Genomic DNA, 57,671 nt, shown 5'->3' with positions numbered 1-57,671 from the left:
AAAGTGCATTGGTGATCCTCGTAGAAAATACCGACAGCGGGTTTTCAGCTCTGGAAAATAAACTAAGTACGTTGCACGAAGTAGCACGTCTGCATATTCTTACTCACGGTACAAATGGGAACTTTGTGCTGGGGCGGCAGCAGCTAAATGCACAGAATATCAATGAATTTAGTAGTTTCTGGAAAGCTGTTAGCAAGAGTTTTGCGTCTGAAAAATCCGAATTACTGATTTATAGTTGTCAGCTCGCGGGCAACCGGACCGGGCAGCACTTTGTGGATAAGCTTCATGAACTGCTGGGTGTGTCCGTAGCTGGCTCCGAGGATAATACAGGCGCTGGTACAAAAGGCGGAAACTGGGATTTGGAATATGTAGCGGGACAGTTGACCAAAAATCAGGTTCTGAAATTTCTGGATTTCAAAGGTTTGCTGATTCCTTATTTCTCTGAACGCAGCGGCACAAATAGTCCATTTGACGCGATGAAGATCCAGACGGACGATCAGCTTATTTATGGTGATTTTGATGCTGATGGCGACATTGACATACACCTTTATGCTGGCGGAGCTGAAAACCAGTATTGGCGGAATAACGGAACCGGCGGCTTTTCGCAAGTCAGTGGCGCGGGTAACCCTTTCAATAATGTTACTGAGAAGTCGGTGTTCTACAACGCGAAATATGCCTTTGTAGCCGATTGGGACAATGATGGAGACGATGATATTTTTGTCACAAGACGGTCTCAATCCGATCAGAATATCTTCTATAAAAACAACAACGGCGTTTACCAGGAAATTACCGGCGCTGCCAGTCCTTTTGATCAGTTGAAAATTTCAGGCGACGATCAGCTCATTTACGGTGATTTCGACGTCGACGGAGATATTGACATTCACTCGTACCCGGGCTCAGGGAACAACGATTTTTGGCAAAACAATGGGAGCGGGCAGTTCACCAAGGTTACCGGATCAGCGAACCCGTTCCGAAACCTGGGCAATACGGCTGCTTTTTTCACAAATGCATCCTTCGCCCGCGTGGCCGACTGGGATAATGACGGCGATGACGATATTTTTGTTACCAAACGCAGCCTCGGTGCAGCAACCGGGGAAAACATATTCTATCGCAACGACGGCGGCACTTATGTGGAATTGTCTGGCGCGGCAAGTCCGTTCAGAAACATCGCCATCGTGCAGGACAATCAATATATCTACGGTGATTTTGACGCAGACGGCGACATTGATATCCAGGCTTCCAGCTCTAATGCGTCCACTACACTCCGGTTTTGGCAGAACAATGGCAGCGGCGGGTTTACAGACGTTACCGGCACCAACAATCCTTTCAACAACATTCCAAACAACGGCGCTTTTTATAATAATGCTGCGAAAGCATTCGTCGCCGACTGGGACAATGATAACGACGTGGACATTTTCGTAACTGCAAGAACCGCATCCGACCAGAACATTTTATTCGTACAATCCGAAGCACCGCCGGCTTTAAGCAGCTCCAATCCTGGAAATGCAGCAACGGGCGTTTCGGTCGACGCCAACATCGTGCTTAATTTCAGCAGACCCGTCAATGCAGTAGCGGGTAAAAACATTGTGATCAAGCGCGTTTCGGACAATGCAACAGTTGCCACGATACCTGCCACAAGCAGCCAGGTTTCCGGCGGTTCCACAACAGCGATCACGATTAACCCGACGGGCGATCTGGAAGGTAGTACTGGTTTTTATGTGTTGATCGACAAAGGCGCATTTGCCGATTTGGACGGAAGGATTTTTGCGGGTATTCGCAGCAGTACTGCATTACGGTTTACGACCGGAGCAGCTTCTACGACGGTCAGCAGCATTACACGTGCCAATTCGTCTCCAACCAATGCTGCATCGGTAGCTTACACAGTCATATTTGCCCAAAGTGTCACCGGTGTGGACGTGACGGACTTTTCACTCACTACAACAGGAGGGGCAAACGCCACGATAGCAAGCGTATCCGGAAGCGGCACCACTTACACCGTGACGATCAACACAGGAACGGACAATGGAACGATCCGCCTTGATTTTACGGGAACAGCCGGCACAGTACCCGCAGTAGCCTCCGCTTTCACGGCCGCCGAAACCTACGAGATTTACAAAGTATCCACGGCCACCAATTTTTACCGGACCCGAAACGCCAATGCAGACTGGAACCTGGCCGAAAGCTGGGAATCTTCCGCAGACAACAGTTTCTGGATAACGGCGACCAGCTTCCCAAATGCAGCCACGGCGGCGGTAACTGTTTCGCCCGGGCAGACGATCGCGCTTCCGGCTGGGTTTGATCCTACGACTGGCAATCTTGTCAACAACGGGATAATCAATGTAAATACTAGTTCCCTGACCATTTCAGGCACATTTGCCAATGCGGGAACGCTGAAAGGCAGCGGCAGTTATGTGGTGAGTGATTTTACAAATGCAGGAAATATCGCTCCCGGGAATTCTCCGGGTAGCCTTTCCTTTACCGGTAACCTGACCAATAATGGGGTGATTGACATTGAATTGGCCGGAACGACTGCGGGATCGGAGTATGATCAGATTCAGGTGCTGGGTACTATGACGTTTGCCGGAACGCTGAACGTTACGTTGGCCGATAATTATGTACCCGATGCAGGAGATACATTTACGATCATCGATGCAGCCAGTAGTACAGGTGCATTTGCAACGGTGAACCTCCCGGAAGTTCCGCGGAAGATTTGGGAGACTACCTATGATAATGCAAACGGAACATTTGTGATCAGGCTGATTAATGATCCGCTGCCAGTCACGCTGGTCAGTTTCGACGCCAGAAAACAGGAGGCTGCGGCTGCATTGCGTTGGGAAACTTCGCAGGAGACCAACAGCAGCCATTTTGAGATCGAAAGAAGTGCAAAAGGGTTGGGCTGGGAGCGCATTGGATCGGTCGCGGCAATGACTGAAAGTTCGGCCGTGAGGAAATACGAATTCACAGATCTGAATCCTCTGGCAGGAGAGAATCTGTACCGTCTCAAAATGGTCGACCTGGACGGAACATTTGCTCACAGCAGAATACGGAGCATTAATTTCGGTGAACAGACCATTGAAATCAGCACATATCCAAATCCCGTAACAGAAAAGATTTTCCTGAATGTAAAGAATAGCCGGACGGTGAACGGGATTATGATTTACAACCTTTCCGGGATGCTGGTGAGCAGCTTCGGCTCTTATACAGCCGATGGAATTCAGGTGCAAAACTTACCTTCCGGCCTGTTTTTACTAAAACTCAACACCACCGACGGGCAGTCCAGACAGTTGAAGTTTGTGAAGCATTAAGCTCCGTTTTAGACAATATAAACACTCCATCAGCAGATTAAAGAACCTGGCTGTGGTATCAGTGATTTTGATTTTATTCCTGATGTGGATTCAATTGAAAAGCTGATAACGCAGCTGGGTTATTTTGTTAAAAGACATGGCGTGAAGTCGCAATGAGAAACTCAGGGTGCTGATTTTAGTTGATCTCTTTTAGCAAAACGAATCATAAAAATCTCGACCAGCACCCCAATCCCAACTCCCACACTATAACATACCAAATCGCTCCAAACGAAAGTAAAGCCGAGTATCAATCCGCCCAGCGGCATATTCCGGATCGTATCAATCCACGGCGCGTGATACAGCTGACTAAGCTCAATGCAAACCGAAAACCCAAGTGCCGCCGCAGCTACCTTCCAGGTTGACCATTTGCGAAAAACAAAAGCAAACCCAAAAAACACCATCATCGCCCATAATGCATCACCGACATAAAGCTTGATGAATGCATGATGCCCGAGCAAACGGCGTGACAGAAAGCCGGTTAGCATTATGCCGGCTGTGATTGAGCCGTAAACCAGCCGATTTCTGAGAGAAACCCGTGAAGAAGAACTGTTGTGCATTGACAAATAAAACAAAAAAGGACTGTCGCCAACAGTCCCCCATTCCTAAACTTTCGCCCCCATCTTCTCGAAGCCTTCCCAAAGCACCTTCAGATCAAAAAGCGCCGATTTTTCAGCTCTCAAATGGAATATCCGAATGATAAAGCGCCAGATTATGCACCGTCAATTTCGTTGAGCAAGTCGTTGATGAGCGATTTCAACTGCTCTATGAAGTTTTTCTTGCAGGAGCTTTTGCGGAGGCAGGGCAGTAAGGTAGTCAGCTACCCTGATATTACTTCTGTCGAGTTGTAACAATTCCACGTGCTCCTCATTCTTGCCTGTGCAGAGGATCAGTCCGATCGGCGTGTTTTCACCTTCAACTTGCTCGTATTTTTCAAGGTAACGAAGATACAATTCCATCTGCCCCTTGAATCCAGCCTCGAATTCTCCGAGTTTGAGATCAATGGCAACCAGGCATTTAAGTCGTCGGTGATAAAAAAGCAGGTCGATATAATAGTCCCGATTATCAATGGTAATCCTTTTTTGCCTTGCCAGAAAAGCAAAGTCGCTGCCCATTTCTGTTATGAAACGTTGCAATTCAACGATGATGCTCGTTTCCAGGTCCCTTTCAGAATAGGTGTCCGCGAGACCCAGAAAATCGAGAAAATAAGGGTCTCTGAAAACGAGGTCCGGACTTACCTTCTGCTCTGTTTTCAATACCTCCAAATCATTGGCAATCGTTATTTCCGGCTTCTTGCTGATGGCGGTACGTTCGTAAAGCATGGAATTTATCCGTTCCTGCAATTGTCGCGACGACCATTTTTCAAGCTTGCAGATCTCGATGTAGAAGCTCCGTTTCAATTCATCATCAATCGCGATGATCTGTCGGATATGTGTCCAGCTCAATTGTGTACGCAGTGCGTGCACAATTTCAACTTCGGGGAAAACCTCAGCAATACGAAGGCAGTGATGCAGCTGTCGTTTGCTCCATCCATTGCCATATTCCATAGTCAACTGCTTAGACAGCGTGTCAATGACCTGCTTCCCGTACTCGGCTCTATTAAAATTCAAAATCTCCTGATTGATCCGTTTACCAATATTCCAGTACAAAAGGGTAATCTCCGCGTTAACTGCGATAGCAACGTTTTGCCTGCTTTGCTCAATGAGCTGCTTTATGTCATTGGCAATCAGTGGTAAATCTGAAAGTGGTGCATTCATAGAAGCCAAATCTGCTTTTAAAAAACAAAGAAGGACTGTCGCCAACAGCCCTTCCAATCCTAAGCTTTCCCAGCCATCTTCTGGAACCCCTCCACGAGTAAATTCACATCAAAGAGCGCCGACTTCTCAGCCGTATCGAACGGAACATCCGAATGATAAAGCGCCAGATCATGCACCATTTTAAGCGAATGCGCCAGCTCCTTACAGCCTTGACATTCGATGAGGTACCAAAACTCGGCTTGTGAATCTGTCAGCGGAGTGCTGGCATTTGATGCGTGACGTGCATCATTCGTTGTGTTGACTGAATTTTCGTTCGAGTCGACACCGGGACCATTTGAAGTTCGCATATCCAAAATGGATTAAGGTGAATGAAAATGGAGAGGTCACTGCGAACTTCATCAAAGCTGGCGCTCATGATAGGTCTCGGGACTTCCACCCGTATGCCCCTCCAAGACGATATTTTAAACCCAAGCTTTCGCATGAATGCCATAAAAATTTTAAATAAAGTTCGCGTAGCAAATATAGGGGAAAGTTTGAATCGATGTGAGATGAATGAACTAACGGTGACCGGTGATAGATCGCAAGATGATAATTCATTATTTTAGACATTGCAAATCGTATTCTGTTTGAACTATGCCACGAAACAGCTCCAAGCCTCCCAATTCATTCAACTCCTCGGTGTACTTGCTTTCAGAATACGATTTTGATAGAATTGCTAATCTGAACCTATTGAAGGAAAGCGAACAATACCGGCTAATACGAGATCGACAAAATATGTATGACGAGAACGCCGTGCCGGTGTATTTCGGCCCTTCAAAAATTGGATATCTTGAAAGGGGTGTTGCAGCAATAGCTTCTAAACTTATTGATGACGGAGACGTACTTTCCGTAGCATATGTGAACGGCTATAAAAGCGCTCACTACAATGCTGAGCATGATAATGAAAAAGGAGATGGATATTATCGCAAATTACAAATCCGGATTACTAATGAATCCTGCTTGGCTCGTGCTCAGGGAATCGAGTTAGACGATATGATCAAAGCCAAATATCAACAGCTATATGACAATCCCGCACTCAATAAAGCCAGCAGTGCAAGAGGATGCATGATTGTATTAATATTTTTTATAATTTTATTTGTACTAATTAATGCTCTGACCAGCTAGATTTAATCCAGCAACCTCAGTGGAAAACTCCCGCCAGTATTGGAGAGAATCTGATAACACTTACGGATACATTAGTTCAGCTATGTTAGGAAAAAATCTTCTGACTCACTCTGTTCCGAATGCCACTTTTCCCATTGCTCTTTCTCCTGTTTAAAGATTTGAGCATCAATATGTCTAGGCATAAATAAGGACACTTCATCGTCAGCATATTTTGCAAAGACATACCTATGAGCATGTTCCGCAATCATGCGACGCAAAATTCTGGTTTGTTCATTAGAGAATCTGCTGCCACGTTGCGGTGGTTTCTTGCCGACGATAGTATAAAGCATATGTTCCGGACTAAGCGGCATTAGTATTTCTGAACCTTTATTGCCTAATCCGCCTTTGAAATCGTATTTTCCAGGTTTATAATAATTAAGTCGAATAACAGGCTTATCAGAGGTCATCCAATTCATTCCATTTGCGGGATGCATGATAGTCCATTTATGCCGGTGCAGAATTTGGGTAGTATCCTCTAATTGATATTCCATTAAGGACAACCAAGATTGTCGACCAGCAGCCGTTTCAACGTTTAGAATACCAAATTCTTCTCCGTCTTTTATTTCGGTTGTTATTTTCAGTGGAAAGGTTGTCTTCAGTTTATCGATTGAAGTATTCGTAGCATTCTGTTGCTGCTGTTGTTGTTCCAATTGCTCTGGAATTTTCGCTAGAACATCCTCTATTATCTTAGAGACGATTCCCGGCTTTTTTTCGATATGTTCTAGAAGACGAGCCGGGGTTCTAAGATCGTGCAATGCCAAGAATCGAACCAATTTATGCCAATCATCAGGAGTCAGCCGATCCTCATTTACAACATTTTGAATACAGGATTCCGCAGGGGATTCAAATTCATTTGCAAAGCGACGCTCAATCTCATCACTTTCAAGACCATTTGACCTTCGTGTATAGAGGTGTTCCTGATAAGCAAATTTTTCAATGCTTTCCTCTTTCCAAACCGGCACCTGATCATGTGAGACCAACCTACGATAGACAAAAACTTTATTAGGAGAAGATTCCCAATGTTTGAGATAACTCTGTGAGAGATAGTGATTGTTCTTTCGAAATTCTGATGCGGACATACATGTTAGAACTTTTAAATTCTTTCATCAATATACTGAAAAAAACAGCAAATTCACCATATCAAGCTATTGAACAGTCAGCTTTGAATTGTTGTACTAGATTCGTATCTTTCATCATTCCTAATGACAAGAACAACCATGAATCAGTCAACAAAATACAAAAGCATTCAGGAATTGAAATCATCTTCAAAGCCTGCTGACTCATCTTCAGTGAAGTCAATGGAGCGCCACGAGAGTTTTGAGCGTTCAATGAAGTCTTTGAGACAAGAATATATCAAAGCTGGTTCTAACAAGAAATGAGCCTTCAATGGACTATACACGCATCATTCGCTACATCTGCGAGATCTTCAATAAACATATAGTAGAATATATGATCGTGGGCGGTACTGCGGTGGCGCTTCATGGACATTTCAGAAAATCTACTACTTTAAAGGGCGAGGTCGTTGATAAGCCAGACCTAGATTTTTGGTATAACCCCACCTACGAAAATTATTTCAACCTTCTCAAAGCTTTGGAAGAGCTTGGAATAGATGTAACAAAATTCCGTGAAGAGCAAGCCCCTGATCCCAAAAACTCTTTTTTCAGATTTGAGTTTGAGGATTACACGCTTGATCTGCTCCCCAATATAAAGGCACCTCTGAAATTCAGGGTATCATTCGCCAAAAAACAAATTGTCCAATCCGACGGTGTAGAGATTTCCTTTATCAGCTTCGACGATCTGATTGAAGATAAGCAAAGTCTTGGTAGAGCGAAGGATATGGAGGATGTTAGGGAGCTTAAAAGGGTGAATGAGTCCTGAAAGGTTGCTATTGGTTGAAAACATCTGCTATTGCAACTTCTATTAATTCAAAACAATAAAAACCTGCAAACTGAAATTGGTTGATTTATAGGCGTTTACATCTATTTTCGTTTGCAAGTTCGTTTGCAGGAATGCAAACTTTCAAGTATAGCACAAATAGGTTTCAATGGATTTAATTTGTCCATATTTGATGTTTCGACCATTTCTCTAACGTCGAAAGAATGGTCTATAAAGCTTAGTAGGTATAAATGTGCTTTGCTGCTAATCGCACTGAGATTAATAGATAACATAGCCTGGTGGCAGTTTGCACTAAATCCGCCCCCTCAATCCCCCTTCAAATTCTCAAGCGGATTCACCAGCGAAGCCTTCACTGACTGGTAACTCACCGTCAGCACCGCGATTACAATTGCCAACAAGGCGGCAAGGGCGAAAACCCACCAATCCAGATTCACGTGATAGGCATATTCCTGCAACCATTGGTTCACCGACCACCAGGCGACGGGGAAAGCGATCACATTTGAAATCAGGACGAGTTTCAAGAAGTCTTTTGAAAGGAGCGTGGCGAGGCTGAATGACGAGGCACCGAGTACTTTTCGGATGCCGATTTCTTTCACACGCTGCTCAGCGGAATAGGTAGCGAGGCCGAACAGTCCGAGGCAGGCGATGAAAATGGCGGCGAGTGCTGTCCAGATCATGAGTGTCTGGCGGCGGGAGTCTTCCATGTAAAAGCGGGCGAGCTGCTCGTCAAGGAAATGGTATTCAAAAGGTTCGTCGCCGTCGGCCCGCACCAGTACGGCCTTCAACTTTTCCAGCGTAGCCGGAATGTTGGCCGGTTCTATTCTGGCGGTATAGTAATCAATGGGGTGAACAGGATTTTGATTATAGCCCAAAACCAGCGGAGCAATTTTTTCCTTCAAAGATTGGAAATGGAAGTCTTTAACAATGCCCACTACCTTTGCCTTAAAGGGCGTTCCGTTCGCATTAACAGCTTCAAAATCACCACCATTCGACGAAGCGGCGGGAATTTCCACAAACTGACCGGCCGCACTCGTGATATTCAGCAGCCTGGCGGCGGTTTCGTTGAGTAGTACCGAAGTCGAGTCGGAAGGATTATCGAAGTTGCGGCCTTGTGCCAGTTTTATGTCAAAAGTGCCCAGGAAATCCTTGTCTGCCCCGAAAAAGTAAGTCATCTTCGGCTCAGTGCGGTTGCCCTGGGCATTGACCTTTACGCGTTGGTACATTTTCCATTCGCCGGGCACCCGGGAAGTGAGCGACACGCTTTTCACAGTCGGGATTGCGGCCATTTCGGCTTTGATCGCTTCGGCGGCGCTCCTGGCCTTGCCTGTGTTGATATCAATCACCACGAGCAGATCTTTGTTAAATCCCAGGTTGGTGTTGTTCATGAACTTCACCTGACGGTAGAGAACAATCGTTCCGATAATGAGTACGATCGAAACCGTAAATTGGAACACAACCAATCCTTTCCGTAATCCCAGACTGCCGCTTTGATTGATTTTCATGCCTTTTAGCAAAGCCACAGGCTTAAAACCTGAAAGCAGCAGGGCCGGGTAACTGCCCGAAATAAGGCCAATCAGGACTGTGGCGCCAACAGCCAACAACCATACGCGGTAGTTGGTGGATAAATCAAAGGAAAGCTGTTTTTCTACAAAATTGTTAAATGGCGGCAGCAGCAGGTTCAGTAGAAGAACGGCCAATACAAACGCCAGTCCGGTAATCAATATGGCTTCCAACAGGAACTGATAAACCAGATTCTGCCGCACTGCACCGATCGACTTACGCACCCCGATTTCTTTGGCCCGGTTGGACGCCCTGGCGGTGGAAAGGTTCATATAATTGATGCCCGCGATGAAGAGCACAAACAGGGACACAAACGAAAACATCCTGACATAACCCAGGTTCCCCTGCGGCATTGCCTCCACATTGGAGTTTCTGGCCCCGTCGACGATGTTTCCCGAATGCAGGTGCATGTCTTTCAGAGCCTGTAAGCTGAAATGCAGGCGCGTACCTTCCTCAGGTTTGAAGTTGGCTAGGACCATGCTGGTCATTTTAGCGGCGGTAGTTTCCGGCTCTGCGCCGTTTCTCAGCAAGGCATAAACGGAAAAACCGTTGGACAACCAGTCGGTAGCGGCGATGTTTTTGAACTCGTCCGAGTTGGTGTTTTTGGAAATGAGGCTGTTGAAGGTAAAGCTGGAATTTTTCGGTTGATTTTTCAGAACACCGGTGATCCTGTGCGGCGTGTCGAGGTAACTCCATTGAAGCTGTTTGCCCAGCACCTGCGTGCTCCCGAAAAGCCGCATCGCCAGCTCTTCGTCGATCACGATCGAGTTCGGCTCTTTCAGCGCCGTTTTTTTATCGCCCGAAATCAATGGGAAATCGAATATTTCAAGAAAGTTTTGATCGGCTATGGTAATGGTTTCCTGGAAATTGACCGGGTTCTGCGGGTCTGTCAGATTCGCTCGTCCGATGCGGCTCATGCGGGTTGTATTTTCTACTTCGGGAATGCTCTGCTTTGACACTTCCGCCAGTTTGAAGCTCGCCGCCGCAATGGTGGTCTCCTCGCCTTTTACATTCATATGCTCCACAACCCGGTAAATGCGGTTCGCTTTGGTATGTTGCTGATCAAACGTGAGTTCGTCGAACAGATAGAGTCCGATGAGCAGGAAGCAGGTAAGACCGAAAGTAAGGCCGGCCACATTCAGGATGGTGTAAAGCCTGTTCCGGACAAGTGTGCGGATGGCGACAGTGAAGTAGTTTTTGATCATAGCTTATTAGGAAAAAGGGGGTGGCGGATCAACGTTAAAGTTGTAATCAATGGCAAGAAGATGCATTGATTTTACAATTTGAAACGAACAAATCTGTACCATCCTGAAAAAGGTGCAAAACGGGCGATTTCAAGTGAATGGCTGTTCGGCAAGGAACATAGGATGTTCGATAATGAACATCGTCGCACTATTCCCTGTCTGATCCGTTTGTTTGTATTTAATTTACGCAATCACTTAAAAAGCCCAACTATGCCCATTCATGTCGCCATTACCCGCAAAGTGCTTCCAGGAAAAGAAGAGGAGTTTAAAGATGCGCTCCGGCGTTTTCTGGGAGATTCGTTTTTGCATGGAGGCGTTCATGGTGCTTCCATGATGACCGCGCTTCCGGGCAGCGAAAGTCGCGAGGTTGGGATATTGCGGACTTTTGCAGATGAAGCCGAGCGTGATGCTTTTTACAATTCACAACTTTTCAGGGATTGGGAAGCCTATGCGTCGACCCTAACTGAAGAGCCCGTTTATCGCGAGCTTACTGGTCTGGAAGCCTGGTTTCGCTCGCCGGTGCCGCCGCCGCGATGGAAAATGGCTGTTGCGACGCTTTGCGGTGTGTTTCCAACGAGTCTCCTGTTGTCCTACACCATTGGCCCGTACCTGGCTGCGCTTCATCCTGTATTCAGGACTTTGATTATTGCTGCGTGTATGGTCGGGCTGCTGACCTGGGTAGTGATGCCGCAGGTGACAAAGCTGCTGAAACCCTGGCTTTCCGGCCGCTCGCATGCGAAGTAAGAGAAGTGATAACAAGCTGATGTTGACCTGTATCTGGCACAAAGAACCCCTGTTTTTGTCCCACATCACCTCCATTGAAAACAAAAGCAACCTTTACTTTTGACGTTCATCAAATGCAACAAACTATGAGAACGCTATCATTCAGCATGAACATCACGATCGATGGCTATTGCGATCATACGCTGGGCATCCCCAGTGCGGAAGTACATGATTATTTCACACAATTGCTGGACGACGTCGACTTGCTGTTTTTCGGGCGGGTAATGTACGAACTGATGTTTCCTTACTGGTCCGATGTGGCGAAAAATCAGTCTGGTACACCGGATGAAATCCAGTTTGGTGAAAAAATCACATCGATCGAGAAAGTAGTTATTTCAAAAACGCTGGAAACCGCTGACTATAACACCCGCATTATCCGCTCAAACCCGGTAGAAGAACTCCTGAAACTGAGACACCTGCCGGGGAAAAAGATTTCGGTAGATAGCGTAAGTCTGCTTCCGGAATTGATTGCAGCCGGACTGATTGATGAATTCAACATTGTAGTTCACCCCGTCATAGCCGGAAAAGGGCGTCGGCTGCTGGACACGGAATTGCTCCGCGACAAACTTGTATTAAAGCTGGTGGAGACTGTCAAGTTTCAAAACGGCTGTGTGGCGCATCAATATGCGAGGTAGAGTCTGCGGAGGCTATCAAACCGGGTTTACATCAATTCTCATCTCTCATTTACCGGAGGATAATCCGCCAAAATATTGGTACAGCTTCCTCCTATATTGGGTTCAAATAAAACGACTTGAACCAATGGAGAAGCAGATTGAGATTTATAAAAGCGGCAATGGGGAAACGCAGATTGAAGTGAAGTTTGGTCAGGAAACTGTTTGGCTAAGCCAAAAAAACATGTCTGATTTATTTGAAAAGGACACGGACACCATTGGGCTACATTTAAAGAATATTTACGCCGAAGAAGAATTGGATCCAGGTTCAACAACCGAGGATTTCTCGGTAGTTCAAAAAGAAGGAAAGCGCAACGTCAAACGAACGATCAAGTTCTACAATCTGGATGCTGTCATTTCAGTCGGTTATCGGGTTAACTCGAAACGGGGTACTCAGTTTCGGCAATGGGCAACCCAGCGGCTCAAAGACTATCTTATCCAGGGCTACGCCATCAACGAAAAGCGGCTCGCGCAGAAAAACCAGCAGGTGCAAACCTTGAAAGACGGAATCCGTATTTTAAGCCGCGCTATAGAATATAAGGTTGACGAAGTGGACACCGCCTGGCTGGCGCATTTTGCAAAAGGACTCGAACTGCTCGACGATTACGATCATGAAGCACTGGATCAGAAAGGCATCACCCAACGAGCGGCGTCATATCCCGATTTATCAGCTTATCAAAATATCATCGGCATCATGCGGCAGGATTTCAGCTCTTCCGTATTTGGAAAAGAAAAAGACGACAGCTTCCGGAGCTCCGTCGCACAGATCGGCAAGGGTTTTGGTGAAGTGGATTTTTACCCGTCGATCGAGGAAAAAGCGGCAACGTTACTGTATTTAATCATCAAAAACCACTCCTTTGTTGATGGAAATAAGCGGATTGCCGCTGCATGTTTTCTGTTGTTCCTGGAAGTAAATGGTTTATTGAAAGCGAAAGAAACCCCCATTATCAGCAACGAAGCCTTGGCGAGCCTGACACTCTTCGCCGCAGCCAGCAAACCCGAGGAAATGGAGACCGTGAAGAAGCTGATTGTAAGTGTGTTGAACAGAAATCAATAATAAATCCCAGAGAGTTGAGATAAAATACCGGGTGGCAAAATGTACCTGACCATTCAACTTTTGTCCATTCTCTCCCGCCTTCCAGCCTGCCAATTTTGCATTCAGTTTAAAGGACGCGGCGCGGTGCCGCTCCTCTCACATTAACTCAATGCAAAATGAAAAGACAACAGAACCGCACATTGGGTGCATTCGAAAAAACGTTTTGGCTGCTGGATCAGATCGATTCAAAAGACTTCTGCCTGGCCGCCGATATCTTCGGAACACAACCCGTTGAAAAATGGCGGAAGGCCATCGACATGGCACAACTACGCCATCCCAACCTTTCGGTAAAGGTGGTGCTGGACGACTTGGGAAGACCAGCCTTGCAGCATGTGGACAACCTGCACATTCCGCTCCGTGTGGTGCATGCAGAGCAGAACTATCGCTGGGAACAGGAGGTTGAGAAAGAGCTTTCTGTACGGTTCAATACAGCCGAAGGTCCATTGCTACGGGTTGTTTTGGTTCAAAAAACAGACCGCTCCGTCCTGATCCTGGCTGCAAACCATACCGTGGCCGATGGCACATCATTGAGCTATTTGACTCGGGATATATTGCTTGCCGTTACCGGAAAAGAGCTGGAATTAATGCAACCGCAAGTCTCTAACGATGAAACCCTTGGTCTTCCGGAAGATCTGCCTGCACAGACAGTGGAAAAGGTGCTCGAATTAAAAATGAAGACGGATGTAGTCAATCCATTGGTTTCATCGCATCGCTTTTCAGAGAGCACAACGCATAACCTGCTCGAACGCGCCAGACAGGAAAACACAAGCGTTCATGGTGCCATTTGTGCGGCCGTGCTAATCGCGTCAAGAAAACTGCGTCCGGAATGGGACGAGACCAAAATGGAGCTGGTTTCGCCTGTTTGTACGAGAGGAGCGCTTGATCTGGACGATAATTTTGGACTGAACATTACCACGCAATCCGTGTTTTTTGAAAACCAGCGACATTTATCCTTCTGGGATCTGGCAAGGCTTGCCAAGGCCGGCCTCGGCGGAACCAGTTCAACTGAATATACAACAGGCTATTTATCCTTTTTCCGGGACCTGGTTTTTGGTCACAATGATATGCAGCAGATGCTGGATGCGTTGAAACAAGCATTCAATCATCACATTATGGTTACCAACCTGGTGCGGGTGAGATATAAAACTGATTTCGGGCTGTTGAAGCTCGAAGCCTTGTATGGTCCGATGGTTCGGTCTGGAGAGGGAATGGAGCAGACGATCGGCGCATTGACAACCAATGGTTCGCTGGGACTGACCAATACAAGCGATACGCCGATTCCCGGCCTGCTTGCTGAAATGGAGCGAATTCTGGAAAAGGCTTGTCAGGATAATGTGGTTACGAAGACAGCATGCTCTTTTCGATAAGCTCCCGCAAGCGCTGGTCATTCTGATCGCCCCACGCTCCAATCGCACCGATGACGGGGATCAGTGATTTTCCGAAATCGGTAAGATAATATTCGACTTTGGGCGGAACGACCGGGTAAATGATTTTCCCGACCAGCTCGTGGTTTTCAAGCTCTTTCAATTGCACATTCAACACCCGGCGGGATGCATCCGGAATTTGCCGTTGCAACTCGCTGGGGCGTTGGAAGCCCTGGTGAATGAACCACAAAAGTCTCATTTTCCATTTGCCGTAAAGCACTTCACCGATCAGGTCGAGCCCGCAATTCAGGTTGGGCATTGTCTTTCTTTCGTACATGCTGCAAATATAAACATATGCCTTTGGAGGTTCAATAGGGATAAATTTATCCCTATCTGAATCGTAAATCCGTACTTGTCAGCAGGAAGCATAGTGCTGAAATTTGTCCTACACAAAACCAACAAGGACATGGATTTCAATTTTGAAAACGAACTAAAAGACAAAATTGCACTCGTAACCGGGGGATCAAAGGGCGCCGGAAAAGCCATTGCAGACCGGCTTTTGAAAGCAGGTGCAACGGTGATCATCACAGCTAGGAACAAGCCGGAAGAAGAAAATGAAAACATTCATTTCATATCGGCCGATTTAAGCAAACCCGAAGGCACCCAACAAGTGGTGGAAGAAATTCACAAACAATTCGGTCGACTGGATATTCTGATCAATAATTTGGGCGCCTCAGAAACGCCCGCCGGCGGCTTTGCAGTACTAACCGACGAGCAATGGGAAGAGACACTTCAAACCAATCTGCTGGCGCCCGTGCGACTGGACCGCGGCTTCCTGCCCGGCATGATCGAGCAGGGCAGCGGTGTGATCATTCACATTGCGTCCATTCAGGCTAAGTTACCTTTATATGAATCTACATTGCCCTATGCGGCGGCCAAAGCGGCTTTGGTCAATTATAGTAAGAGCTTGTCGAATGAAGTCACCCCGAAAGGTGTACGTGTGCTCACCGTCTCTCCGGGCTGGATCATGACGACAGCGTCCGTCCGAATGATGGAGCGCATAGCCGAAAGCTCAGGCGGCACGATGGAAGAAGCTGAAAAAAGCGTCATGGATGCATTAGGCGGCATTCCATTCGGCAGAGCTGCCTGGCCGGAGGAAGTTGCCGAGCTGGTCGGTTTCCTGGTCTCGCCAAGAGCAGGCTATCTTACCGGGACCGAATATGTGATTGACGGCGGCACGGTTCGTACAGTTTAACAAGCATTCAGCAGGTTTTTTATTAAAGCAAAATCAAATTTTCTATCAACTTAAATTTCAAATCATCATGCAACTCCCTGAAAATATAGAAGGCTTAATTAAAGCACAAAACGAAGCGGATAGCAGCACATTTGCCGATTACTTTACAGAACAGGCAACCGTGTTCGATGAAGGCTCATCCTACACCGGTAAAAGTGAAATCAAACAATGGATCGAAGAGGCAATAGAGAAATATAAAATGCAGTCGAAAGTCATTGATTTCACGCAAACAGGCTCAAAAGGAACACTGATCGTGGAAGCAAGCGGCACATTTCCGGGGAGCCCGGCAGTGATGCATTATCATCTGGATTTCGATAATGCATTCATTAGCTCGCTGAAAATTACAGGCTAATGTTCTCAAATGCATTCATTTGCAGGATACAACGTCAGCCAAAGAGATAACAGCGACCTTTTAAATAATTGCTTACAGCTTTAAAGTGCCAGCATGCTGCATACGCGCAGAAAGTTGTCCGTCTCCTTTACCGAAGGATAATCCGCCAAATTATTTGCCAGGCTTACTTCTATATTGGGGTCAAATAAAATGGTTTGAAAATGGAAAAGCAGATTGAGATATACATCAGCCCGGATGGACAGGCGCACGTTGAGACAAGGTTCGAAGACGACACTGTTTGGCTTACTCAAAAAATGATGTCAGACCTGTTTCAAACGACAATCCCCAACATCAATATGCACCTCAAAAATGTGTATGAAGATGGGGAGTTGATGGAAGAGGCAACTGTTAAGATTTTCTTAATAGTTCAATCGGAAGGCAAGAGAGAAGTGAAACGTAGTCAAAAATATTATAATCTGGATGCCGTTATCTCCGTGGGCTATCGTATCAAGTCGGAAGTTGCCACGAAATTCCGCCAATGGGCGACCCAGCGGCTTAAAGAATATCTTGTCCAGGGCTACTCCATTAACGAACAGCGACTTGCTCAGAAAAACCAGCAAGTGCAAACGCTGAAAGACGGGATTCGCATTCTGAGCCGTGCGATTGAATACAAGGTTAATGAAGCAGACACAACCTGGCTCGCACATTTTGCCAAAGGACTGGAATTGCTTGATGATTACGACCACGAAGCATTGGATCAGAAAGGCATTAGTCAAAGAGCGGCCGTTTACCCTAACTTATCGTCTTATCACGACATTATTGATACCATGCGGCGTGATTTCGACTCTTTCGTGTTTGGAAAAGAGAAAGATGATAGTTTCCGAAGCTCGGTTGCGCAGATCAGTAAAGGATTTGGGGAAATTGATTTTTATCCGTCAATCGAGGAAAAAGCGGCTACCCTGCTTTATTTAGTTATCAAAAATCATTCATTTGTCGATGGGAATAAACGAATTGCCGCGGCGTGTTTTCTACTTTTCCTGGAAGTCAATGGCTTATTGAAAGCAAACGAGAACCCAATTATCAGCAACGAAGCACTCGCGAGTCTGACACTTTTCGCCGCGGCCAGCAAACCGGAGGAAATGGAAACTGTAAAGAAGTTGATTGTTAGTGTTTTGAACAGGAATCAGTAACAAAAGAGGGACTGCCCTCGCAGTCCCTCTATTCTAAACCTTTTCTCCCAACTTCTGAAATCCCTCGACAAGCAAGTTCACATCAAAAAGCGCCGATTTTTCGGCCGTATCAAACGGAATATCCGAATGATAAAGCGCCAGATCATGCACCATTTTAAGCGAATGCGCCAGCTCTTTGTAACCCTGACATTCAACTACATACCAGAATTCAGCTTGTGATTGCGTCAGCGGAGCGCTGGGGTTTGATGCTTGACGTGCATGATTCGTTTCGTTGACTGGATTTGATTTTGAGCCGATTCCTTCTTCATTCGTTAAAGTTTGCATATGACCATGAAAAAGAGTGAGAAAAAAGGAGAGGTCACCGCAAACTTTAACGAATGAAACTACATCGGTCAGGTCTCGGGACTTGCACCCGTATGCCTCTCCAGGACCATTTTGGTCTGACATTTGAAAATAGTTTCATAAGAATTTATTAAAGTTTGCGGGGCAAATATAGGGGAAAGTTTGGATGGTGGAACTGCGGATGAACTAACGGTAAATTCAATTGCTTCTTGAATCGAACAAAATAATGTAAACAAAAATGTTTATATTTATTGTATGGAAAAGCAGTTCGAAAAATTCAAAGGCATTCATCCCGGAATCATCCTTGACCGTGAGCTGAAAAAACGATCTATCAAGCAACGTCCGTTTGCACTATCAATCGCCGAACATCCCCAGAGTTTCAACGCGATAATCAAAGGAAAACGAAGCCTGAGCACAGCATTGGCACTCAAAATCGAAAGAGGGCTGGGCCTTGACGAAGGCACATTTGTACTGCTGCAAGCTTACTATGATATCAAAACTGAAAAGGAGAAGCTCAATCGCCAGACTCCTGACCTGACAGTTTTGCGAAAATCACTTTTCTGGGATACCAACATTTCACAAATCGATTGGCAAAAACAGGCAAAGGCTGTGATTAACAGGGTTTTTGAAAGAGGTGACGAAGCCGAGAAAAAGGAGATTTCAAGATTTTACGGGCAAGAAAAAGTAAAGTCAATGCTTCAAACTTCCGAGATACAGCAATCCGATGATTAATCACGCACATGATAAGTTATGCTTTATTACAACACTATTAAATCAGCTCTTAAAAGACACACTTTTCAAACTGATGGCGGCAGAGCCGTTTAATTCTTTCAGGCTAGTAGGCGGAACCTCACTCAGCTTGCAGCTCGGCCACCGAATTTCTGTTGATATCGATCTTTTCACAGATGTACCGTATGGAAGCATTAATTTTGAAGCATTAGAAGATTTCTTAAACAATACATTCCCGTATGTAAGCCACTTAGCAAATGTACTTCCCGGCATGGGCAAGTCTTACACCGTCGGAGCCGACCGAGATCAGGCAATTAAGATCGACATTTATTACACTGACAAGTTTATCCAACCCGCTCTCATTATCGACGGCATCAGAATGGCGACCACAGAGGAAATCATAGCGATGAAAATCGATGTGATACAGCGAGGCGGCAGGAAAAAGGACTTCTGGGATTTATATGAACTACTGCCGAAGTATAGTATCCGCACCATGCTCGCTCTTCACAAGCAGCGTTATGAATTTGGTCATGACTCAAATTTAATCCTGAAAAATTTCACCGACTTTACACAGGCCGATGGCGACTTCAATCCGATCTGTTTGAGGGGAAAATATTGGTAATTTATCAAAGAAGATATCGAGGATGCGATCAAGGAATTAGGAGTTAATTACTAATCTCTAACGTCCGGTATTTTCGTTGCAGTTCGCTGGGGCGTTGAAAACCAGGTGGATAAACCGCAAAAGCTGTATTTTCCAATTTCCCCTGCCCGGGTAACTTACATTGGAACACTTGTAAGTTACCCGGGCACATCCCGACAGATTTATATAAATTGCTTTTTCTAACCAAAAAAACCTTTCCGCATGGCACATACTACCTCCAATCCAAAGATCCACGAAGGCCGTAACATAAGACGATTCCGGGAAATGATGTCTGTAAAACAGGACGCACTCGCCTTTGAGCTTGGAGATGACTGGAACCAGCAGAAGATCTCGCTACTGGAACAAAAAGAAAAGATAGATTCCGATATCTTGGAGCAGGTTGCGGCAATTTTGAAAATCCCGGCTGAGGCGATTCGAAATTTCAATGAGGACCAGGCAATTAATATTATCACTACTACTTTCCATGACAGGGCTTTCGGCAGCTCGATTAACCACGGCACCATTCAATCAGATCCAATTGACAAGATTATTCAGCTACATGAGGAGAAGATTGCCTTGTACGAGCGGATGTTGAAGGAGAAAGATGAAATGATGGAGCGGTTAGAGCGGTTGATTGGGGGGAAATAAGGAACATTGCGAAGTTATCAAGATTGTTGTGTCCAAAAAGAACATGTATATTATTTCAGGTTGTAATGGAGCGGGAAAAACTTCCGCCTCTTTTACTATTTTACCTGAAATTATTGAATGCAAAGAATTTGTGAATGCAGATGAAATTGCGAAGGGCATATCACCGTTTCAACCCGAGAAAGTTGCACTGGAGGCGGGAAGAATTATGTTGAAAAGGGTTAATGAGCTTTTGGGAAATAATGAAAGTTTCGCATTTGAAACAACATTATCCAGTAAAAGCTACAAACAAAAAATCCAAGAAGCAAAGAGGCAAGGATACGCAGCAACGTTGATCTTTCTATGGCTCGAAAATATAGAACTAGCAAAAGAACGTGTAAAAACAAGGGTCTCAGATGGCGGTCACAACATTGAGCCAGATGTGATTGAAAGAAGGTATATTAAAGGAATTAAGAATTTATTTGACATTTATTTACCCATTGTCCATGGTGCGTTTCTGTTCGACAATTCTTTCGGAGTTCCGGAGATCATTGCACAGAAAACACTGGAAAATGGTTTAGAGATTATTGATGAGATCAAATATGCTCAACTAAGAGAAATATATGACAACAATTAAAGAACAGCTGGAACTACGCGACAAAATCATATTCGGCCTCAAAAAGACTTATGATAATGTGGTCGCATTCAAAAAGCAGAAAGATAGCGCACTAGTTGTAATGAGGGACAATAAGATTGTAAAAATCAAACCTTGGGAAAAGTAACTTTCAAATAACCTGGTAATCCCTACACTCCAATAAGAAAAATAGTGCTGAGATTTGGCGTTGCACATATATGATTACAAAACCCATCATAAAAGGGACGGTTTCCGCTTTACTTATACTTTTTGTTTCAACATTCGCTTCGGCGCAAAGTCTGGATTCTACTTTAAAAGAAAAAACGGAGCAACGAATCAAATCCGCCCCCGAAAGCGTCTTCAAAAAGTTTCGGGAAGCTGGAATGCGGCCTGTTAACCACGAACTTACATCCGCACAAAAAGAAAAAGTCCGCAATGCATTCGCCTTGTTGCCTCCATTGCACCAGCGGATTTTGAAACAACATTTGCTCAGCATCAGCTTCATGGACAATATGCCGAACACGGCATTAACCTCGCCGATCGATTCAGCAGGCGTCCCGAAGCTGTTCAACATTACATTCCGCGCGAGCCTGCTGAATGAGAATGTTTCGGAATGGGCGACCTGGAAAGAGAATTCCTGCTTTACGCCCGCAGCTGATTCCAGTTACAAAGTGCGCGTGGAAGCCGGGACCATGGACGCGATCGTTTATGTGCTCCTGCACGAGGCCACCCACATCGTCGACGTGGTAACCGGCATTACCCCGCATCCCGAAGATGCAGATGCTGTGGTGGAGCCGACAGCGTTTACAAAAGACATCTGGCGACTGATGAACAAGCCAGCCGGGCCATACATTGATTCCCTGCTGGAACAAACGCGCTTCCGGAGCGGGAAGCCGGTTCCGGTCAGCCTGGCGCCGGATGTTTATGCAAAGCTTTCGAAAACGCCTTTTCCTTCCTTATATGCTACGGCGGCGTGGTCTGAGGATGCTGCCGAGCTGGTCACGATCTATCACATGACCGCCCGGTTAAAGCAGCCGTTTTATGCGGTGGTTACCAAAAACAATGTGGAGGTGGCCCGCTTTGAACCCATGAAAAATCCGCTGGTCAAGCGGCGATTGGGTCAGTTAGCGGCTTTCTACAAGCCGTAATTTCATCTTGAGGGAAAAATGTACAAGGCACTTGGACTTTTATCCATTCTTCTGCGCAGTTTAACCTGCCACCTTTGTAATGTCAAACGACAACAGCCCAAAGCTAACAGCTAATAGCTAACAGCCAGAAGCTTACATCAAACATTCAAACTTACCACTCAGATGAAAACTATTGCCTTGACCATCGCATTCCTTTTCACTTTTATCCAAAGCCAATCGCTATTTGCACAAACACGTAAGCCCGCAGCATTCGGAAGAGAAGAATACATTGAAGTGGAGAAAAATGTAAAACTCCACGTGATCGACCTCGGCGAAGGCCAGCCTGTCGTGCTCATCCACGGATGGCCGCTGAACAATGAGATGTATGAATATCAATACCAGTATCTGGTTGAAAAAGGGTTCAGGGTGATCGGGATTTCCCTCCGCGGTTTTGGAAAATCGGACCGGCCTTATGGAAAATATGACTTCGATACTTTCTCCGACGACATCAAGGTAGTTTTGGAAAAACTGAAAATCGAGAACGCAACATTAGGCGGATTTTCAATGGGCAGTGCTGTGGTACTTCACTACGTAACCAAATACAACGGTGCGCATATCAAGAAGTTGGCCGTATTCGGCGCAACCGGTCCATCATGGAAACAACGCGAAGGCCATCCTTATGGCATCACTGAGCAAGGCGCAACTGATCTGATCAAACAGACTAAAACCAACCGGGAACAACTGGTAGCAGGCTTTGGAAAAGCATTCGAAGGAGAAGAAGGCGGACTTTCACCGGAATCGATCAAATGGTTGGAAAGCATCAACCTGAATGCATCACCTTACGCTACTACTCAGGCTATCAGCGCATTGGGTGACCTGGATCTTCGTCCTGTGCTTGGAAAAATCAATATGCCGGTTGCGATATTCCACGGTGTAAACGACAAGTTGTGTGACTACGCTCAGGCTGAGCAGCTTAACAAAGCCATTAAAGGATCTTACATTGTGAAATTCGAAAAAGGCGGACACGGGTTGTTTTTGGAAGAAATGGATAAATTCAACACCGAACTTGAAAAGTTTGCAAGAAACTAACTTAAAGATCGGGCCTGTGAAGCAAATCATTGCTTCACAGGTTTTTTCTCTATTTTGAAACAAAAAGAAACCCTTCATCCACACGCGTATATAGCCATGAGCAATGTTTTCAATAATAATTTAAAGACCCTGGGACTGCTGCAAGTAAGCAAAGAGCAAACGGAGATCATCAACGGGCCAGCCTATAAAGAATACATCAAAATTCTCTATCTGCCTGCTGGCTACAAGCTGCGGGTTGATTTTGCGTGTTACGATACCCAGCAGCCTACATTGTTTTTTATCAGCCCCAATCAATATTTGGAGCTGGAAGCAGCTGGTGAGGAAAGCGGTTATTTTATTTTCTACAACCGTGATTTTTACTGCATTCAGATTCACGATCAGGAAGTTGCCTGCGATGGTCTGCTTTTCAACAACATTCGCAACATGCCCAAAGTGGAGCTCCTGGAAAACGAAATCGCTTTTCTAGGAGGCTTGTTTAAAGAAATGATAGGAGAATTTCAGTTGAACGACAGCTCACTGGAAGAAATGATGCGGACCTATCTTAAACAGTTACTTATCCGCGCGACGCGCTCCTGGAAACGGCAACATTTGACCCATGATGTGACCGACCAGCAAAGTGATCTTGAATTTTTCCGCAAGTTCACCAGGCTTGTAGAGGAGCATTATAAATCCAAACACACCGTAGCCGACTATGCAGATTTCCTGTGCATGGCGCCGAAAACGATTACACACAAATTCAACCGGTTGCGACTGCCGCAGCCTAATGAAGTGATCAAAAACCGCATTATACTGGAAGCGAAACGCCTGCTGGTACACACTTCACTTACTGCGAAGGAAATCGCTTACGAGCTCGGCTATAATGATCCGGCTTATTTCAGCAGGCTGTTTCAAACGAAAACCGGAGAGTCGCCTTCGGGCTTTCGGGCCAACTTTTTGGGGTAATACCGACATTGAAAGGTTTCGGTGTATATTTATCTTGGAAAGCAGTTCAGCCCTTTTAAAAACACTGGAATATGACGTCGGATCTTATCTCGACATTGCGGAAAGATGTCCAGCTCGATGAAGCGGAAGCGGCGTATATTTCGTCGTTTTGTAAAAAACGGACCTTCAAACGCGGCGCTGTCCTCCTCAATGCAGGAGAGCAGGCTTCTGAAGTGTTTTTTGTCTTAAAAGGTGTACTACATCAGTTTTATCTTGACGAATCAGGCGTAGAAAAATCCTGCAACTTCGCATTCGAGCATGAATTTATCACCGATCTGGAAAGCTTTTCCAAACAGGCAGCTGCCACGTCCTGTATCAAAGCACTTACCGAGACTTCGGTACTTATCCTGAGCTGCAAGGATCTGGGCCTGCTTTTGCGTGAGTTGCCCTCTGTCGCCTTATTCTTCCGCATTCTGGTAGAACGTCTCGCAGCGGAAAGCATGGAACGCACCAAATCCCTGCTGGCTTACACACCTCAAAAGCGCTTTCTACTGCTAGCCGAAGCCCGTCCGGACATTTTCCTGCGCGTGCCGCAACGGTACATTGCGCAGTACCTCGGCATAGCTCCCGAAAGCCTCAGCCGCATTCGCAAAAGATTGTTTGTGGAAGCAAAATCTTAACACAGATCAACGTTTGGAACTGGTTGCCCGCGATACATTTGTATCAAAAAAACAACTATGCAAACGATACTCGGCGCTGGCGGCGCAACAGGCATTGCGCTGGCCAGAGAATTAAAAAACTACACGGAACACATCAGGTTGGTATCCCGCAAACCGGCGCGCGTTAATGCGGACGATACGCTTTTTCCTGCTGATCTTTTAAACGCATCTGAGGTGGAAGCGGCGGTCGCGGGCTCTGAGGTGGTGTACCTTACAGCTGGTCTGGAGTACAATATCAAGATCTGGAAACGCGACTGGCCCATTTTGATGCGCAATGTGATCAATGCATGCACAAAGGCAAAAGCGCGGCTCGTTTTCCTGGACAATGTATATATGTATGCGGCAGAAGAGATTCCGCACATGACTGAATGCTCTCAGGTAAATCCGCCGAGTGAAAAAGGGAAAGTACGGGCCGGAATCCAGGATATGCTGTTCGCTGCCAAGTCGCAGGGCATGCAGTTCCTGATAGCCCGCAGTGCTGATTTTTATGGGCCTGACGTTAAAAACAGCCCGCTCAGCATTTCGGTTACGGACGAATTCAGGAAAGGTAAAAAAGCATTTTGGCAAATGGATGCCTCGAAATTGCATTCATTCACATACGTACCTGACATTGGCAAATCCCTTGCATTACTCGGTAATACGCCCGATGTGTACGGCGAAGTCTGGCATTTGCCCACGTCGCCGGAGCGGTTCACCGGAAAGCAGTTTATTGAAATGGTCGCCGCGGAAATGAATGTACAGCCGCGCTACTACATTTTTGCAAAATGGATGATGCAGCTGCTGGGCCTTTTTGTGCCGATCTTAAAAGAATTAAAAGAAATGGCTTATCAATATGACCGCGACTATGTTTTTGACAGCAGCAAATTCGAGAAGCGTTTCTCTTATAAACCCGTAAGCTATGCGGAGGGGATCAGGCAAATGGTGCGTCACTAAACCAGCCTTTTCATCCTCACATCTTTGCAATCCGGCCTGAGCCATTTGGGTCGGCTTGATATTTCACGAAAGTTTCATGAGAACGAGTCCGGCCAAGATAAGCAAAGCAGCCGCGATCCGCATTGCATTTGCCGGCTCGCCAAGTAGAAAAGTGCCGACTAAAAAGGCACCAACCGCACCAATGCCCGTCCAGACTGTGTAGGCAGTACTGAGCGGCAACGTCCGCATGGCTAGCGCGAGCAGGGAAAAGCTCGCGATCATCGCAGCGATGGTAATGGAACTAGGAACAAGCCGGGTGAAACCTTCCGACTGCTTCAGGAAATACGCCCAAACAACCTCCAAGAGGCCGGCGGCAACCAAATAAATCCAGGACATAACATTGACCTTTTAGGCCGGGCCGTCCCGATACGGTTCCCAATATGGGGGAGGTCGTCCTCCTGCATTGCGCTGCCCGGAGATGGGCTGAGTAGCGCGACGCAAAAATACGAAATCAGCGAGGTTACAGTCAAGTGAGCTCTCAGCTTCAGGATTATTGTTAAAAAATGAGGCTTCTGTTCATTGGAGTCGCAAAAAGGCAAAAAAATATCTGCGATTCTATGTATTTTCCAGCTAACTGACCGAACCTTAACCATCGTAATGAAAGCAGAAAATAACTTAACACTAACCAGGCGTGAAATGCTCGGGGTGGCCGGTCTGGCCGGTCTCGCGGCAATAACCGGCAGTGCGGCCGCAGCTGTCCCGAAGAGTGCGCCGGCAAAACCGCGCATTGCCTGCCTGGTTACTTACTGGGGTGCCACGAGATCGCACGCTGACTGGATTATCACGAAGCTTTTGGATGGTTACTGGTGGCAGGGAGCCCACACCCCTTCGCGGGTGGAGGTTGTTTCTGTTTACATCCATCAGTTTGACACAAGTTTGCTGGCGCAGAAAATATGTAAGTCAAAGAACATTCCGATTTTTAAAACGGTAGGAGAGGCAGTTACCCTGGGTGGAAAGGAGCTTGCGGTGGATGGTGTTGTAATTGTGGGAGAACACGGGGAGTACCCGACCAATCTGAAAGGACAATGGCTTTTGCCACGCTGGTGGATTTACGAGAAAGTAATCCGGGTATTTGAGCAGAGCAAGCGTGCAGTGCCGATTTTTAACGATAAACATCTTTCTTACAACTGGGACGAGGCCAAATGGATGTTCGATAAATCGCGCGAGCTGAATTTTGCATTGACGGGCGGTTCCTCCATTCCAATTTATTTTCGCAAACCTGAGATAGAACTTGCAATTGATACGCCACTGAAATATTCAGTTGTACTTGGCGGCACGCTCGACGAAGGCGCTCTTTTTCATAGTGTGGATGTACTGCAGGCTTTTGTAGAACGCAGAAAAGGCGGTGAGACAGGTGTGAAATCTGTCCAATGCATTCGCGGGCCTGAAACTTGGAAGTGGACTGAGCAAAATCCCTGGGCCGGGAAGTTACTTGAAGCAGCACGCGTCAATTTTGATTTGAAAACGGGACACTTTCAGCAGATTGAAAAACCAAACGTCTGCATTGTCGAATACAATGACGGAACCAAGGCGGCTGTTTACAATGCGCGCGATGTAGGCTGGACTTTTGCCGGGGAGATCGAGGGGCAAAAGAACCCTGCAATAATCTCAATGCTCGGCTGGCCCGGACCTTTTGACCAATACCACGCCTCGAACTCCCAGCCGCATTGGATTACCGAAATGATGGTAACAAAGCAGGAGCCATTCAATGCGGAGCGGCTGTTGCTGTCAACCGGGATCACAGCCTTCAACATGGAATCGAATTGGGAAAATGGACGCTACTCGCCCGTAGGACGCCGCATTGATACACCTTTTATGAACATGAAATACCGCTCCATACGCGGGCCGCAATTCAGCCAGGGAGAACGCCCGCCCGCATTACCCTACGTTCGCGGATTCGCTGAATAGTTGAAGTTTGCTGAGGCTATGTCAGGAATAAGCTTATATTTGTGTACCAAAAGATGTACATCATGGCAATTGTAGAAACTACAAGCAGGCAATTCAGGGAGCGGCAAAAGGACTTCTTTGAAATGGCTGATAAAGGTGAAAAAGTGATTATCAGGAGAGGTCGTAAACAATCTTACGTGCTTACTCCAATTTCAGAGGACGACCTGTATTTCACTCCCGAAATGATCCAGCGTATAAAAGATGCGCAACAGGAGATCAAAGAAGGGAAATCTACTGTCATCAGGAATAAAGAAGAGCTTGACGCTTTTTTTGACAGCTTGTGATATACACCCTCGTTTTTTCGGACCAGGCAAAAGCAGATTTGCAATCTTTGAAGAAGTCTGAACCACAGGCGTATAAAAAAGCGCGGCTATTAATTGAAGAACTTGCTCAGCATCCAAAAACAGGACGCGGAAAACCGCTTAAAAAGCATGATCTCGCAGGTCTTTATGCGAGGAAGATTACCGATAAGCATAGATTGCTATAATTGGTGAATGATCAAACCATTACCGTATACATTATTTCCTCCAAAGGTCATTACGACGATAAATAGCGAATGAAACGCAGAGAAGTTATAAAATCCCTGGCCCTTTTGCCGGTTGCGGGTACCGCTTTTGAAAAACAATCCTTTGATCCTGCTCCTTCGCGGGGAGGCAAACCAATGCCGGATTTGCATCGCAATGCATTTGTCATGGATGGACATACGCATGTGATGAGTCGTGAGCTGATATTCAAAACTGACATTGGTCAGCGGTATCCCGATGGTACCGTCGATCTGCCGAGGGCTAAGGAGGGTGGATTGGACGCGATGTTCTTTTCGGTTTATACGCCTGAAAACTATTATCCGGGAAGATTTGAGATCAAGAATACTTTCCGTGTCGTAAATCTTGCATTGGAACAAATCAGGAAAAACAATGCGACGATTGAGCTGGCGCTGACTGCCTCCGATATTGAGCGGATCAACAAAAAAGGCAAGATGGCGGCGTTCCTTGATCTGGAAGGAGGGTACGACCTGCACGGTGATCTTGACCTGCTGCGGGCGCTATACAAATTGGGGTTACGCTCCATGCAGCTGACTGCGCACAGCACCACAAATGCATTTATCGATGCCTGCAACGATGTGTATACCTGGGGCGGTATCAATGCGCACGGAAAAGCGGTGATCAAAGAAATGAATGACCTTGGGATGGTGATCAATGTTGCACATGCTTCCAACGACGCTATTCTGCAATCAGTCGCTGCGAGCCGGCATCCTGTTATTTACAGTCACGGCGGCTTCCACAAAATCGTAGACCATCCCCGCTGCATTTCCGATGAAGCCGCAAAGGCGATCGCTGCAAAAGGAGGAGTAATCGGTGTCCATTTTGGCAGTTTGTTTAACAATCCCAAATACTGGGCATGGCAGAAACCGAACAATCCGGTCCGGGTGCAGCCTGATCCCCAGCCTACAACGCCGAGGATACTGGCGTCTCAGGTTACTAACCAAACCATTGAAGAGGTAGACAAGGAGTTTGCACGCGAGCTCCCATTTACTTTCAATGGAACCATACCCGACGAGTACTGGATGCATGTGGACCAGCTGGCGAAGGTAATTGACTACGGTGTGAACCTGGTAGGAGAGGACCATATTGCGCTGGGATCAGACCTGGACGGCGGGCCTGAGCTGCCGCGCGAGATCAAAGACATCAGCGATTTTCCACAGATTACCATTGCATTGCAAAAGCTGGGCTACACCGATCAGCGCATCAAAAAGATACTGGGCCTGAACTGGCTGCGAGTGATCCGGCAGGTAACAGAAGGGAAATGAGGTAGAACCCTTTAATCCCCTTTCAGGCTCTGCACGGGATCAAGCAGCGCCGCCCTGATCGCCTGGTAGCTTACAGTTGCGAGTGCGATAACAAGTGTTCCAATGCTCGCAGCTGCGAAAATCCACCAGGATATCTGGGTGTGATAAGTGTACTTTTCGAGCCACTGCTCCATTGTATACCAGGCAATTGGTATCGCAAGCAGACAGGAAATACCTACCAGGATCACAAAATCGCCGGAAAGCAGCTGCCACAGATTTGTAACTGAGGCGCCGAGCACTTTCCGGATCCCGATTTCCTTTGTGCGCTGTTCTGCCATGAAAGAAGCCATTCCAAAAAGTCCGAGGCAGCTGATGAAAATGGCGAGGACGGTAAATATCGCCGCCAGCTTGCTGATCCTTTCCTCGGCAGCAAACTTCAATGCATATTCCTGATCCACAAACTGGTAAGTGAATGGAGACTCGGGCGCATGTCTTTTGAATACCGCTTCGATGTTTTTCAATCCGGAACTTGCATTGGTGCCGGGATTGAGCCGTGCAGTGATAAACCGGCCGCCTTTCGGGTGAATGAAAAAGATCGATTTCTTGACAGGATCGTAGGGCGATTCCATGATCATATCCTTGATCACTCCGATAATTTTGAAAGACCTCCCGTCCCAGGTAACTGTCTCTCCGATCGCATCATTTAGTTTTTGTTTTGCCAATCCCATGAACTTCACAGCGGCTTCATTGACCACAAACCCAGCTGAGTCGCTGGCCAGGGTTTTGGTAAAATCCCGTCCCGCAATGAACTTCCAGCCGACCGTTTTTCCAAAATCGTGTGAGATACCGATGGTCGCAAACTCAGATTGCAGCCCCGGATCTTTGCCTTTCCAGTTGAAGCCTACATTGGCAGAAAAAACCTCAGTAGGTGGTCCCGCCGACTCAGCCATGGAAACCACGCTTCCTGTTTTGACAAGATCATCCAAAACAGCATCGAAATGCCTGTGAATGTCGGGCGTGTTCACCAGCATGGTTACAAGTCCCTGCCTGTTGTAGCCGATAGGGCGGCTTTTGGCATGAAGTATTTGTTTATAAACGATGACAGTACCTATGATCAGCGTGATCGAGACGGTGAACTGCAGTACTACCAGGATTTTCCGCGGCAATGTAGCACGCAGGCCCAGCGGCGTCCATTTGCCTTTCAATGCTTTGATGGGCTGAAATGAAGATAGATAGAATGCGGGGTAGCTGCCTGCGATAAATCCGGTTAACAGCGCAAACAAAAAGCTGCCCGCCAGGAAAACCGGATCTGTCCAGGGCATTTGCATTCGCTTGTCGGCGATCTCATTGAATGTAGGCAAAACAAGCCTGGCGAGCACCAGCGAAAGGAAAAAAGCAAAGCCGACGACGAGGAAAGATTCACTGAAAAATTGTCCGATCAACTGCAGGCGCACCGAGCCGATTGCTTTTCGGATACCTACTTCTTTGGCGCGCTTTTCGGAGCGGGCGGTACTCAGGTTCATGAAGTTGATGCAGGCCAGCAGCAATACAAATACACCAATAATGCCAAAAAGCCAGACGAACTGAATGCGACCGCCTACGTTACGCCCATTCTCCCATTCAGAATAAAGATGCCAGCGGGTCATCGGATGCAGCAGGATTTGCGGGTTAAATTTCAGCGCATCTGTTCCTGCTTTCCGGAGTTTGATGTTTTTGATCTGCTCAGAAACTGCTGTTAAATTTCTACTCGGGGATAACTGGGCCAGAATCTGAAAGGAGCTGCTTTCCCAATCGTTATTTTCCACAGCCGCTTTCACCCATTCGGTAGACGAAACAAACAGGTCAAAAGGCGCGATGAATGCGAGTTCGTGAAACTCTGAATTGTAGGGAATATCTTCATAAACACCCACCACCTTTAAATCCAGATCCTTATTCAACTTAAGCGTTTTATCCACGGGATCAGAGTTTCCGAAAATCGCCCTGGCAGTTGATCCTGAAAGCAGGATAGTTGCAGGATCTCTCAGTCCGGAAGCAGTGCCGCTGATCATTTTTAGGGAGAGCATTTCGGCTGCGCCAGCGGACATGAAGTTGCCCGCCTGCGTAAAACTTGATCCGTTGTAGGTCAGCACGTGCCTTTGAAGCCAGGAGGTAATTACTACGCGGTCAAAAGCTGCTCCGTAGCTTGTCTGCAGCTCCTTGAACAATGGCGCGGGTACATTACTACCGGTATTTACTTCTCCATCCAGCGTTTGCTGCTGCATTACCCGCACAATGCGGGGATAATTCTGATGGGTTGTGTTGAAAGAAAGCTCGTCATAAATCCAGAGACCAATCAACATTGCAACCGCCATTCCCACCGCAAGTCCGCCCATGTTAATGGCCGAGTAGGTCTTATTTCCGGTCAGGTTTCGCCAGGCTATTTTGAAGTAATTACGGAACATGCTAGTTGTCAGTTGATTTTGAAAGCAAAAGTCAGACTTATGAAGTAGCTACTGACCAGCGCGCACTTGCACGTCCCGGAACATAAATGCATTGTCACTTACCCGCACAGGTTTGCCGCTGGCAGTGGTGACGTTTCGAAGAATAACTTCTTTGGTTTTCACATAAGGATACTTTTCCTGATAGGAATTGTCTTTCACTTCCGGATTGAAGTTGGCGAAAATAGCCGGTCCCTGGTAGTTTTCAGGATGCTGTGCATCATCGATCCGAAGATTTTCAACCGTAATTTTTTCAGGCATATAGCAGGTATAACCAAAGTCGTGCTGACCTGAATTCGAGCCGCTGATCAATGCTGCATTCACCGGCTTCCCATTTGCCGGCACAAATACGCAGTTACGGATAATTACTTCTCCCTGCCAGGTACTTCCATAATCCGAGCGGAGATTAACGATGCTTCTACCCCGGATCCTAGAATTTTCAATCAACAAAAGTCCGCTGCCGATCGCATTGATACCCATGTGCCCGAGTGTCGAATTGCGGATGGTTGCATTGGCAACTCCCTGATGCGCATCGAAGCGGGAAAGCGTGCAATGGTCGTAAAGGAGGTTTTTGCAAAAATTTGAGCCCAGAATACCCCAGTATGTATTGTCATTGATGTCATTCGTCTGCGTGCAATTGACAAAAGACACATTCAATGCGCGATTTGCCGACAGGTCGTAAGTGCCCATTGTAACTGGCTTCCCGGCAGCGCCGATAGTGCTGTACGTTTTGTGCCCGGTCAGCACGGTGTTCCTGATCGTCACATAAGCGCATTCGCCGATGTTGATGAAACCTCCGTAAGGCGCGCCCTGTTCTCCCTCGCCGGTAATGCGGTGTTCCATTCCTTCCAGAAGTACATTCGAGCGACGTATTGCGATATTCCGGTTGTAGTATGTATACTTTGATTCAGCTTTATTGGCAATGGTGGTAAAGCGCCCGCCTTTGATGTTCAGCGGCTTTTCGTCGATCGGAAGTGCAGTGATATCCGTAATCTGATCAAAATCCCAGATAATCGGCGCATTCATATCTACTTTGCCGCTTTTATCAACAACAAAAATGTCAGTCTGCGAAGAGCCATTATTCTGATTTAGCCCAAACCGGATATACTGCTTTACATTCGCATTGGTAACAGTTACCAGGCAGGAGCCAGGTAATTTTGCATTGATTTTCTCCTGGTTTCTTTTGAGTGAAGATATACCTTCCAGCTTGAAAGGTTTCAGGCTCGAACCCACTGTGAATACAGCAGCATTGCGGTTTTCAACGTCAGTATCATCAATAATAAAAGCGGCTTTCCCAAAATCGGTATCGGTCCGGATCACTGCTGTGCGCGCTTTGCCGCCAATGTAATAGGTAGCGCCATCGTCGGCCTTCACGGCAAGTCCATGAAGATTGGCAAAGGCGTGGGTTGCCGCGATCGCATTGATATCGTCTGTTTTGCCATCACCTTTTGCGCCGAAGTCGTTGTAATGCACCACGCGCGCTGCTTTGAACTTCGCCACGTTTTTTGGAGCTACGTTAATATGGAGGTCGCCATTCTCGATCACCGAAACGCTGGTTTTGCCTTTCTCAGCGGTGATTACCACATTTTCGCGCGGCGCATTGTTCTGTGCGCGTGTTATAAAACCGAGGAGCAGAAAAAGGAATAGTAGGTTGTACTTGATCATAAGGGTATAGGATAGTTATTCATGTTTCAAAGAAGGAGGGTTTGTTCCGCTACTCTATGAAACTTTAAATCAACCCGATCAATGAAGTTGAGGCCAGCCTACAAGATTTCTATATAACCCGCTGTTCCATTCACACGGATCCGCTGACCATCTTTGATTAACCTGGTGGCGTTTTCAACTCCGACAATGGTCGGTAATCCATATTCGCGGGCGATTACTGCACCGTGGGTCATCATTCCGCCGACTTCTGTGACCAGGCCTTTGACAGAGACAAACAAAGGTGTCCAGCTGGGGTCAGTAAAAGTGGTGACTAGTATATCTCCCTCTTGTAAATCTGCATCTTTCATGTTCAGAATTACCCGCGCTCTTCCCTCGATAATTCCGGAACAAACCCCCAAGCCCGGAATTGCACCAGCTGGCAGGTTGTTCGATTGGTATTTGCCTGAAATGATCTCGCCATCGGAAGTAATTACCCGCGGCGGGTTTAGTTTTTCATAACTCCTGAATTCTTCCTTCCGCTTGTCAATGAGCTGCTGATCTGCCTGGCCTGATTGGTATATTTCACACAGCTCTTCCAGCGACAGGTAGTAGATATCTTGCTTGTCACGAATTATTCCCGCTTTTACGAGTGCATCTGCCTCTCTGAGTAACGCCCTCCGGTATACGAAATAGCGGCTGATCATTCCGTATTTCGGGTATTCGCGATAGCCTGCAAAATTCCGAAGCTGTGCTATCATCCGTTTTGCTTGCATTGCTTTGGCTTCCCCTTCAGGTAATCGGGTGAGGCACGACAGTAATTCCTGTTCCTTCTTTGCAGCTTTCTGCAAGCCGCGCTCAAATTTTTGCCTTCCCGCGCCGGGTTCGAAGTTTTTGACGTGACTCAATAGGAGCGGGATCAGTAAAGCGGGTTGTTCCAGCCAGCGGGTTCTCGTAATATCAATTTCGCCGACGCAACGCATTCCGTATTTGCTGAGAAATGCATGGATCGCACTCCGGGCTTGCTCGCCGCCATTGAAGCTGGGTAGCTTGTCAAGCCAGTTGTCGTCCTTCACATTTTCCAGGTACGCAATTACCTCCGGAAAAGGGCGCACTGCATCGGCAACATCTAAAAGCGCCAGTCCCATTTCGGAGGTGATGTTGTTGGGAACAGACTGGGATAGTGTATCTGCTGCGCTCTTCTCACCAAGCCACTCGTACATTTTCTCATTGATCCACGCGGCAGCATTCATGCCCGCCTGAATGGCACGGTGACTTTGCGGATCAAATAATATCTTCTTCAATTCACTAATATCATCCAAGATAAACCGGATCAAATCTGCTCCTGATTTGGCCTGAATGCGCTCTTCCAGTTCTTGCACCGACCTCTCGCTACGGCTGATCAATTCAGGGATAAGTGAGGCGGCTGGTTCAATTTCTTCTGGCACGGGCGGCTTCGACGGCGGTATATTATCGTCTGGTATGGTCTCTGTCTCGCCTCGTTCGAGGATCGCCAGCAGGGCGTCTTTGATAAGCGGGTCCGATTTTCCCATTGTATCCAACAGCGCTTGCCTCTTGGAATGCGACGAAAGCAATGGTGTTACATCAACAAACAGCCGCCCGCCCGCAGTCCGCATTCGTGCCGGGGTTACGTGCAGGAAAAAAGATAGGCCGAGCGACTTTATAGCGTCGGTCATCATTTGTCCATGTCCGACAGACACGTAGACGCGCGCATTTCCGGTAACATCCTGCGCATTCCATTCTGGAACCGGGAACAGGGTAGTGATTGGCCTGCTTTGGACAATGTAAAATGTGCCTTCTGCCAAACACCATTCGATATCCTGCGGCGCATCTTCGGTACCAGCGAAATGGGCCTTGATCTGACTCCCCAGCTTTGCCAATTCCAGGATCTGTGAATCGGTAAGTACCTGCTGTTTCCTGCGGTTGGGTGTAATCTCTTTCTGCTCGGTACCGCCTTGCTCAGCCGGATAAATCGCGAGATTTTTGGGAGATACCTTCTTTTCAATGCGCCGGTCTTTGTACACTTTGTAATGGTCTGCATTCACCAGACCGGATACTGCCGCCTCGCCCAATCCGAAACTTGCGTCAATGCAGCGGGTCTTCCTGTTGCCGGTAACCGGATCGGCAGTAAACAGAATCCCGGCTGCTTCCGGGAAGATCATGTTTTGAACAATCACAGCGAGGCTGACTTTCCGGTGATCGAAGCCATTTTGAATGCGGTAAATGATCGCGCGATCGGTAAAAAGGGAAGCCCAGCATTTGCTGATATGCATGAAGATTGACTTTGCTCCAACTACATTCAGGTAAGTATCCTGCTGGCCTGCAAAAGAGGCTGTCGGTAAATCCTCGGCAGTTGCGCTGGAACGGACGGCGTAAGCATTGTTTTCACCCAAAAGCGTAAGGTACCTGCTTATTTCACTCTCAATGTCTTTTGGAATGATAGCCTTTTCAATTGCCTTCCGGATCTCACTACCCAATGCACTGATTTGCGCTCTTTGTTCTGCTTTTAAAGCCGAAAGCTCAGTCAGTAATTTATCAATGGAGGGTATTTCCTGAATAATCTTTTTGTAGGCTTCTGTCGAAACGCAAAAGCCGGTCGGTACTTTGATCCCGTCGATGCGCATGAGTTCGCCCAGGTTCGCGCCCTTTCCGCCCGCCAGCTCAGCTTTCGTTCTGTCGATTTGGTCGAAGTCCAATATGTACTTTCCCATCTTTCCGGTGTGTGAGGTTTGGTAATTATCTTTTTCTGCTGATTGCATCCGTGTCGGAGGTCAGCGCGTTTGTTGCTTCATTCATGATCTCAATGGATTTTGCGAAATAAGCTTCAATGACTTTGCTTTCCTGATCTGAAAAAGAGGCAATCAATTTTTCTGTTTTGCTGCGGAAATCTTCGTAGAGAGGTACCAGTAGCGCCATGATGTTTTCTTTGTCAGGCTCTATGATCACCTTCCGCCTGTCTTCCGCAGCATACCGTCTTTTTACCAGATGTTTTTTCTCAAACCGGTCGATCAGGCCAGTAACAGCGCCAGTAGTAAGACCTGTGAGCGCAGCTAATTCACCCGCGGTCATCTGGCCTTTTTCCATCAGAAAACCCAGGTACTTATGGTCAGTACCTGGTAATCCCGCCTTCCTCGCTACCGCTTCATGCAGCTGAATGGAAGTAAATGCATGTTGCTGACTAAGTTTCCTTATCCGCCTGAGTTCAGTATCTTCCATATTATCTCATTAACTAAATATCTTAGTTGCAAAGATAAATGAAAGCAAGTGTTATTGTCAAATTTCAAAGTGAATTATAAGCCAGGCAAGAAGCATTGGTGCGAACTAGAAGCGCGTGTTGATCCCGATACTGACAACGCCTTTGTAACCATAGCCAAGTTCGGCAAAGCCGCCCACCTTTTTTCCGACCCTGATCCCAAACGGCGTGATCTGGAAGGTGGGCGTCGCATACAGTTTAGCATCAGTTGCGAGCCGCTGGTCTTTAATCCGGACAAAAAGCCCGCCTATACCGGCGGCTGCATACAAGGTAACATGCGGAGCGTCGGCGTAGGTGATTTTAGGTTCAAATGCCATCATTAGATTGCCATGCTTATCAGTCCTTTGAAAATCATAGTAGCTCGTTTTATAAGAGTTACCGTTGCTCGTTGCTGCTGTAACGCCAATGGCAAACCGGCGGGTTACCTGATACCTGTAAGTAATTGAAAATGAACTCGAAAAGTCCATTTTTGGAAGTGGCTCATTGAACACGGAGCCTAAGAAGATAATGAACGCATCATCCAGCAGCCGTTCTCTGGCCAAAGGTCCGTAGCTAAGCTGGATTTCGTGCTGGGAAGGTCGCTGTGCATGGGCTGGCGTGCTTGCTGCTATAAACAATGCAACAACCATAAAGGAGAGAATAGTAGAATTGAGCTTTTGCATGAAAGTACAGGTTAGGTGAGGCAGTTAGGATGGTGTGTTTTTGCACAGCACAAAGTAACCGGGTTGGCAGAAGTTTATATCTTGTCCTGCAACACGGATCTGAGTTGTTCTGCAACACGGATTTATCTTGCGCTCCGACAAGATTTTGTCTCACCCAAAGTTGTGAAAAAACGTAAGCCCGTTTTGCATCTATGAAACCCTCCGAAGATATTAAGCCACTCCAAAGAATTCTCGAAGCTTCCAGGTTTATCCTGTCGGAGCCGGTTAAAGAACGTTTTCAGGAAAATCTGACCCGGTTTATGATCCCTAAAGGCAGGGTACTGGTGGATATGGGGCAGGTTAGCAAATGTCTTTACTTCATCGAAAAGGGCGCAATGCGGACCTACTATCTCCGCGGCTCGGAGGATATCACATCGCTGCTCGTTTCAGACGGTGACATTGTTTGCATTGCGGAGAGTTTTCTTTTGCAAAAAGCGTCGAGTGACGTGTTGGAAACACTGGAAGATACAACCGGCTATTCCATTACTTACGAGGCTTACCGGAAATTGGTACAGGAAGACGTTTACATGGCGGGTCTGGCAGTGCAGCTTCTGGAGCAGCACCTCATTAATTTCACTGACCGTGTGAAGGTTTTCAAATACCTTTCGGTAGAGCAGCGGATCGCGCATTATATCAGCCAGCCGTCTTCACTGCTGCGGCGCATTCCTGATCACTATATCGCCACCTACCTGGGCACCACTGCTGCCACTTTCAGCAGGTGCTTGAAAACGATCAATATGGATAAGAACGGGGCGACGCGCGCCTCTTTCTGAATAGTTTTTGGCCGGCCGGCTAACAGTTCAAAATACATTCCTCTCAATTCAGAATATGAAAGGCACAGTTGATCCTAACTGGGTTTAGTGCCGTCCGTTCATCGGCTACTTTTGGGCAAAATCTAAAAGATAAAGCCATGAGAAAAATTTCCATCCTAAGAAATGTGTTCACAATGCTCGCCTTACTTGTTGCAGTAAGTTCCTGTGACAAAGACAAAGAAAAAGACCCGGCACCGGACCTTGGCACCAAGGCTGCGGGTATTTACATTTTCTCTGAGCTTGAATTTGAAGGCAACACCATTCCCGCCGATAAAAGCAACCTGAAAGGCGATATTCGTCTTGTTCGGAAAACGGCGACCACAGTTGATGCCGAGCTCGATATCCGGCTGAAATCAACCAATGAAGATTTTATGGTCTACGATGTAAGTGACATCCAGCTTTCCGAAAATTCCGGTACAATCGAGCTTACTTACGAAGGCGAAAAGGTAGCTGAGATCAAAGGAAAGAAGGTTATTGTGAATGGAACTGACGACGCCGGCGTGGATTTCAAACTTACGGCTACGCGTTAATAAAACTGTCCCGTCAAATACCCTCCCGCAAGTCGGCAACTTGTTGGGGCAGTATTTGGCGAGGCAAAGCAAACCCTATTAGAATTCCGCTATTTTCAGCATCTAACTCTAAGGGTGAGACCGAACCTGAAAAACGTTGACCGGCCCGGACAGCTCACTACTTGATGACCACTACTTTGTAGTTCTTTACAGCTGCTCCTTTAAGCACTTTAATGGAATATAGTCCCGGTTCCAGCATTTTCACATCTATCCCTTCGTCGCTGATGTTGCTTGTTTTCAGTACTGCCTTTCCGGCAGCGTTGCTGATCTCAACAGCGGATATTTTACCAGGACTTCGGTGTTTCAAATAAAGCTTGTCGGCAACAGGATTTGGAAAAATAAAGTCCTTTTCTCCCTCGAACTGCACACTTACAATCTTGCTGAACGCTGTACTGCCGTCGTGATCAATCATGCGAAGGCGATACAGGTTTTCTCCACTGAGCGGATCAGTGTCAATAGCATCGTAGTGATGAGCTACTTTGCTTTCGCCGATCGCTTTTACCGTCTGAATCGTTCTCCAATTCTTACCATTACTACTTCGCTCCACCTCAAAACGATTGCTATTAGTTTCGTCGGTAGTTTTCCAGGTGAGGAATATTGTATTTCCTTCCTGATTGCCATTGAATGATACAAGTGTTACAGGCAGAGGTTTTGTCGCTTCAGAGCTGCCTACGCTATTTTTCGCATTCCCTGTAAAGTCTGCCCATTTTGAACCACTCAGCCCCGTCCCGAAGCCCGTGGAGGCACAGCGTAGTTGGATTCTTGCATCGTCGGGTGAAAACCCGGCACCAACCAACTCAGGTGCCCAGAAAAGTGAAACCGATGCTACCAAAGTAGGCACAGATGAGAGCGGCTCACTATTAGCTTCACGAAAGAGCGAGTATTTGAAACGTGTATCATACCCGGCTGGCGAGCTTCCTTTTACGTTTGTTTGCGCTTGTGCGGCGGAAAGCTGAGCATTTTTTACTGTGATACTATTTCCATTCGGTAGTACAAATGGTGCTTCCATTGGAGCGCCGAAGTCTATATCGAATGCAACATCAACGCTTTCGAGTCCAAATTGCGGACCGTTACCACCGTCGCCGGGAGATTTTACATAATTAAGATATGCCTGACTGGCGGACATGTACAGATCGAAGGTCACATCCAGGCCATTGTTGGTAAGTACCGCATGCCGGTTGCGTGCTTCAAAGAATATGTGTGGCCCGGCAGCTATATTGTCAATCGGGGTGGTTTGCGCATTGGCTACGCAATGTATTAGGGTGAGGCCAATTGACACAAGCGTATTCAGCGTATTTTTCATAAAAGTTGATAGTGTGAGGTTTGAATTAATTTTCACTCAGGACTGAGAATATAGCCTTCGCATTGCTAGTATGCATTAGTATCAGGTCAGCAACGTCCACTTTCCCATCCAAATTCAAATCGGTTGCATCGTAGACATTGATCAATGATTTGCCGCTCGCAACTTTAACCCTGTTGTGATCGGTGACATCAATTCCTCCGTCCTGATCACAATCGCCGGCCCACAGAGACCACTTTCCGTTCATAGAAGCAAGCTGCGGCTGATATAATCCGTCCGGTGAATACGCAAGCTCAGGTGCAGGTGAGAAGTCGTAGCTGTAAGCTTCGTTGTTATTTTCATCAATCACATTACTCAGCACAAGCAGGTGATTGCGATGGCGGATCGTTACTCTGAAATCATGAATAAGCTGTCCCAATTTTGGCACTGAACCATCGGGTTGTACTACAACGCCATCTGATTTCAGCAGTAAGCTTCTGGTTTCGATGACATCGTAAGGGCTATCCGGCTTACGCAGCTCTACCTGTATCCAGTCTACAATTTTACCTGCGATAGCAACATTGTTGATATTGGTAAAGGTTACGCCGCCATTGTAGGGATCGTTCACCGGAAGAAGTCCCGCAGCTTGTAGATCATTCCGCATTTCACCTGTCCCGGTCATAGCACCTTGCAAAAACACTTTCAGGCTTAATTGAGTCTGGCAAGGACCTTGGGAAGCAACTGTCACAAGCGATGTAGATTTATTTACATTAAAGCAGTCACCTTGTGAGTTGTAAAAGAAAGCGTAATAAGTACCCGGACTAACTGCATTAGGATGTGCCAGGGGACTGCCGATTGGTGTATCCGTCGTAAACCAGACCAGTGAAAATCCTTGCGGCGGCGTGCTTGTGAACTTACTATTCAAATCAGCCTTGGTTGCAGGACAAATAATTCCAAGCTTGCTGCCTGTCAGCTGCACTTGAGGCAATCCACCGTGGCAGGTCGTCTCGCAGGGTTCGATGGTTACTGTAACGTTTGCTGTTGACAGGTTTGTGTTGAAGCAATCGTTTTCGCTGTCGTAAAAGAATGCGTAATAAGCGCCTGGTTGTGTAACGTTTGTAGGATTTTTAATTGCTAGGCCTGAATGATTTTGGTTGTTAAACCAAACTAAGACGCTACCCGGCGGAGTACTATTCGAAAGCATCCCATTGAGATTCACGCTAACCTGAGAACACTCATTTTTCAGCGTGGTGCCGGTTAATGCAACCTGGTTGGTGCCTGCCTTACAGTTATTACATTGATCAACCACAACCGTCACTTTCGCAGTTGACAAGTCAGTATTAAAGCAGTTGTTGTTAAAATCGTAGAAGAATGCATAATAAGTTCCTGCAGACACTTTGCTTGGATCCGGCAGTGGCTCGTCGCTGTGGTCTGGTGTTTTGTGCCAAAACAAGCCTGAGCTTTCTGGGATCGTTCCTTGAAAGGCTAAGCCTAGACTTACAGAAGTAGACGGGCAGTAGTTGCCTAGGGAGGTTTTAGAAATCGCGACTTGCGCCCCCTTTGTAACAGTAACTTTTGCTGTGGAAAAGTTTGTATTAAAACAATTATATTGAACACTGTAGAGAAATGCATAGTATTCTCCTGGTAATACATCGTCTTGATTTGGTAAGGGTAATCCCTCGTGTGTTGGATTGTGATACCACGCGATTTCTGTTCCTGCCGGAATGGTTTGTCCAAGCGCCTTAGCTAAATCCGCATTTGAGGATGGACAGACTATCTGTAGTGATGGTTTTGCAATACTAACCTGTTGGCCGCCATTTGGCACATTTTGAATAACAGTCAGGACAGATGTCGAGAAATTTGTGTTGAACATTTCTACCACTGGCTCTCCACTAGATTGATCAACAGCAAACGCATAGTATGTTCCCGGCGTCGTAAATTCGCAAACGCCAAATTTCATTTCGATATATTCTCCTTCATGAAAAGGATTAGTGTAGAATCGCGTTTTGCCTAAGGTCTCAACATCTGTACTGCTTAAACTAGCCACCGGATTTTGGCAGTCAATAGTTAATTCCGTGGTTAGCAAATTAACCTGCTCACTAACGACAGGTCTAACATGTCCGCCATTACTATCGATGTCAAATCCCAAGTAGCCGCCTGATCCAGAACCTTCTCCAGAAATAGCAATAACTGCTGTTTGGGACGTTGCCTGGAATATAAATTGACCATATTGCCAGGTACCTACTTGATTTATTTCCAAGTTGCTGGAGCATGAGCCAATTCCGCCCTGTTTGATTTCTAAAAACGTTTTTAAAGGAGCAGTGTCATGGCTTCCCGCCTCCAATGGTATGACGGGATACGTGAATATGTAGTATTTTCCTGGAGTAAGGTTAGTTATGTTTGTACTGACAGATGTTGTTACAGATTCACTAAAAAATAATGTTAAGAATTCTGGCCCGCCAGATGGAGTATCCCATTTATTATCAAATTCTGGAACCCAATTGTCTTCTAGATGCCCGGCGGGGCCGTTGGAGTTTGATATCGAAGCTTCTCCTTGTAATAAGGTGTACCCCGGCGGGACACAATTTTGGCAAATGGGACCGACTACCCCTGGCATGGTCTGTCCCATTAACAGATTGTTCGAGGTTATATACACTAGGAGAATAAGCAGCAATTTTTTCATGTAGAGAAAGATGTTTATTAAACCAGGAAAATTGACTTTCCATTAATTACACATCATAATTACCCTATCCAGTAGTAACAGCCTAAACTGTTTAATTTACGGTTAGTTCAAATGAGTTATGGGTAACTCCAAAACAAAATGAGCCCGGTACAATACCGAGCTCATTATTAACATTAAAAAGTATATCCCCTTAAAACTCCGCGCTCTTCGGATACCTCGGAAAAGGGATCACATCGCGGATGTTGCCCATTCCGGTAACGAACTGTACTAAACGTTCGAAGCCCAGACCGAAGCCGGAATGCGGTGCGGTTCCGAATTGGCGGGTTTCCAGGTACCACCAGAGATTTTCTGGGTCGATACCCACTTCGTGTACCCGGCCAAGCAGCTTTTCATAATTTTCTTCCCGCTGACTTCCGCCGATGATTTCGCCGATACCCGGGAATAGTACATCCATTGCGCGTACCGTCTTTCCGTCTTCGTCCAGCTTCATATAGAAGGATTTGATCTCCCTCGGATAGTTGGTAAGGATAACCGGCTTTTTAAAGTGTTTTTCAACCAAATACCTTTCGTGTTCGCTGGAAAGGTCAATTCCCCAGCCCACAGGATATTGGAATTTCTTCTCTTTGTGCGGTTTTGACTTCAATAATATATCAATCGCCTCGGTATAAGTCAGTCGCTCGAATGGGTTATCTACCACAAAGCTTAGCTTTTCAAGCAAAGGCAGCGAGCGCTCATTTTGCGGCTTGCTTTTTTCTTCTTCTGCCAGCCTGTTTTGTAAGAAATTGAGATCGTCCTTGCAGTTGACCAATGCGTAAGTAATCACATTTTTAACAAAATCCTCAGCCAGGTCCATATTGTCTTCCAGCTCGAAAAACGCCATTTCAGGCTCAATCATCCAGAACTCCGCAAGGTGTCGGGTCGTGTTGGAGTTTTCGGCACGGAAAGTAGGCCCGAATGTATAAATTTTGGATAGCGCCATTGCGCCCAGCTCACCTTCCAGCTGTCCCGACACAGTCAGGTTAGCCTCTCTTCCAAAGAAATCTTCCTTGAAATTAATCGCCCCCTCTTCGGTACGGGGCAATTTGTTGAGGTCCAGCGTAGTTACCCGGAACATTTCGCCTGCACCTTCTGCATCAGAGGCAGTGATCACAGGTGTGTGGAGGTAAAAGAACCCTTTATCGTTGAAGTATTGATGAACAGCAAAGGCTAGCGCGTGGCGAATGCGTAAAATGGCACTGAAAGTATTGGTGCGAGGACGCAAATGCGCGATTTCCCGCAGGAATTCCAATGAATGCTTTTTAGGCTGTAAAGGATAAACTTCCGGGTCGGCAGCTCCGTAAACGAGGATATCGTCTACTTTCACTTCGACCGCCTGGCCGGAGCCTTGTGACTCGATGAGTTGTCCTTCGATTTTCAGACAGGCGCCGGTTGTGACGGTTTGCATCAGCTCGTCGGGAAACTGCCCTGGCAGCGCTACTGCCTGGATATTGTGAATGGTGGAGCCGTCGTTTAATGCGATGAATATTGCATTTTTACTTTCCCTTTTTGTCCGCACCCAGCCTTTGAGGGTGACGGGTTGGTTTTCCGGAGAAGCCTGTAATATCTCTTTAATTTGCAGCGGTCCCATTTTTGGCAATCTTTTGTTATTTGAAAAGTATTTGAATATTCAAAAGCATCTTATGCGTTTCAAATGCTTTTAAATAGGTGGTTGGATTCTGATTTGTAATCTGTTCGCTTCCTTGGCAAACTTACAATGTGAGAAGCTTGCTGACAAGCAAACCTGTTAAGAAAGCCACAAAAAAGCAGTATTTAGGCCGATGCCGAAAATTCAGGCGGGATTGGGTTGCGCAGTATCCTTCACTTTCAACTTCCTCCGCGTATTGATTTTCGTTTTGATCCACTCGGGATAATGTGTTGCGTCTTCGGCCGGGTACACGTGAAGTCGCTGCGATGGATCTGGTTTGAGCAGCTCTGCCTGTGAGCTGCCGAGGATGCGGGCGGCGGTTTGTACACCCGAATAACTGGCTCCTGCGACTCCATTGGCCAATATGCTCGCCCCACACAAGTAGAGATTTTCAATTTCGCTTCGGGCTTTAAATGCAAATGCGCCTATCTGCCAGAAGCTTTTTTCGGTACCATATACGCAGCCGTCGGTTGAACCAATGTAATGTTTATTCGTCAGCGGCGTGCCCATTTCTTTCTGGATAATGCTTTCGCTGATCCCTGGCAGCACCCTTTCCAGGCTTTTGATCATTTTCACGCTCAGCTGCTCTTTAAAATCTAAATATGCCTGGGAATGGACGCCGGTTTTACCTTCAAATTGGCTGAAAGCCTGATTGTTAATAAGCGTAATCACTTCCAGTGTATGGTGAATACCGTCAAAACTCGTCGGATCTTTTAATGTGCTGCAACTGATAAATAGAGCCGGGAATTCCATTTCCGAAGCAATGTCCGTACCTGAATGTTGTCCGTATGATTCTTCGGCCGCAGCGTCCGGCATCAGCCAGATATTCCCGGAGTCCAGGCCGGCTTTGCGCAAATCCATATCGACCGTCAAAAACAGGATCAGTGAAGTGCAGGAGTATTTTGTTTTTTTTAATTGATTTAAAAGTTGCTTGCTGAGGTACCGTTCGCCTATCAGCTTCAAGTAAGTTGTCCCAGGGTCGGCGTTTGAAATCACCCTTTTGGCGTATATACGTGCTCCGTTTTCAAGTTCGACGCCTACCGCTCGCCTCACTTTTTCACCCTCAATCAAAATGCGTTTCACCTGCTGCCCCGTCCTGCATCGCCCGCCATGTTTTTTGATCACATTAGCCATCGCTTTGACGATCGCCGCGCCGCCACCCAGAGGGTAAAAACCGCCTTTTTCGTAATGCGCCATGACCGCCGCGTGGTAAGGGAAGCACGCTTGTGCAGGTGGAAGTCCGTGGTTACCCCACTGGATATTCAGTATTTTTTTGAGTAATGGATCCTTGATATGCCAGTCGATAACCCGTTTTACGCTGAACAAACCGTATTTTCCTAAATGTCGCGTGCGCCAGGGAATGGTAAGGTGGTCACGAAAACCATTCATTTCCGAGATCAGGTCCAGCTGACTGCTGACATTTTTGACGACAGCTAAATATTTTTCAATGCCTTTCTTTCCTTCGGGAAATTCGGCTGAAAGTGTTTTGCAAAGCGCATCAAAATGGGCAGGGATATCGATCCGTTTTTCACCAATCCAGCAATGTTCATAAGCCGCCGGATTCATTTCGAAGAAGGTAAGATCATTGGCAATTCCCAAACCTTCATACAACATGCGGGTCGACTGGCCTTTACCAAGCTGTCCTATGTAATGAACTCCAGGTGAAAAGCGCTGACTTCCAATCCGAAAACTGTGGCACCAGCCGCCAAGCACATTATGTTGCTCCAAAATGAGCACGGTCTGTCCTGCACGCACCAGGCAAATCGCCGCTGAAAGCGCACCCATACCTGAGCCAATGATGATATTATCGAATTCAAATGTTAAATCCTGCTGTTCAGATGACACAGTTTGGCTTGTTGGGGAAAAGGTGTGTGATGGATTGCATATAAAAATATTATTCCTCATCATTTCAAACCTCTCCTCATATAGCTATTATAACCATCGATGTGGCAATAATCTGAACCACAATCTAGTACAATAGGAGTAGTCTCAGACAACCCCCGGACACAATATATGTTAGGTGTTGTAGGGCCCGTTAACGCAAGCAAGCCTGGCAAATAAGTCTTACAAATAAGACTGCGGTAAAATAAGCTGAAAAGTTGTTCCGGCCCCGGGCTCACTTTTCACGGTTATGTCTGCTTTTAGAATATCACAAAGGCGTTTAATAATAAAAAGTCCGATCCCTTCTCCATGCCCCTCCGTATTAGGTTGCAGATCAGGGTTGGAGTCCCGGGTTTCTGTGTCATTCATTTTTGCCAGCAGGTGCTCAGAAAGTCCCGGCCCCGTATCGGAAACAGCAAATTTCCATGTGCTAACCTGCCCATTGTCTGTTTCGTTGGCTTGCCAACTAACATTTACACCACCTTCAAGGGTATACTTCAAAGCGTTTAAAATCAGGTTTTGGGCAATACGGCGTACTTTAACGTCGTCGCCTTCTACAAGCAAATTTGCAGGTCCTTCAAAATGTATAAACAGCCCTTTTTCCGCAGCTAGCTGCTCAGATCCGGCGCAGAGTTCTGTCAACAGGCTTCCGGCATTGAAGCTTTTGATGTGCAATTTTTCCTCGCCTGATTCGAGCCTGGAATAATCCAGCAGCTGGTTCATCATTTGTGATACCTGGTTGAGGTTGCGCTGCAGCATTTCAAGGATTTTTTCCCGTTCATGATGGGTATCCATTGTATTGAGCAGGGCGGCTGCTCCCACGATGATACCAAAACTGCCACGAAGGTCATGGAAGGAAGAACGTAAAAAGGCACCCCGCTGCTGTATATATTCTTTCATTGTAGCTAGTGACTCGACCATGTCGTTGGAGCTATTCAGCTGCTTAATCAGCTTTATTTGCTTCAAATTACTTTCCTTGAAATTGCTGATATCCAGCTCGGTAATGGCTATGCCGTGGTCGTGCCGGGTCATGGAGGTAGCGAGCCATCTAGGGTGTCCATTCAGCAAATGCTCTTCGTAAAAAGGGTCTCTTGTTACGTAGACTTGCTTCATCTCCACCTGATTCTGCAAGGAGAGTAACCCGGAGGCAAGCATGCCCACCAGATCGGAAACTGGTTTCCCAAATTCGCCTGAGAACCTCTGGTTACATATTATAAGCGTAAAATCGATTGGCTGTCCATCTTCACCTTCAATCGCTTTAAAAAAAGCAATCGACGCAGGCGAGCTGTCCAGCACCGCCTGCAAGCTCGTAGCGACCTCCGTAAGCTTAACTTCTGCCTCTTTCCGGTCGGTTATGTCCAGCGTGGTAACCACTATACCTGCCTGGTCAACTTGCCTGGTGATAAAAAAGGCAAGCGTCTTCTGTTGTATCGATAATTCCTCGTAAGCTGCATCTCCGGTCTTTAGGACCTGGACATATTTATCAAAAATGCCTGCATCTTTTAAGAACGGAATAACTTCCAGCAATGTCCTGTTTTGGATCTGCTCACTATTCTGGCCAGTAAATTCCAGGGTTTTCTCATTAAATACCGATGTTGCAAAGTCGGCAATGCTATCCTTGTCTGTATAGATGGGCTCCATGAGCGTTACGGATGCAGGAATACCATTCAGCACGCTTTGAAGGCGGTTGGCCGTCCGGGCAAGCTTCTGGTTGGCATTACCAAGCGCAATGGTTTTTTCGTCAACATGCTCGTTGAGCTGCTCAGTAATCGTTTTTTGAAGATGAATGTCGACCCCGCTGCCCGTGTAACCGGTAAAACTTTCATCTGCAGAGAACACCGGACTTGCGTTTTCCAATATCCAGCGGTATTCCCCGTCGCCTCGTTTAAGACGATATTCCAAAGTGAATTCTGTCTGTTGTCCCAGGTTTTCAGACAAAACCGCCTGGTAATTTGGTAAGTCATCGGGATGCACCGCCTCGAGAAAAATGTTCTGGCTTTCGCCCACAGACCGTCCGGTAAAGTTAAGCCAGGCTTTGTTCAGAAAATTAATCTTGCCATCAGCCTCGCAAACCCAGATCATGGCTGGCGCGTTATTTACAAGTGTTTCGAACCATTGCTTTCTTTCGCTTAGCAGCCGCTGCTCGCGGCGGTGGACGGTGATATCTTCAAAGCCTAAAAGTATAATCTGCTTCTGATGAAGGGTTAGCTTTCTGGCGTGCACTACCATTGTTCGCTGCTCAGTGGCAGAGATCCGCATGCTTACTTCCAGGCCACTAACGGCCGCATGATAAGCGCTGACCTGGTGCAGTAAGTCCCGAAACTGCGGAAAATCAAACTGGCGGTTACCCAGCTCATAGATCAATTGCCCTTCGGTCCGCTCAGCATCGGTCAAAAAGAACCGGTAAAATGCATGGTTGGCGCTTTTGATACGCATGTGTTCGTCCAGAACAAGAGTCGCTTCATTGATTGTTGAAAGGATTGTCTCCGAATACTCATAAGATTCGGTCAGCTGGTCGTTGCGGTTCTGCAGCTCCTGGTTGATGGTCTGCAACTCTTCATTGGCCGATTCTATTTCTTCCTTGCTGGTTTCAAGCTCTTCGTTGATGCTTTGCAGCTCTTCATTGCTGCTGACGATTTCTTCGTTGGCCGACTGCAATTCCTCGTTACTGGCCTCCTGCTCTTCAACAATGGAATGCATGTCCTGTCGGAGGGCCGTGAGCTCGGCTTCCAGCTGGCGGTTGCGCTGTTCAGGGTCCCCTGTATTGGAAACGGATGCTATATTTTCGCTGACTTGTTCAAACACAACCAGGAAAAGCTGCTGGTTGGCAGGATTTGTGATGGGTACAGCCTCGATATTAACATAGACAGGCCTGTCGGGATAACTGATTTCCAGGCCGTCTTTTCTTTGCCTTTCTGCCGTTTTGCGCGCTTTCTGAACAATGTTGCGAAGCTCAAAAGCCAGTGAGGGATGTGCCATTTTTGACAAGTTCAAACTGGCTTTCCCCGCTGAATGCTGTAAAAAAGGTGTAGTGATACCCCGGAACTGAATGATTTCCAGATCCTGGTCAATGACCACGCTTGCTGGCACATATTGAGAGAGCAGCAGGTTATCTACCAGTTTGTCCAGGTCGCTTACAGTAGCGAGTTTAGTGGTCTTGGTAGTGAGCGTTTTCATGGGGGAAGAAGGTGTATTGCTTTTGAATGGCATGTCGAGTGGGATATTAGTCCGGGTGTTGCTTTTGCGAACAAATACTTTCTGCGTTTTTTCTATCTGCGCAAAATACGTTGAGGAGCTTCCCACTGACTCGGATTTACCTAACAGCAGATACCCGTCGGCTTTAAGGGCATAGTGGAAGGTGGCAAATACTTTCTGCTGCAGCTCAGCATCCAGATAGATCAGCAGGTTGCGGCAGCTGATCAGATCCATCCGCGAAAATGGTGGGTCGCCCAGCAGATTGTGCGGAGCGAAAACACAAAGGTCCCGCACCAGTTTGTTAACCTTATATTGGTCATCGACTTTCGAAAAAAAGCGGTCAAGCCGGGCGGGTGAAATATCCAAAACCTCACCTTTTGTAAAAACACCCATACGGGCTTTGGCAATGGCGGAATCACTCAGGTCAGTGGCAAAAATTTGTATTGGCAGACTGGATGCCTTCGTGCCCAGCACTTCCAGCATCATGATCGCCATGGAGTAAGCCTCCTGGCCGGTGGAGCACCCGGCCACCCAAATCCGGACTGCTTCACCAGGGGATTTGCCGCTAACAATACGGGGAAGTATTTGCTTTTTCACATGCTCCATGGTGGCAGGGTCACGGAAAAAGTTAGTTACATTGATCAACAAATCGTTAAAAAGAATCCCGGCTTCGGTTGGATTCTTTTTAAGATGCTCCACGTAATCTGCCAGGGTTTCAAGTTTATAAATCAGCATCCTTCGGATAATCCTGCGCCGTATGGTTGACTTTTTGTAGTGGGTGAAATCAACACCTGCAGCAGACTTCACAAAGGCTAGTACTTCAATAAGGTCTTCGGTGTCGTTATCATCCTGAACGGCTTCGCTGCTCTCTGAGGTCAACCGGAAAATCTCTCTGTGGTTGCTGATCCTTGAAAGCTCGGTCGCAATTTCGGAAGGCGACAATACCAAATCTACGACATCCTCTATGATGGCCGACTGCGGCATGCCTTGGAAAGCTGCCGTTAAATCTTGTGCAAAGGTGATGCCGCCGGCAACTTTAATGGCCCTCAAACCACGCGTCCCATCACTGGCCATTCCGGAAAGCACAATGCCGATAGCTCCATCCTTTTGCCTTTCGGCCAAGGATATAAAAAAGTCGTCAATAGGCAGGTGTGGAGCAGGTTTTGGCTTTCTGGGAGTCAACACCAGTACCCCATCTACAACCTCCATGGTTTTGTCTGGCGGGATCACATAAAGCCGGTTTGGCTCTACGGGCATCAGATGGGTTGCCTCTATGACCGTCATGGCGGTTTTAGTCGCAAGGATGGAATCTAGCTTGCTATCGTAGTCCGGCGATAAGTGCTGTATGTATACATAGGCCAGGCCTGTGTCTGCGGGAAGAAAGGATAGTAGCTCACTCATGGCCTGTTGGCCGCCGGCCGAACCGCCAATGGCGACGATCGGTACAGGTGTTTTTCCGGGCTCCAGATTGGTGTACTCGGTATTTTCAGATTTGGGGGTTACCCCTTTATTGATCATAAGCAATATGGAGAATTCGTCCTGGCTAGTCAGAGGACTACGCAATGCCACTAGCTGGCTTATTAGGAAAACACATAGGGCCTCACCCGCTCCGGGCAAATACTATTGCAAAATCAGAGATTAAGAGCATGCATCATCCTGGTAATCCACGCTAGCACCAAACACAGGATTGATATATTAAATAGGTGAAGGGAAGTAGACTTTAAGTAGCAGCAAGATCTGCGGGAGCGACAATAGCTGATTTGATCTGCTTTTTCTTGATCCGCTTTTTGAGTGTGTATATGGAATGCTCGGTAATTGAAATTCCGATCTCGTCTTTAATCTGTGCGACTACAATTGTTGCAGGCAGCTGGAAGAGTTTGTCGCCGTAGTAGGCAAGCAAAACGTCGTAACGACCTTTGAGCCCGAGTGCAAATGCCTGGGTTACATATTTTTTGTCCAAAGTGCCGTTTTCTACCTAGTGAAGCTCTAAGATAGCCCCAATATATTTAAGATGGGTGAAAATTCTTTTGTTGGATAGCGTATGTAACCCTTAAAACAGCCGGGCGTGTACTTTGGACTAACAGAACTCAAGACAACGTGATGTCATTGACCTGCCCCTGTGTGTAGATGTAGTCCAGCAGTGCTTTGGACCGGCTTCTGAGGATATCTGCCTTTTCCTCAAAATCCCGTGCATGGTCCTGGTTGCCACTCAATTCACAGCGCGTCACTGCTTGTTCTAAAAAAAGAATACCCTCTTCCATGCTGCGCATTGCTTGCCATAACTTTGCTTCTACCGACTCATTGATGCCCAACCACAGGGAACTTGATGAGAACCCATGACCGGTATGGCAACGGTAGCGCACATTTGATCCTTCCTGGAAGCTGGTCAGAGCACCACCGCATTCAGGACAGGTTAAATCTGTTTTTTCGCCCATATGATGAATGCCCCTTGACAAGGCGTTTTTTTGTCCGGCAATTTCAATTTCAACCTTCATTCTGGTTTTAAGCACATCATTTTCAACCCGGTTACGCTTCGCAGGCTGGGTGACCAGCGTGTTGATTAATGGACCGATATCTTTTAAGGGTAGAATATAGTCAGGATCAACCCGTTCGAGCGCGTTCCTTGGCATATCCGGGTAAGGGGAATCCTCGGGGCTTTGAACAATTGTTGTACCACCCAGTTGCTGGACCGACCAAAGGCCTGAACTGCCATCACTTAGATATCCCGTAAGCACAGCGGCGATCACCTGGTCTGCATGCCAATAAGCCGCTGAACGCATCGTTACATCGATAGCGGGCCTGAAATTATTTTCTTTCGGCCCTCTTTTAATAGAAATATGCTCGTTCTCAATGATCATGTGGTGATCCGGTGGGGCAACATAAATGATGCCTTTGCTGATCTGCTCGCCGTCCCGAGGGTGCCTGGCCGGAAGCGGCCCGTGGCTGGAAAGTATCTCTGGTAAGTAACTGACCTTATTGGCCGCAAGGTGCTGCACGATAAAAATGCTGGCGGCAAAATCCTTGGTAAAAGACTTTACCAGCTCTTTTAAAGCCGGGACGCCTCCTGCTGATGATCCTATAACAATAATGCTATGGCTTTGTAAATTCATTCTCGGTAACATTTTAGGCAAGCTTCATATAGTGTATGCCGGAGTATTTCTAAACCTATTTTTTACTTTGCTTTCTTTGTTTCTTCTCTGCTTTCATTCTTGCGCGTACACCGTCGTCAATGCCTGTACCTGTGGCGGTGGGCGTTAAAACAGCGCCAGATGTAGCCGGCGCAGGCGGGGCTGTTTCGATCTGATACCGATGCGCAATGTTGGCCGACAGTCTTTCCGTGAAGTGAGGAAACAAGCGATGAGAGATGTATGCGCCCCGTGCTTTCCAGCCCACGGGCAATTCCCTGTTGCGATGAAGTGAAGAAAAAATGATGGCGTTCACTACCTTTTGTGGTTCGTCCATGGCTGCCATGCGGGGCGTTCCGCCGCTGTAATTGGCAGCGTGCCCCCAGAAAGGGGTATCAACTGCCCAGGGCATGATCGTTACTACTTTGATTTTCTTTTTATTTCCACTCAGCCTGATCTCCTGGTGCAACACGTTGCCCAAGCCCCTTACTGCGGCTTTAGTCGAGCCATAAGTGGCGTGGTAGGCCAGAGGAACTGCACTTTCAACCGACCCTACATTGATCAGCTTGCCATAGCCCTGGGCTTTGAAAAGCTTCATAGCCGCGTAGCTGCCGTAGATAACACCTTTTAGATTGACATCGACCAAACGAGAATATTCTTCCAGTGGTATCTGTTCGAAGCGTCCTATTGCACCAACGCCGGCATTGTTGATCCAGACATCGGCATGACCGAATACCTTCAATGTCGTATCTGCCAACCGCTGGATATCTTCTGGCTTGGCCACATCGGCTACAACCACAATTGCTTTCCCTCCGGCTTCCCTCACCTGCCTGGCTACATCTTCCAGCATATCACCGCGCCGTGCGGCCAGCACCACGTTGGCGCGGTACTGTCCAAGCTGCAAGGCCGTGCCTTTCCCGAAACCGCTGGATGCGCCGGTGATAACGAACGTCTTCCCTGATACTTTGCGTTGAGCAGACTTGCTTAGATTTTTAGTTGCACAGCTGCCAAAAAACAGCAGCAAGAAAACGGAGATGACAAGGTTGGCCGCTTTGACGCTTAAATGTGTATTGCCGATTGTAGGTTGTAAATCGCTTTCTGAATGTATTGTTCCGTTTAACATAAGCTTGACTGAGTGATCTTGTTTGACAATGCCTGCGTAGTTCCGCAGCTGCCTCTAAAAATTGTGCCAAATTTTAACTCAGTATGCTAGTGTACAAAAAGCACTGAAATGAGAAAGTCAGAACTAAAATAGGATATGAATTTGCTGATAAAAAGCGCTCAATGTTGTAAACTATTTGGTAATACTTGATCATTTACTGATAGGCGTGATAGGTGCCTCAGGACTTTCTTTTTCTTTATTCAGCCGTATATCTTCACTGTACTGATTTTGTTGTAAAACCGAGTCATGAATGATTTGGGCCCGTGATGCACTTTCTTTTGATTTACTGTAGAATATGCCGGCCGACTTGTTATCACCAAGCTCTTCATAATGGTCCCCTATATTTTTAAGGAGCATATCCATTTCTTCCAACCCGCGCATGGTCTGCCATAACTGGCTTTCAACAACCTCAGATAATTCTGATAAAAGCGAACTTGCCGTATAAGCGTGGCCGGTATGGCACCTGAACCGGATCAATTTTCCTTCCACCAGTCTGACCAGCGCCCCATGGCATTGCGGGCACGTAAAGGGTGTAAGTTTACCCATATCCATAATGCCCATTTCAAAAGCATTGTCCCTTGTTGCAATAATAACTTCCATCTTCAGCAATTTAAGCTGCTGGGGAGTGAACTTGTTTCGCTCTGGGACAGGCTCTTTGACCAATCCTGCAATCAGAGGCCCCATGTCCGCTGCTGCGACAGTGTAATCCGCCTCTACATATTCCAGGGTATTTTCCGGAAGTTGTGGCTGCTCGGCATCGCTTGGATCCTGGATAACGACCGTACCGCCATGCTGCTGTATGGTCCAAAGCCCCGAGATACCGTCATTGAGAAGACCTGAAAGGATTATCCCAATGACCCGGGACCCGTATACATACGCTGCGGAACGAAACAAGGCATCAATGGACGGCCTGAACCTGTTCTCTTTCGGTCCCCGTTTTACGCGTACCTTATCTTGCTCTAAAATAAGGTGGTGATCGTTTATGCCAATATAGATCTTTCCTTGCTGGATTATATCCCCATCCTGTGGATGCACGGCTTGCAGGGGGCCAGCCTTTTCAAGTATCCAGGGCAATCTGGATTCAGAGTAAGCGGGAATATGCAGTACGATAAAGACGGACCCCTTGAAATCCTCCGGAAGGCTGCTGACCAGTGCTTTCAAAGCTGTTACCCCCCCTGCCGAAGCGCCGATCACAATGATGTCCCGTGTTTGCATATCAAATATTATCTGGTGGAATCGTGATAATGAAATTTCCATACCACGGTTTCTCTTAGCTATCTCAGGCAGCACCACCTTGCTGTTGAACTATATCGCTGGTTCAACGTTTGTTAAGGAGAGCATTTAATCTCAGAATTTAAGTTTCGCCTGGTTGCCTAATTAGGACTCACCACTTCCGGATCGAACCGAACAACCGGATGTTGGTTTGTCAATACCTCTCTTATGGCACCTGCTGCCCCTTATTCTGCCCAGTCTCTTGGCGAATTAGTCAATTATTTATTTACCCGTCGCGAAGCCATTTTAAACAACTGGCGTACAGCATGCGAAAAAGGCCCTGCTTTGGGGAAAGTCTCTTTGCTGAGCCGTGAAGAGTTCAACAACCTGTTGCCCATTATTTTAGACATCCTAGAGCAGCGCTTGCTGGGTAAACCACCGGAAGCGGACTTGGCCCTTACGGCTCAGGGCCATGGGTTGCATCGGTGGCACAAGGCACTTGAGTTGATGGAAACGATGCGGGAGCTGAAGTATTTTTCACATATACTTTATGCTGAACTCGAACTGTTTGTGCAGCTGTTCCCTAACGCGGACAAATCTTTATTACTATATGTCTATGCACAGATCGCTGCTCTGATGCAGGAAACGATTGATGGAAGCGTGCAGAAATATGATGAGCTCCAGCGCTTGCAAGCCAGCAGCCGGGCCGCTGCATTGCAAAGTGCCATTGAGCAAATGCAGGAATTATCACTGCAGCGTGATGACATGCTCAGGACGTCTTCACATGATTTGAGGGGAAGTTTCGGCATTATCAATTCGGCCGCTATGCTGCTTAAGATGGAGGGGGTGAGTCCGCAGGAAAAGGAAGAATTTATGGAGATGATGAGCCGGAACCTGGCCAATGTCCATGCAATGCTGACGGGTCTGATGGATCTTTCACGGCTTGAAGCAGGCCAGGAAACCTTAAAAATAGAGTCCGTTGATGCGGCTAAACTCTTAAATGACATAGTAGCAGGGGCGCAGCCTATGGCAGCTGAAAAGAATATTGTTTTAAGGGGCGACGGGCCAGCTATGCTGGTTGTTGAAACGGACCAGGTCAAACTTCAGCGCGTTATCCAGAACATCCTCATTAACGCTATAAAATATACCCCGTCAAGTCCCCAGCACCCCTCGATCGTTTCAGTTTCTTGGTCAACGGAAGGAGACTACCGCTGGATATTCAGCATCCAGGATTCTGGACCCGGTTTGCCCGATAACTTAACAGGTGTTTTCCGGGAGCAGCTTCGGCCGACAGTCGAACCAGCAAGCGTAATGGGGCTAGACCAGGCGGAACCAGTAGTTGTTTTGCCAGAAGGCATCCCTCAAATACCGTCGGCAGATCAACTTGCTCAAATTACCAACCATGCTACCAAGAGTGAAGGCGTTGGTTTACAGATCGTCAAGCGGCTGTGTGAGATGCTGGATGCCAATCTTGATATTGAAAGTGTAAAAAGCAGGGGTACCCTGTTCCGCGTCCGGTTACCTATTCACCATACAGCCTAACGGGGAGTTTCGATTTCCTTTTGCCCCGATGTGGAGTATCAGCCATGATGATGGCAGCAAGGAAATACTGCAATGTTATTACCAGCTATGTTGCCTTTCTATGAGCTTCCGGTTAATGCAAGTAAGAAAAAGTAATACAACAAACTCTGCAATGAAAATGCTATTGTCTAATGAAGGAGATAAAAACGGTGTACCTGGTCGATGACGATGATGACGACCGGATGCTTATGCGGGAAGCGCTCCAAAGCGTTATAGAAGGCATCAGCATCATTGAAATCAATAATGGAGAAGATCTGGTTAAAGTCTTTGGACGGCCATGCGAAGGCAATGGTCCTTCTTTGATTTTGATGGATATGAATATGCCCCGAATGAGCGGGCTTGAGGCACTTGCACTTATTAAAGCCAATCCAGTGTCAATGCATATCCCGGTTGTGATGATCTCCACTACAGCGGACCAGCGGCTGGTTTTAAGGGCTTATGAAGAGGGAATAAATGCTTTTATCACCAAACCGGTATCTGTACTGGAGTTCGAGCAGATGGTGCAAGATATTAACATCTGTTTTTTACATCATTATCAGCATGTATCAAGTAGCCCGATACTTTCAAAAAAATTAAAGGGAGAAAGTATCCTGTTTATCGAAGACGATGATGATCACTGGAAACTAATTAAGCACAGCCTTGATAGAACTTTGCCAGATGTGAACATTATCAGAATGGTTGATCAGGAACACACAGTTGACTTTTTAAATGCAAGGGCAGGTGAATGGCCGTCCATGCCCGAATTGATTATTCTCGACCTGTATTTGCCTACGAAAAAAGAAGGGCTGGAATTGTTGGGCTGGATCAGGCGTTTTTTTGCATTGCATAAGAAGCCACCAGCTACTGTCATCGTATTTAGCTCCTCTGGTCGCCAGCAGGATATAAAAGAGAGTTATGCAGTTGGCGCTAATGGATATATGGTTAAAACGGAAGACCTCACTAAATCGGCTTCGTACTTTAAAGATTTATGCCATTTCTGGTGGAATACCGTAAGCCTGCCGGAAAGAAACTACTAGTTAGTCCGGGCTCGGTAGCAAAAACGCATTCTTGATTTTTGCGTGGGTTCTATACTGGTTTAAGTGGTCTCGTAGGGATTCGAACGGCACCGGCCGCCCGGCCCAAACCTCCTGATCCG

General features: G+C 46.8%; 50 protein-coding genes (1 of these 50 only partly in view). 28 read left to right on the top strand and 22 right to left on the bottom strand.

The features are described from left to right. Positions 1-3,305, top strand: the 3' portion of a protein-coding gene (locus Q369_RS28640) for a DUF4347 domain-containing protein (protein ID WP_051664320.1). 163 nt of this gene lie to the left of the window's left edge; 3,305 of the gene's 3,468 nt are visible here — the last part of the coding sequence; its start codon lies beyond the left edge, outside the window; it ends in the stop codon at positions 3,303-3,305. Positions 3,306-3,466: 161 nt separating this feature from the next. Here the strand turns inward: Q369_RS28640 and Q369_RS0127340 are convergent, their stop codons facing one another. The 3 genes from Q369_RS0127340 to Q369_RS0127330 form a co-directional block, all read right to left on the bottom strand. Further along, on the bottom strand, positions 3,467-3,829 hold the full coding sequence (locus tag Q369_RS0127340) for a ribosomal maturation YjgA family protein (RefSeq protein WP_229206965.1): 363 nt from the start codon (positions 3,827-3,829) through the stop codon (positions 3,467-3,469). Positions 3,830-4,063: 234 nt separating this feature from the next. Then, complete coding sequence (locus Q369_RS0127335; RefSeq protein WP_031530887.1) at positions 4,064-5,098, bottom strand: PDDEXK nuclease domain-containing protein; 1,035 nt, start codon at positions 5,096-5,098, stop codon at positions 4,064-4,066. A 59-nt stretch (positions 5,099-5,157) separates the two neighbouring features. Next, positions 5,158-5,445 carry a hypothetical protein gene (locus tag Q369_RS0127330; protein ID WP_031530886.1) on the bottom strand — a complete coding sequence of 96 codons (288 nt, stop codon included), beginning with the start codon at positions 5,443-5,445 and terminating at the stop codon, positions 5,158-5,160. Positions 5,446-5,731: 286 nt separating this feature from the next. On the opposite strand from Q369_RS0127330, the gene Q369_RS0127320 reads away from it, so the two are divergent. Then, a complete protein-coding gene (locus Q369_RS0127320) occupies positions 5,732-6,262 on the top strand; it encodes an HIRAN domain-containing protein (protein WP_031530884.1) in 531 nt (176 codons plus the stop codon). An 80-nt stretch (positions 6,263-6,342) separates the two neighbouring features. On the opposite strand, the gene Q369_RS0127315 is transcribed toward Q369_RS0127320, so the two are convergent. Continuing rightward, positions 6,343-7,380 carry a DUF4238 domain-containing protein gene (locus Q369_RS0127315; RefSeq protein ID WP_031530883.1) on the bottom strand — a complete coding sequence of 346 codons (1,038 nt, stop codon included), beginning with the start codon at positions 7,378-7,380 and terminating at the stop codon, positions 6,343-6,345. Between the two features lie 307 nt (positions 7,381-7,687). On the opposite strand from Q369_RS0127315, the gene Q369_RS0127305 reads away from it, so the two are divergent. Further along, positions 7,688-8,179 carry a hypothetical protein gene (locus Q369_RS0127305; RefSeq protein ID WP_031530882.1) on the top strand — a complete coding sequence of 164 codons (492 nt, stop codon included), beginning with the start codon at positions 7,688-7,690 and terminating at the stop codon, positions 8,177-8,179. A 323-nt stretch (positions 8,180-8,502) separates the two neighbouring features. On the opposite strand, the gene Q369_RS0127300 is transcribed toward Q369_RS0127305, so the two are convergent. Continuing rightward, positions 8,503-10,962, bottom strand: a complete 2,460-nt coding sequence (locus Q369_RS0127300) for an ABC transporter permease (RefSeq protein ID WP_031530881.1) — start codon at positions 10,960-10,962, stop codon at positions 8,503-8,505. Positions 10,963-11,211: 249 nt separating this feature from the next. Here Q369_RS0127300 and Q369_RS0127295 point away from each other — a divergent pair, with 249 nt between their 5' ends. From Q369_RS0127295 to Q369_RS0127280, 4 genes are all read left to right on the top strand, one after another. Continuing rightward, the gene (locus tag Q369_RS0127295) at positions 11,212-11,745 is read left to right on the top strand and encodes a putative antibiotic biosynthesis monooxygenase (RefSeq protein ID WP_031530880.1); all 534 of its coding nucleotides are present in this window, start codon (positions 11,212-11,214) and stop codon (positions 11,743-11,745) included. Positions 11,746-11,870: 125 nt separating this feature from the next. After that, positions 11,871-12,419 carry a dihydrofolate reductase family protein gene (locus tag Q369_RS0127290; protein WP_051664319.1) on the top strand — a complete coding sequence of 183 codons (549 nt, stop codon included), beginning with the start codon at positions 11,871-11,873 and terminating at the stop codon, positions 12,417-12,419. Positions 12,420-12,543: 124 nt separating this feature from the next. After that, complete coding sequence (locus Q369_RS0127285) at positions 12,544-13,512, top strand: virulence RhuM family protein/type II toxin-antitoxin system death-on-curing family toxin (protein ID WP_031530878.1); 969 nt, start codon at positions 12,544-12,546, stop codon at positions 13,510-13,512. A 155-nt stretch (positions 13,513-13,667) separates the two neighbouring features. Further along, positions 13,668-14,918, top strand: coding sequence for a phthiocerol/phthiodiolone dimycocerosyl transferase family protein (locus tag Q369_RS0127280; RefSeq protein WP_031530877.1), 1,251 nt, complete (start codon positions 13,668-13,670; stop codon positions 14,916-14,918). On the opposite strand, the gene Q369_RS0127275 is transcribed toward Q369_RS0127280, so the two are convergent. Further along, a complete protein-coding gene (locus tag Q369_RS0127275) occupies positions 14,890-15,252 on the bottom strand; it encodes a winged helix-turn-helix transcriptional regulator (RefSeq protein ID WP_031530876.1) in 363 nt (120 codons plus the stop codon). The genes Q369_RS0127280 and Q369_RS0127275 overlap by 29 nt on opposite strands. Positions 15,253-15,381: 129 nt before the next feature. Between Q369_RS0127275 and Q369_RS0127270 the strand changes: the two genes are divergently transcribed. The 3 genes from Q369_RS0127270 to Q369_RS0127260 all read left to right on the top strand — a co-directional run bounded on the left by Q369_RS0127270 (position 15,382) and on the right by Q369_RS0127260 (position 17,730). Further along, a complete protein-coding gene (locus tag Q369_RS0127270; protein ID WP_031530875.1) occupies positions 15,382-16,170 on the top strand; it encodes an SDR family oxidoreductase in 789 nt (262 codons plus the stop codon). 67 nt (positions 16,171-16,237) lie between these two features. Next, positions 16,238-16,561 carry a nuclear transport factor 2 family protein gene (locus tag Q369_RS0127265; RefSeq protein WP_031530874.1) on the top strand — a complete coding sequence of 108 codons (324 nt, stop codon included), beginning with the start codon at positions 16,238-16,240 and terminating at the stop codon, positions 16,559-16,561. Positions 16,562-16,761: 200 nt separating this feature from the next. Beyond that, complete coding sequence (locus Q369_RS0127260) at positions 16,762-17,730, top strand: virulence RhuM family protein/type II toxin-antitoxin system death-on-curing family toxin (RefSeq protein WP_031530873.1); 969 nt, start codon at positions 16,762-16,764, stop codon at positions 17,728-17,730. Between the two features lie 33 nt (positions 17,731-17,763). On the opposite strand, the gene Q369_RS0127255 is transcribed toward Q369_RS0127260, so the two are convergent. Next, entirely contained in the window at positions 17,764-18,177 is a 414-nt protein-coding gene (locus Q369_RS0127255; RefSeq protein ID WP_157488337.1) for a hypothetical protein, read from the bottom strand. 150 nt (positions 18,178-18,327) lie between these two features. On the opposite strand from Q369_RS0127255, the gene Q369_RS0127250 reads away from it, so the two are divergent. The 10 genes from Q369_RS0127250 (at position 18,328) to Q369_RS0127205 (ending at position 25,488) form a co-directional block, all read left to right on the top strand. Then, complete coding sequence (locus tag Q369_RS0127250; RefSeq protein WP_031530871.1) at positions 18,328-18,804, top strand: helix-turn-helix transcriptional regulator; 477 nt, start codon at positions 18,328-18,330, stop codon at positions 18,802-18,804. A 73-nt stretch (positions 18,805-18,877) separates the two neighbouring features. Beyond that, positions 18,878-19,423, top strand: coding sequence for a nucleotidyl transferase AbiEii/AbiGii toxin family protein (locus Q369_RS28150; protein WP_205624375.1), 546 nt, complete (start codon positions 18,878-18,880; stop codon positions 19,421-19,423). 240 nt (positions 19,424-19,663) lie between these two features. After that, complete coding sequence (locus tag Q369_RS0127240; protein WP_031530870.1) at positions 19,664-20,089, top strand: helix-turn-helix domain-containing protein; 426 nt, start codon at positions 19,664-19,666, stop codon at positions 20,087-20,089. Between the two features lie 43 nt (positions 20,090-20,132). Continuing rightward, the gene (locus Q369_RS0127235) at positions 20,133-20,702 is read left to right on the top strand and encodes an ATPase (RefSeq protein ID WP_205624374.1); all 570 of its coding nucleotides are present in this window, start codon (positions 20,133-20,135) and stop codon (positions 20,700-20,702) included. After that, entirely contained in the window at positions 20,689-20,847 is a 159-nt protein-coding gene (locus tag Q369_RS29360) for a hypothetical protein (protein ID WP_169739294.1), read from the top strand. The genes Q369_RS0127235 and Q369_RS29360 overlap by 14 nt, the downstream gene beginning before the upstream one ends. 70 nt (positions 20,848-20,917) lie before the next feature. Next, the gene (locus Q369_RS0127225; protein ID WP_031530868.1) at positions 20,918-21,847 is read left to right on the top strand and encodes a hypothetical protein; all 930 of its coding nucleotides are present in this window, start codon (positions 20,918-20,920) and stop codon (positions 21,845-21,847) included. A gap of 162 nt (positions 21,848-22,009) precedes the next feature. Then, the gene (locus tag Q369_RS0127220) at positions 22,010-22,915 is read left to right on the top strand and encodes an alpha/beta fold hydrolase (protein WP_031530867.1); all 906 of its coding nucleotides are present in this window, start codon (positions 22,010-22,012) and stop codon (positions 22,913-22,915) included. 96 nt (positions 22,916-23,011) lie between these two features. Continuing rightward, positions 23,012-23,857: a helix-turn-helix domain-containing protein gene (locus Q369_RS0127215; RefSeq protein ID WP_031530866.1), complete on the top strand. Its 846-nt coding sequence runs from the start codon at positions 23,012-23,014 to the stop codon at positions 23,855-23,857. A gap of 71 nt (positions 23,858-23,928) precedes the next feature. Beyond that, complete coding sequence (locus Q369_RS0127210) at positions 23,929-24,516, top strand: Crp/Fnr family transcriptional regulator (protein WP_051664317.1); 588 nt, start codon at positions 23,929-23,931, stop codon at positions 24,514-24,516. Positions 24,517-24,573: 57 nt separating this feature from the next. Further along, positions 24,574-25,488: an NAD-dependent epimerase/dehydratase family protein gene (locus tag Q369_RS0127205; protein WP_031530864.1), complete on the top strand. Its 915-nt coding sequence runs from the start codon at positions 24,574-24,576 to the stop codon at positions 25,486-25,488. A gap of 63 nt (positions 25,489-25,551) precedes the next feature. On the opposite strand, the gene Q369_RS0127200 is transcribed toward Q369_RS0127205, so the two are convergent. After that, positions 25,552-25,863 (bottom strand): DMT family transporter, encoded by a 312-nt coding sequence (locus Q369_RS0127200; protein ID WP_031530863.1) that lies wholly within the window; start codon positions 25,861-25,863, stop codon positions 25,552-25,554. Between the two features lie 261 nt (positions 25,864-26,124). Between Q369_RS0127200 and Q369_RS0127195 the strand changes: the two genes are divergently transcribed. From Q369_RS0127195 to Q369_RS0127180, 4 genes are all read left to right on the top strand, one after another. Further along, positions 26,125-27,435, top strand: a complete 1,311-nt coding sequence (locus Q369_RS0127195; protein WP_031530862.1) for a hypothetical protein — start codon at positions 26,125-26,127, stop codon at positions 27,433-27,435. Between the two features lie 62 nt (positions 27,436-27,497). Beyond that, complete coding sequence (locus tag Q369_RS0127190; protein ID WP_031530861.1) at positions 27,498-27,758, top strand: hypothetical protein; 261 nt, start codon at positions 27,498-27,500, stop codon at positions 27,756-27,758. After that, positions 27,755-27,961, top strand: coding sequence for a type II toxin-antitoxin system YoeB family toxin (locus tag Q369_RS29980; protein ID WP_051664315.1), 207 nt, complete (start codon positions 27,755-27,757; stop codon positions 27,959-27,961). The genes Q369_RS0127190 and Q369_RS29980 overlap by 4 nt, the downstream gene beginning before the upstream one ends. A 69-nt stretch (positions 27,962-28,030) precedes the next feature. After that, positions 28,031-29,281 (top strand): dipeptidase, encoded by a 1,251-nt coding sequence (locus tag Q369_RS0127180; RefSeq protein WP_031530860.1) that lies wholly within the window; start codon positions 28,031-28,033, stop codon positions 29,279-29,281. Between the two features lie 11 nt (positions 29,282-29,292). Here the strand turns inward: Q369_RS0127180 and Q369_RS0127175 are convergent, their stop codons facing one another. The 5 genes from Q369_RS0127175 to Q369_RS0127155 form a co-directional block, all read right to left on the bottom strand. Then, positions 29,293-31,701, bottom strand: coding sequence for an ABC transporter permease (locus Q369_RS0127175; protein WP_031530859.1), 2,409 nt, complete (start codon positions 31,699-31,701; stop codon positions 29,293-29,295). A 48-nt stretch (positions 31,702-31,749) separates the two neighbouring features. Next, the gene (locus tag Q369_RS0127170; protein ID WP_031530858.1) at positions 31,750-33,402 is read right to left on the bottom strand and encodes a hypothetical protein; all 1,653 of its coding nucleotides are present in this window, start codon (positions 33,400-33,402) and stop codon (positions 31,750-31,752) included. A 98-nt stretch (positions 33,403-33,500) separates the two neighbouring features. Then, complete coding sequence (gene ppsA / locus Q369_RS0127165; RefSeq protein WP_031530857.1) at positions 33,501-36,110, bottom strand: phosphoenolpyruvate synthase; 2,610 nt, start codon at positions 36,108-36,110, stop codon at positions 33,501-33,503. A 25-nt stretch (positions 36,111-36,135) separates the two neighbouring features. Next, a complete protein-coding gene (locus tag Q369_RS0127160; RefSeq protein ID WP_031530856.1) occupies positions 36,136-36,615 on the bottom strand; it encodes a MarR family winged helix-turn-helix transcriptional regulator in 480 nt (159 codons plus the stop codon). 105 nt (positions 36,616-36,720) lie between these two features. Then, positions 36,721-37,314: a hypothetical protein gene (locus tag Q369_RS0127155; RefSeq protein WP_157488336.1), complete on the bottom strand. Its 594-nt coding sequence runs from the start codon at positions 37,312-37,314 to the stop codon at positions 36,721-36,723. 191 nt (positions 37,315-37,505) lie between these two features. On the opposite strand from Q369_RS0127155, the gene Q369_RS0127150 reads away from it, so the two are divergent. Beyond that, positions 37,506-38,126 (top strand): Crp/Fnr family transcriptional regulator, encoded by a 621-nt coding sequence (locus Q369_RS0127150; RefSeq protein ID WP_031530854.1) that lies wholly within the window; start codon positions 37,506-37,508, stop codon positions 38,124-38,126. A gap of 137 nt (positions 38,127-38,263) precedes the next feature. Further along, entirely contained in the window at positions 38,264-38,695 is a 432-nt protein-coding gene (locus tag Q369_RS0127145; protein ID WP_157488335.1) for a hypothetical protein, read from the top strand. 157 nt (positions 38,696-38,852) lie between these two features. Here Q369_RS0127145 and Q369_RS28635 read toward each other — a convergent pair whose 3' ends face one another. The 9 genes from Q369_RS28635 to Q369_RS0127100 form a co-directional block, all read right to left on the bottom strand. Beyond that, on the bottom strand, positions 38,853-40,037 hold the full coding sequence (locus Q369_RS28635) for a T9SS type A sorting domain-containing protein (protein WP_051664314.1): 1,185 nt from the start codon (positions 40,035-40,037) through the stop codon (positions 38,853-38,855). Between the two features lie 25 nt (positions 40,038-40,062). Beyond that, positions 40,063-42,696, bottom strand: coding sequence for a hypothetical protein (locus tag Q369_RS0127135; protein ID WP_157488334.1), 2,634 nt, complete (start codon positions 42,694-42,696; stop codon positions 40,063-40,065). Positions 42,697-42,886: 190 nt separating this feature from the next. Next, a complete protein-coding gene (gene asnS, locus Q369_RS0127130; RefSeq protein ID WP_031530850.1) occupies positions 42,887-44,323 on the bottom strand; it encodes an asparagine--tRNA ligase in 1,437 nt (478 codons plus the stop codon). Positions 44,324-44,524: 201 nt separating this feature from the next. Then, positions 44,525-46,225 carry a phytoene desaturase family protein gene (locus Q369_RS0127125; RefSeq protein WP_031530849.1) on the bottom strand — a complete coding sequence of 567 codons (1,701 nt, stop codon included), beginning with the start codon at positions 46,223-46,225 and terminating at the stop codon, positions 44,525-44,527. A gap of 219 nt (positions 46,226-46,444) precedes the next feature. Beyond that, on the bottom strand, positions 46,445-50,974 hold the full coding sequence (locus Q369_RS0127120; RefSeq protein ID WP_031530848.1) for a CheR family methyltransferase: 4,530 nt from the start codon (positions 50,972-50,974) through the stop codon (positions 46,445-46,447). A gap of 202 nt (positions 50,975-51,176) precedes the next feature. Then, on the bottom strand, positions 51,177-51,416 hold the full coding sequence (locus tag Q369_RS0127115) for a hypothetical protein (RefSeq protein WP_031530847.1): 240 nt from the start codon (positions 51,414-51,416) through the stop codon (positions 51,177-51,179). A gap of 127 nt (positions 51,417-51,543) precedes the next feature. Beyond that, entirely contained in the window at positions 51,544-52,566 is a 1,023-nt protein-coding gene (locus Q369_RS0127110) for a chemotaxis protein CheB (protein ID WP_031530846.1), read from the bottom strand. Between the two features lie 55 nt (positions 52,567-52,621). Then, positions 52,622-53,704, bottom strand: coding sequence for an SDR family NAD(P)-dependent oxidoreductase (locus Q369_RS0127105; protein ID WP_084165867.1), 1,083 nt, complete (start codon positions 53,702-53,704; stop codon positions 52,622-52,624). 189 nt (positions 53,705-53,893) lie between these two features. Next, positions 53,894-55,000 (bottom strand): chemotaxis protein CheB, encoded by a 1,107-nt coding sequence (locus Q369_RS0127100; protein WP_229206964.1) that lies wholly within the window; start codon positions 54,998-55,000, stop codon positions 53,894-53,896. A gap of 183 nt (positions 55,001-55,183) precedes the next feature. Here Q369_RS0127100 and Q369_RS0127095 point away from each other — a divergent pair, with 183 nt between their 5' ends. Together Q369_RS0127095 and Q369_RS0127090 are read left to right on the top strand one after the other, a co-directional pair. Then, entirely contained in the window at positions 55,184-56,497 is a 1,314-nt protein-coding gene (locus Q369_RS0127095; RefSeq protein ID WP_031530843.1) for a sensor histidine kinase, read from the top strand. A 170-nt stretch (positions 56,498-56,667) separates the two neighbouring features. Continuing rightward, a complete protein-coding gene (locus Q369_RS0127090; RefSeq protein ID WP_031530842.1) occupies positions 56,668-57,552 on the top strand; it encodes a response regulator in 885 nt (294 codons plus the stop codon). Positions 57,553-57,671 lie beyond the last annotated feature (119 nt).

The sequence above is a fragment of the Dyadobacter crusticola DSM 16708 genome (assembly GCF_000701505.1).
Taxonomy (GTDB): Bacteria; Bacteroidota; Bacteroidia; order Cytophagales; family Spirosomataceae; genus Dyadobacter; species Dyadobacter crusticola.
This window is presented reverse-complemented; position numbering and strand designations above follow the sequence as displayed.

Bases quoted from the DNA above. Each gene is read 5' to 3' on its own strand.
- Q369_RS0127340 (WP_229206965.1), bottom strand. From the start codon at position 3,829: ATGCTAACCGGCTTTCTGTCACGCCGTTTGCTCGGGCATCATGCATTC.
- Q369_RS0127335 (WP_031530887.1), bottom strand. From the start codon at position 5,098: ATGAATGCACCACTTTCAGATTTACCACTGATTGCCAATGACATAAAG.
- Q369_RS0127330 (WP_031530886.1), bottom strand. From the start codon at position 5,445: ATGCGAACTTCAAATGGTCCCGGTGTCGACTCGAACGAAAATTCAGTC.
- Q369_RS0127320 (WP_031530884.1), top strand. From the start codon at position 5,732: ATGCCACGAAACAGCTCCAAGCCTCCCAATTCATTCAACTCCTCGGTG.
- Q369_RS0127315 (WP_031530883.1), bottom strand. From the start codon at position 7,380: ATGTCCGCATCAGAATTTCGAAAGAACAATCACTATCTCTCACAGAGT.
- Q369_RS0127305 (WP_031530882.1), top strand. From the start codon at position 7,688: ATGGACTATACACGCATCATTCGCTACATCTGCGAGATCTTCAATAAA.
- Q369_RS0127300 (WP_031530881.1), bottom strand. From the start codon at position 10,962: ATGATCAAAAACTACTTCACTGTCGCCATCCGCACACTTGTCCGGAAC.
- Q369_RS0127295 (WP_031530880.1), top strand. From the start codon at position 11,212: ATGCCCATTCATGTCGCCATTACCCGCAAAGTGCTTCCAGGAAAAGAA.
- Q369_RS0127290 (WP_051664319.1), top strand. From the start codon at position 11,871: ATGAGAACGCTATCATTCAGCATGAACATCACGATCGATGGCTATTGC.
- Q369_RS0127285 (WP_031530878.1), top strand. From the start codon at position 12,544: ATGGAGAAGCAGATTGAGATTTATAAAAGCGGCAATGGGGAAACGCAG.
- Q369_RS0127280 (WP_031530877.1), top strand. From the start codon at position 13,668: ATGAAAAGACAACAGAACCGCACATTGGGTGCATTCGAAAAAACGTTT.
- Q369_RS0127275 (WP_031530876.1), bottom strand. From the start codon at position 15,252: ATGTACGAAAGAAAGACAATGCCCAACCTGAATTGCGGGCTCGACCTG.
- Q369_RS0127270 (WP_031530875.1), top strand. From the start codon at position 15,382: ATGGATTTCAATTTTGAAAACGAACTAAAAGACAAAATTGCACTCGTA.
- Q369_RS0127265 (WP_031530874.1), top strand. From the start codon at position 16,238: ATGCAACTCCCTGAAAATATAGAAGGCTTAATTAAAGCACAAAACGAA.
- Q369_RS0127260 (WP_031530873.1), top strand. From the start codon at position 16,762: ATGGAAAAGCAGATTGAGATATACATCAGCCCGGATGGACAGGCGCAC.
- Q369_RS0127255 (WP_157488337.1), bottom strand. From the start codon at position 18,177: ATGTCAGACCAAAATGGTCCTGGAGAGGCATACGGGTGCAAGTCCCGA.
- Q369_RS0127250 (WP_031530871.1), top strand. From the start codon at position 18,328: ATGGAAAAGCAGTTCGAAAAATTCAAAGGCATTCATCCCGGAATCATC.
- Q369_RS28150 (WP_205624375.1), top strand. From the start codon at position 18,878: ATGGCGGCAGAGCCGTTTAATTCTTTCAGGCTAGTAGGCGGAACCTCA.
- Q369_RS0127240 (WP_031530870.1), top strand. From the start codon at position 19,664: ATGGCACATACTACCTCCAATCCAAAGATCCACGAAGGCCGTAACATA.
- Q369_RS0127235 (WP_205624374.1), top strand. From the start codon at position 20,133: ATGTATATTATTTCAGGTTGTAATGGAGCGGGAAAAACTTCCGCCTCT.
- Q369_RS29360 (WP_169739294.1), top strand. From the start codon at position 20,689: ATGACAACAATTAAAGAACAGCTGGAACTACGCGACAAAATCATATTC.
- Q369_RS0127225 (WP_031530868.1), top strand. From the start codon at position 20,918: ATGATTACAAAACCCATCATAAAAGGGACGGTTTCCGCTTTACTTATA.
- Q369_RS0127220 (WP_031530867.1), top strand. From the start codon at position 22,010: ATGAAAACTATTGCCTTGACCATCGCATTCCTTTTCACTTTTATCCAA.
- Q369_RS0127215 (WP_031530866.1), top strand. From the start codon at position 23,012: ATGAGCAATGTTTTCAATAATAATTTAAAGACCCTGGGACTGCTGCAA.
- Q369_RS0127210 (WP_051664317.1), top strand. From the start codon at position 23,929: ATGACGTCGGATCTTATCTCGACATTGCGGAAAGATGTCCAGCTCGAT.
- Q369_RS0127205 (WP_031530864.1), top strand. From the start codon at position 24,574: ATGCAAACGATACTCGGCGCTGGCGGCGCAACAGGCATTGCGCTGGCC.
- Q369_RS0127200 (WP_031530863.1), bottom strand. From the start codon at position 25,863: ATGTCCTGGATTTATTTGGTTGCCGCCGGCCTCTTGGAGGTTGTTTGG.
- Q369_RS0127195 (WP_031530862.1), top strand. From the start codon at position 26,125: ATGAAAGCAGAAAATAACTTAACACTAACCAGGCGTGAAATGCTCGGG.
- Q369_RS0127190 (WP_031530861.1), top strand. From the start codon at position 27,498: ATGGCAATTGTAGAAACTACAAGCAGGCAATTCAGGGAGCGGCAAAAG.
- Q369_RS0127180 (WP_031530860.1), top strand. From the start codon at position 28,031: ATGAAACGCAGAGAAGTTATAAAATCCCTGGCCCTTTTGCCGGTTGCG.
- Q369_RS0127175 (WP_031530859.1), bottom strand. From the start codon at position 31,701: ATGTTCCGTAATTACTTCAAAATAGCCTGGCGAAACCTGACCGGAAAT.
- Q369_RS0127170 (WP_031530858.1), bottom strand. From the start codon at position 33,402: ATGATCAAGTACAACCTACTATTCCTTTTTCTGCTCCTCGGTTTTATA.
- ppsA (WP_031530857.1), bottom strand. From the start codon at position 36,110: ATGGGAAAGTACATATTGGACTTCGACCAAATCGACAGAACGAAAGCT.
- Q369_RS0127160 (WP_031530856.1), bottom strand. From the start codon at position 36,615: ATGGAAGATACTGAACTCAGGCGGATAAGGAAACTTAGTCAGCAACAT.
- Q369_RS0127155 (WP_157488336.1), bottom strand. From the start codon at position 37,314: ATGCAAAAGCTCAATTCTACTATTCTCTCCTTTATGGTTGTTGCATTG.
- Q369_RS0127150 (WP_031530854.1), top strand. From the start codon at position 37,506: ATGAAACCCTCCGAAGATATTAAGCCACTCCAAAGAATTCTCGAAGCT.
- Q369_RS0127145 (WP_157488335.1), top strand. From the start codon at position 38,264: ATGAGAAAAATTTCCATCCTAAGAAATGTGTTCACAATGCTCGCCTTA.
- Q369_RS28635 (WP_051664314.1), bottom strand. From the start codon at position 40,037: ATGAAAAATACGCTGAATACGCTTGTGTCAATTGGCCTCACCCTAATA.
- Q369_RS0127135 (WP_157488334.1), bottom strand. From the start codon at position 42,696: ATGAAAAAATTGCTGCTTATTCTCCTAGTGTATATAACCTCGAACAAT.
- asnS (WP_031530850.1), bottom strand. From the start codon at position 44,323: ATGGGACCGCTGCAAATTAAAGAGATATTACAGGCTTCTCCGGAAAAC.
- Q369_RS0127120 (WP_031530848.1), bottom strand. From the start codon at position 50,974: ATGATCAATAAAGGGGTAACCCCCAAATCTGAAAATACCGAGTACACC.
- Q369_RS0127110 (WP_031530846.1), bottom strand. From the start codon at position 52,566: ATGAATTTACAAAGCCATAGCATTATTGTTATAGGATCATCAGCAGGA.
- Q369_RS0127105 (WP_084165867.1), bottom strand. From the start codon at position 53,704: ATGTTAAACGGAACAATACATTCAGAAAGCGATTTACAACCTACAATC.
- Q369_RS0127100 (WP_229206964.1), bottom strand. From the start codon at position 55,000: ATGGAAATTTCATTATCACGATTCCACCAGATAATATTTGATATGCAA.
- Q369_RS0127095 (WP_031530843.1), top strand. From the start codon at position 55,184: ATGGCACCTGCTGCCCCTTATTCTGCCCAGTCTCTTGGCGAATTAGTC.
- Q369_RS0127090 (WP_031530842.1), top strand. From the start codon at position 56,668: ATGAAGGAGATAAAAACGGTGTACCTGGTCGATGACGATGATGACGAC.